General features: G+C 71.1%; 57 protein-coding genes and 1 pseudogene (2 of these 58 cut by a window edge). 20 read left to right on the forward strand and 38 right to left on the reverse strand.

From position 1 onward, the window contains the following. Both DV20_RS27235 and DV20_RS27240 read right to left on the reverse strand, forming a co-directional pair. On the reverse strand, positions 1 to 302 hold the 5' portion of the coding sequence (locus DV20_RS27235; RefSeq protein ID WP_235190974.1) for a DUF3558 domain-containing protein. Its footprint begins 259 nt before the window's first position; only the first 302 of its 561 coding nucleotides appear in the window; it begins with the start codon at positions 300 to 302; its stop codon lies beyond the left edge, outside the window. Further along, positions 295 to 645: a hypothetical protein gene (locus DV20_RS27240; RefSeq protein WP_043785171.1), complete on the reverse strand. Its 351-nt coding sequence runs from the start codon at positions 643 to 645 to the stop codon at positions 295 to 297. Before DV20_RS27240 ends, DV20_RS27235 begins: the two co-directional genes overlap by 8 nt. Before the next feature lie 272 nt (positions 646 to 917). Here DV20_RS27240 and DV20_RS27245 point away from each other — a divergent pair, with 272 nt between their 5' ends. The 3 genes from DV20_RS27245 (at position 918) to DV20_RS27255 (ending at position 6,127) form a co-directional block, all read left to right on the forward strand. Next, entirely contained in the window at positions 918 to 1,985 is a 1,068-nt protein-coding gene (locus DV20_RS27245; RefSeq protein ID WP_200876505.1) for an AAA family ATPase, read from the forward strand. A gap of 25 nt (positions 1,986 to 2,010) precedes the next feature. Then, positions 2,011 to 3,285, forward strand: coding sequence for a DUF58 domain-containing protein (locus DV20_RS27250; RefSeq protein WP_043785179.1), 1,275 nt, complete (start codon positions 2,011 to 2,013; stop codon positions 3,283 to 3,285). 292 nt (positions 3,286 to 3,577) lie between these two features. After that, a complete protein-coding gene (locus DV20_RS27255) occupies positions 3,578 to 6,127 on the forward strand; it encodes a transglutaminase family protein (protein WP_043785182.1) in 2,550 nt (849 codons plus the stop codon). A gap of 360 nt (positions 6,128 to 6,487) precedes the next feature. On the opposite strand, the gene DV20_RS27260 is transcribed toward DV20_RS27255, so the two are convergent. From DV20_RS27260 to DV20_RS27270, 3 genes are all read right to left on the reverse strand, one after another. Further along, positions 6,488 to 6,892, reverse strand: a complete 405-nt coding sequence (locus tag DV20_RS27260; protein ID WP_043785186.1) for a DUF3040 domain-containing protein — start codon at positions 6,890 to 6,892, stop codon at positions 6,488 to 6,490. A gap of 250 nt (positions 6,893 to 7,142) precedes the next feature. Continuing rightward, positions 7,143 to 8,363, reverse strand: a complete 1,221-nt coding sequence (gene dinB / locus DV20_RS27265) for a DNA polymerase IV (RefSeq protein ID WP_043785188.1) — start codon at positions 8,361 to 8,363, stop codon at positions 7,143 to 7,145. A gap of 118 nt (positions 8,364 to 8,481) precedes the next feature. Then, complete coding sequence (locus tag DV20_RS27270) at positions 8,482 to 9,207, reverse strand: methyltransferase domain-containing protein (RefSeq protein WP_043785190.1); 726 nt, start codon at positions 9,205 to 9,207, stop codon at positions 8,482 to 8,484. Between the two features lie 106 nt (positions 9,208 to 9,313). Between DV20_RS27270 and DV20_RS27275 the strand changes: the two genes are divergently transcribed. From DV20_RS27275 to DV20_RS27295, 5 genes are all read left to right on the forward strand, one after another. Further along, positions 9,314 to 10,207, forward strand: a complete 894-nt coding sequence (locus DV20_RS27275) for a ParA family protein (RefSeq protein ID WP_043785324.1) — start codon at positions 9,314 to 9,316, stop codon at positions 10,205 to 10,207. 3 nt (positions 10,208 to 10,210) lie between these two features. Then, entirely contained in the window at positions 10,211 to 11,020 is an 810-nt protein-coding gene (locus tag DV20_RS27280) for a DNA-formamidopyrimidine glycosylase family protein (RefSeq protein WP_043785191.1), read from the forward strand. A 10-nt stretch (positions 11,021 to 11,030) separates the two neighbouring features. Further along, positions 11,031 to 11,231, forward strand: coding sequence for a hypothetical protein (locus DV20_RS47205; RefSeq protein ID WP_043785193.1), 201 nt, complete (start codon positions 11,031 to 11,033; stop codon positions 11,229 to 11,231). 396 nt (positions 11,232 to 11,627) lie between these two features. After that, positions 11,628 to 12,188, forward strand: coding sequence for a GNAT family N-acetyltransferase (locus DV20_RS27290; RefSeq protein WP_043785195.1), 561 nt, complete (start codon positions 11,628 to 11,630; stop codon positions 12,186 to 12,188). A 67-nt stretch (positions 12,189 to 12,255) separates the two neighbouring features. Next, positions 12,256 to 13,293 (forward strand): quinone-dependent dihydroorotate dehydrogenase, encoded by a 1,038-nt coding sequence (locus DV20_RS27295; RefSeq protein WP_043785197.1) that lies wholly within the window; start codon positions 12,256 to 12,258, stop codon positions 13,291 to 13,293. Here DV20_RS27295 and DV20_RS27300 read toward each other — a convergent pair. The 7 genes from DV20_RS27300 to rimO all read right to left on the reverse strand — a co-directional run bounded on the left by DV20_RS27300 (position 13,265) and on the right by rimO (position 20,394). Next, complete coding sequence (locus tag DV20_RS27300; RefSeq protein WP_043785199.1) at positions 13,265 to 14,671, reverse strand: allophanate hydrolase-related protein; 1,407 nt, start codon at positions 14,669 to 14,671, stop codon at positions 13,265 to 13,267. The genes DV20_RS27295 and DV20_RS27300 overlap by 29 nt on opposite strands. Before the next feature lie 478 nt (positions 14,672 to 15,149). Continuing rightward, entirely contained in the window at positions 15,150 to 16,139 is a 990-nt protein-coding gene (gene pspM / locus DV20_RS27305; protein WP_043785201.1) for a phage shock envelope stress response protein PspM, read from the reverse strand. 20 nt (positions 16,140 to 16,159) lie between these two features. Beyond that, positions 16,160 to 16,999 carry a PspA/IM30 family protein gene (locus DV20_RS27310; RefSeq protein WP_043785203.1) on the reverse strand — a complete coding sequence of 280 codons (840 nt, stop codon included), beginning with the start codon at positions 16,997 to 16,999 and terminating at the stop codon, positions 16,160 to 16,162. A gap of 232 nt (positions 17,000 to 17,231) precedes the next feature. Further along, a complete protein-coding gene (locus DV20_RS27315) occupies positions 17,232 to 17,690 on the reverse strand; it encodes a helix-turn-helix domain-containing protein (RefSeq protein ID WP_043785204.1) in 459 nt (152 codons plus the stop codon). A gap of 99 nt (positions 17,691 to 17,789) precedes the next feature. Further along, positions 17,790 to 18,272 (reverse strand): CinA family protein, encoded by a 483-nt coding sequence (locus tag DV20_RS27320; RefSeq protein WP_043785206.1) that lies wholly within the window; start codon positions 18,270 to 18,272, stop codon positions 17,790 to 17,792. 47 nt (positions 18,273 to 18,319) lie between these two features. Continuing rightward, positions 18,320 to 18,961: a CDP-diacylglycerol--glycerol-3-phosphate 3-phosphatidyltransferase gene (gene pgsA, locus DV20_RS27325; RefSeq protein WP_043785207.1), complete on the reverse strand. Its 642-nt coding sequence runs from the start codon at positions 18,959 to 18,961 to the stop codon at positions 18,320 to 18,322. Continuing rightward, on the reverse strand, positions 18,958 to 20,394 hold the full coding sequence (gene rimO / locus DV20_RS27330) for a 30S ribosomal protein S12 methylthiotransferase RimO (RefSeq protein ID WP_043785209.1): 1,437 nt from the start codon (positions 20,392 to 20,394) through the stop codon (positions 18,958 to 18,960). The genes pgsA and rimO overlap by 4 nt, the downstream gene beginning before the upstream one ends. A 122-nt stretch (positions 20,395 to 20,516) precedes the next feature. Between rimO and DV20_RS27335 the strand changes: the two genes are divergently transcribed. Both DV20_RS27335 and DV20_RS27340 read left to right on the forward strand, forming a co-directional pair. Then, positions 20,517 to 21,035, forward strand: a complete 519-nt coding sequence (locus DV20_RS27335) for an amino-acid N-acetyltransferase (RefSeq protein ID WP_407638352.1) — start codon at positions 20,517 to 20,519, stop codon at positions 21,033 to 21,035. Between the two features lie 90 nt (positions 21,036 to 21,125). Further along, positions 21,126 to 21,560: a phospholipase gene (locus DV20_RS27340; protein WP_043785210.1), complete on the forward strand. Its 435-nt coding sequence runs from the start codon at positions 21,126 to 21,128 to the stop codon at positions 21,558 to 21,560. A 9-nt stretch (positions 21,561 to 21,569) separates the two neighbouring features. Here the strand turns inward: DV20_RS27340 and DV20_RS27345 are convergent, their stop codons facing one another. The 4 genes from DV20_RS27345 to DV20_RS27360 form a co-directional block, all read right to left on the reverse strand. Beyond that, positions 21,570 to 21,995, reverse strand: a complete 426-nt coding sequence (locus tag DV20_RS27345; RefSeq protein ID WP_235190975.1) for a hypothetical protein — start codon at positions 21,993 to 21,995, stop codon at positions 21,570 to 21,572. 40 nt (positions 21,996 to 22,035) lie between these two features. Next, the gene (locus DV20_RS27350) at positions 22,036 to 22,542 is read right to left on the reverse strand and encodes an RloB family protein (RefSeq protein ID WP_043785212.1); all 507 of its coding nucleotides are present in this window, start codon (positions 22,540 to 22,542) and stop codon (positions 22,036 to 22,038) included. Positions 22,543 to 22,607: 65 nt separating this feature from the next. Beyond that, complete coding sequence (locus tag DV20_RS27355) at positions 22,608 to 23,816, reverse strand: AAA family ATPase (protein WP_043785214.1); 1,209 nt, start codon at positions 23,814 to 23,816, stop codon at positions 22,608 to 22,610. Positions 23,817 to 23,899: 83 nt separating this feature from the next. Beyond that, entirely contained in the window at positions 23,900 to 26,395 is a 2,496-nt protein-coding gene (locus DV20_RS27360) for a DNA translocase FtsK (protein ID WP_043785216.1), read from the reverse strand. A 155-nt stretch (positions 26,396 to 26,550) separates the two neighbouring features. Here DV20_RS27360 and DV20_RS27365 point away from each other — a divergent pair, with 155 nt between their 5' ends. Then, positions 26,551 to 27,366 (forward strand): lysophospholipid acyltransferase family protein, encoded by an 816-nt coding sequence (locus DV20_RS27365; RefSeq protein WP_043785218.1) that lies wholly within the window; start codon positions 26,551 to 26,553, stop codon positions 27,364 to 27,366. Between the two features lie 33 nt (positions 27,367 to 27,399). After that, a complete protein-coding gene (gene wrbA, locus DV20_RS27370; RefSeq protein WP_043785220.1) occupies positions 27,400 to 28,014 on the forward strand; it encodes an NAD(P)H:quinone oxidoreductase in 615 nt (204 codons plus the stop codon). A gap of 36 nt (positions 28,015 to 28,050) precedes the next feature. Here the strand turns inward: wrbA and DV20_RS45095 are convergent, their stop codons facing one another. Together DV20_RS45095 and DV20_RS27380 are read right to left on the reverse strand one after the other, a co-directional pair. After that, positions 28,051 to 28,347, reverse strand: a complete 297-nt coding sequence (locus DV20_RS45095) for a hypothetical protein (protein WP_152603765.1) — start codon at positions 28,345 to 28,347, stop codon at positions 28,051 to 28,053. A 408-nt stretch (positions 28,348 to 28,755) separates the two neighbouring features. After that, on the reverse strand, positions 28,756 to 29,289 hold the full coding sequence (locus tag DV20_RS27380) for a hypothetical protein (protein ID WP_043785222.1): 534 nt from the start codon (positions 29,287 to 29,289) through the stop codon (positions 28,756 to 28,758). A gap of 230 nt (positions 29,290 to 29,519) precedes the next feature. On the opposite strand from DV20_RS27380, the gene DV20_RS27385 reads away from it, so the two are divergent. Both DV20_RS27385 and DV20_RS27390 read left to right on the forward strand, forming a co-directional pair. Beyond that, the gene (locus DV20_RS27385; RefSeq protein ID WP_043785330.1) at positions 29,520 to 30,467 is read left to right on the forward strand and encodes an EamA family transporter; all 948 of its coding nucleotides are present in this window, start codon (positions 29,520 to 29,522) and stop codon (positions 30,465 to 30,467) included. Between the two features lie 78 nt (positions 30,468 to 30,545). After that, complete coding sequence (locus tag DV20_RS27390) at positions 30,546 to 31,922, forward strand: amino acid permease (RefSeq protein WP_043785223.1); 1,377 nt, start codon at positions 30,546 to 30,548, stop codon at positions 31,920 to 31,922. Between the two features lie 120 nt (positions 31,923 to 32,042). Here DV20_RS27390 and DV20_RS27395 read toward each other — a convergent pair whose 3' ends face one another. The 7 genes from DV20_RS27395 to thyX all read right to left on the reverse strand — a co-directional run bounded on the left by DV20_RS27395 (position 32,043) and on the right by thyX (position 40,765). Then, positions 32,043 to 33,686, reverse strand: a complete 1,644-nt coding sequence (locus tag DV20_RS27395; RefSeq protein WP_200876506.1) for a VWA domain-containing protein — start codon at positions 33,684 to 33,686, stop codon at positions 32,043 to 32,045. Between the two features lie 151 nt (positions 33,687 to 33,837). Beyond that, positions 33,838 to 35,487, reverse strand: coding sequence for a ribonuclease J (locus DV20_RS27400; protein ID WP_407638354.1), 1,650 nt, complete (start codon positions 35,485 to 35,487; stop codon positions 33,838 to 33,840). Between the two features lie 44 nt (positions 35,488 to 35,531). Next, positions 35,532 to 36,545, reverse strand: coding sequence for a 4-hydroxy-tetrahydrodipicolinate synthase (dapA, locus tag DV20_RS27405; protein WP_051736144.1), 1,014 nt, complete (start codon positions 36,543 to 36,545; stop codon positions 35,532 to 35,534). A gap of 101 nt (positions 36,546 to 36,646) precedes the next feature. Continuing rightward, complete coding sequence (locus DV20_RS27410) at positions 36,647 to 38,125, reverse strand: serine/threonine-protein kinase (RefSeq protein ID WP_043785230.1); 1,479 nt, start codon at positions 38,123 to 38,125, stop codon at positions 36,647 to 36,649. Between the two features lie 115 nt (positions 38,126 to 38,240). Next, a complete protein-coding gene (locus DV20_RS27415; protein WP_043785233.1) occupies positions 38,241 to 39,482 on the reverse strand; it encodes an Nramp family divalent metal transporter in 1,242 nt (413 codons plus the stop codon). A 135-nt stretch (positions 39,483 to 39,617) separates the two neighbouring features. After that, complete coding sequence (locus DV20_RS27420; RefSeq protein ID WP_043785234.1) at positions 39,618 to 40,013, reverse strand: ACT domain-containing protein; 396 nt, start codon at positions 40,011 to 40,013, stop codon at positions 39,618 to 39,620. Next, positions 40,013 to 40,765, reverse strand: a complete 753-nt coding sequence (gene thyX, locus DV20_RS27425; protein WP_043785237.1) for an FAD-dependent thymidylate synthase — start codon at positions 40,763 to 40,765, stop codon at positions 40,013 to 40,015. The genes DV20_RS27420 and thyX overlap by 1 nt, the downstream gene beginning before the upstream one ends. Positions 40,766 to 40,885: 120 nt before the next feature. Here thyX and DV20_RS27430 point away from each other — a divergent pair, with 120 nt between their 5' ends. From DV20_RS27430 to DV20_RS43475, 3 genes are all read left to right on the forward strand, one after another. Further along, positions 40,886 to 41,401, forward strand: a complete 516-nt coding sequence (locus DV20_RS27430; protein ID WP_043785240.1) for a toxin-antitoxin system HicB family antitoxin — start codon at positions 40,886 to 40,888, stop codon at positions 41,399 to 41,401. A gap of 12 nt (positions 41,402 to 41,413) precedes the next feature. Beyond that, positions 41,414 to 42,340: a DUF4097 family beta strand repeat-containing protein gene (locus DV20_RS27435; RefSeq protein WP_043785242.1), complete on the forward strand. Its 927-nt coding sequence runs from the start codon at positions 41,414 to 41,416 to the stop codon at positions 42,338 to 42,340. 260 nt (positions 42,341 to 42,600) lie between these two features. Beyond that, complete coding sequence (locus DV20_RS43475; protein WP_235190976.1) at positions 42,601 to 43,101, forward strand: TlpA family protein disulfide reductase; 501 nt, start codon at positions 42,601 to 42,603, stop codon at positions 43,099 to 43,101. A 20-nt stretch (positions 43,102 to 43,121) separates the two neighbouring features. On the opposite strand, the gene DV20_RS27445 is transcribed toward DV20_RS43475, so the two are convergent. After that, positions 43,122 to 44,336, reverse strand: coding sequence for a winged helix-turn-helix domain-containing protein (locus DV20_RS27445; RefSeq protein ID WP_043785245.1), 1,215 nt, complete (start codon positions 44,334 to 44,336; stop codon positions 43,122 to 43,124). A gap of 115 nt (positions 44,337 to 44,451) precedes the next feature. On the opposite strand from DV20_RS27445, the gene DV20_RS27450 reads away from it, so the two are divergent. Then, positions 44,452 to 45,009, forward strand: coding sequence for a GNAT family N-acetyltransferase (locus DV20_RS27450; protein WP_043785247.1), 558 nt, complete (start codon positions 44,452 to 44,454; stop codon positions 45,007 to 45,009). 66 nt (positions 45,010 to 45,075) lie between these two features. On the opposite strand, the pseudogene DV20_RS46740 reads toward DV20_RS27450, so the two are convergent. Next, positions 45,076 to 45,537, reverse strand: a pseudogene (locus tag DV20_RS46740) (GtrA family protein); the annotation flags it as partial. A gap of 87 nt (positions 45,538 to 45,624) precedes the next feature. Between DV20_RS46740 and DV20_RS27455 the strand changes: the two are divergent. Further along, the gene (locus DV20_RS27455; RefSeq protein WP_043785248.1) at positions 45,625 to 46,143 is read left to right on the forward strand and encodes a YqaA family protein; all 519 of its coding nucleotides are present in this window, start codon (positions 45,625 to 45,627) and stop codon (positions 46,141 to 46,143) included. Here DV20_RS27455 and DV20_RS44305 read toward each other — a convergent pair. The 11 genes from DV20_RS44305 to truB all read right to left on the reverse strand — a co-directional run bounded on the left by DV20_RS44305 (position 46,108) and on the right by truB (position 55,710). Then, a complete protein-coding gene (locus tag DV20_RS44305; RefSeq protein WP_152603766.1) occupies positions 46,108 to 46,290 on the reverse strand; it encodes a DUF397 domain-containing protein in 183 nt (60 codons plus the stop codon). The genes DV20_RS27455 and DV20_RS44305 overlap by 36 nt on opposite strands. Before the next feature lie 8 nt (positions 46,291 to 46,298). Then, positions 46,299 to 47,132 carry a helix-turn-helix domain-containing protein gene (locus tag DV20_RS27460; protein ID WP_167344400.1) on the reverse strand — a complete coding sequence of 278 codons (834 nt, stop codon included), beginning with the start codon at positions 47,130 to 47,132 and terminating at the stop codon, positions 46,299 to 46,301. 84 nt (positions 47,133 to 47,216) lie between these two features. Next, on the reverse strand, positions 47,217 to 47,663 hold the full coding sequence (locus tag DV20_RS27465; RefSeq protein WP_043785250.1) for a tetratricopeptide repeat protein: 447 nt from the start codon (positions 47,661 to 47,663) through the stop codon (positions 47,217 to 47,219). After that, positions 47,660 to 48,400 carry a 4-hydroxy-tetrahydrodipicolinate reductase gene (dapB, locus tag DV20_RS27470; RefSeq protein ID WP_043785252.1) on the reverse strand — a complete coding sequence of 247 codons (741 nt, stop codon included), beginning with the start codon at positions 48,398 to 48,400 and terminating at the stop codon, positions 47,660 to 47,662. The genes DV20_RS27465 and dapB overlap by 4 nt, the downstream gene beginning before the upstream one ends. Next, positions 48,397 to 49,761: a M16 family metallopeptidase gene (locus tag DV20_RS27475; protein ID WP_043785254.1), complete on the reverse strand. Its 1,365-nt coding sequence runs from the start codon at positions 49,759 to 49,761 to the stop codon at positions 48,397 to 48,399. Before DV20_RS27475 ends, dapB begins: the two co-directional genes overlap by 4 nt. Positions 49,762 to 49,833: 72 nt before the next feature. Then, complete coding sequence (locus DV20_RS27480; protein WP_043785256.1) at positions 49,834 to 52,089, reverse strand: polyribonucleotide nucleotidyltransferase; 2,256 nt, start codon at positions 52,087 to 52,089, stop codon at positions 49,834 to 49,836. A gap of 221 nt (positions 52,090 to 52,310) precedes the next feature. Next, a complete protein-coding gene (gene rpsO / locus DV20_RS27485) occupies positions 52,311 to 52,580 on the reverse strand; it encodes a 30S ribosomal protein S15 (protein WP_003084034.1) in 270 nt (89 codons plus the stop codon). A 143-nt stretch (positions 52,581 to 52,723) separates the two neighbouring features. Next, the gene (thpR, locus tag DV20_RS27490) at positions 52,724 to 53,227 is read right to left on the reverse strand and encodes an RNA 2',3'-cyclic phosphodiesterase (RefSeq protein WP_043785258.1); all 504 of its coding nucleotides are present in this window, start codon (positions 53,225 to 53,227) and stop codon (positions 52,724 to 52,726) included. Continuing rightward, positions 53,227 to 53,700, reverse strand: a complete 474-nt coding sequence (locus DV20_RS27495) for a helix-turn-helix domain-containing protein (protein ID WP_043785260.1) — start codon at positions 53,698 to 53,700, stop codon at positions 53,227 to 53,229. Before DV20_RS27495 ends, thpR begins: the two co-directional genes overlap by 1 nt. Before the next feature lie 93 nt (positions 53,701 to 53,793). Further along, positions 53,794 to 54,777 carry a bifunctional riboflavin kinase/FAD synthetase gene (locus DV20_RS27500; RefSeq protein ID WP_167344401.1) on the reverse strand — a complete coding sequence of 328 codons (984 nt, stop codon included), beginning with the start codon at positions 54,775 to 54,777 and terminating at the stop codon, positions 53,794 to 53,796. 27 nt (positions 54,778 to 54,804) lie between these two features. After that, entirely contained in the window at positions 54,805 to 55,710 is a 906-nt protein-coding gene (gene truB, locus DV20_RS27505) for a tRNA pseudouridine(55) synthase TruB (protein WP_084093699.1), read from the reverse strand. A gap of 120 nt (positions 55,711 to 55,830) precedes the next feature. Here truB and DV20_RS27510 point away from each other — a divergent pair, with 120 nt between their 5' ends. After that, on the forward strand, positions 55,831 to 56,245 hold the 5' portion of the coding sequence (locus DV20_RS27510; protein ID WP_051736145.1) for a GNAT family N-acetyltransferase. It continues 95 nt past the right edge of the window; only the first 415 of its 510 coding nucleotides appear in the window; the start codon lies at positions 55,831 to 55,833; its stop codon lies off the right edge, out of view.

The raw sequence follows: 56,245 nt of genomic DNA on the forward strand, positions 1-56,245 counted from the left end.
GTGACGCCGAAGTTGCCGGGCACGGTCCAGTCGCAGGCCCGCGCCCCGGCGATGTCCTTGGGCTTCCCCAGCACGTTGACGCCGGCGGCCGACCGGTCCTGCGGGGAGAGCAGGGTGCACGGGTCGAGCCCGGCGAGACCGGTCGGCGAAGCGGACGGCGGCGGGACGGCCGAAGCGGTCGCCTGGGCGGAGGTGTGCCCGACGGCGCCCGGCGCCACGGTCTGCTGCCCGCACGCGGCAAGGGAGAAGAGGAGAAGCCCGCACGCCACTCCACGGCCCCGCACGTTCACCCGCTCACCCACCCGTGCAGTCCACGCCTTCGGCCGCCTGCTCGTCCGCGTGCTGGTACTTCGCCAGCGCCTCGCCGATCCGCTCCTTGAGGGTCTCGAGCTCCTTGCCGAACGCCGTCAGCTCCTGCACCGCCGAGCCCTGCCCGCCGATGCCGTACTCCGCCATGAACTCGCCGATCTCCCCGGCGTACCCCCCGCCCAGCGGCACGCTCCGGCCGAGCACCTTGGCTTCGCGGACCATCTCGCCCACGACGTCCTGCAGCCGTCCGAGCTTCGCGTAGGCGTCCGTGGCCAGTTCGGGCGCGACCGCGAAGCCACGGACGTCGAACGGCGGCTGGGTTCGCAGCTCGCTCATAAGCGGTTACGCCTCTCCGTAGCCGGGCGACCTCGAACCGCAGCATACGACAGAGCAGGGTGTCAGCGGGAGCACCCAGAATCGGGTGAATACTCACCCGTTCGAGGTATCGTCGCTGCTTGCGCAGTGTCATCGCGGGGTTCCAGCCCCCGGTTCGCCCGGGTTTGACACACTGGGTGGAAGGCTGGTCGCTGCGCGCGGACAGCAGCGAGGGGGCCGTTCGGCCCGGCGGTGCGCACAATGCGCGCGGCCATGCGCCACCAGGAGGTCGAGTGACGTCGAGAATCCAGTCTGCCGCGCCCGGATCGGGCGAGCAGGCATCCGGGCGGCCGCCTTATCCGGCGGAGCCCTCGGGCAACGGCCGGGTCCACGCCCACCCCGGCAGAGTGCCACTGGACGAGCTGCACGACACCGCGCGACGGATCGCCGCCAACGTCGAACGCGTGCTGGTCGGCAAGCCCGACGTCATCCGGATCGCGCTGGTCACGCTGCTCGCCGAAGGTCACCTCCTGGTCGAAGACGTGCCCGGCGTCGGGAAGACGTCGCTGGCCAAGGCGCTGGCCCGGTCGATCGACTGCACGGTCAGCCGCATCCAGTTCACCCCGGACCTGCTGCCGAGCGACGTCACCGGCGTCTCCATCTACAACCGCCAGTCCGGCGAGTTCGACTTCCGCCCCGGCCCGGTGTTCGCGAACATCGTGGTGGGCGACGAGATCAACCGCGCCTCGCCGAAGACGCAGTCGGCGCTGCTGGAGTGCATGGAAGAGCACCAGGTCACCGTCGACACCTCGACCTACCGCCTCGAGCAGCCGTTCATGGTCATCGCGACCCAGAACCCGATCGAGATGGAAGGCACCTACGCCCTCCCCGAGGCCCAGCGTGACCGGTTCACCGCGCGCGTCTCCATCGGCTACCCCGACCAGCAGGCCGAGCTGGCCATGGTCGACGAGCACGCCGGCCACAACCCCCTCGAAGACCTGCAGCCGGTGTCCGACGGCGTGACCGTGCACCGGCTGATCGAGACGGTCCGCGGCGTGCACATCGCGCCGGAGGTCCGCCGGTACGCCGTCGACGTCGTCGCGGCCACCCGGGGCGTCCCGGAGATCCGGCTCGGCGCGTCCCCGCGGGCCACGCTGCACCTCGTCCGCGCGGCGCGGGCCCAGGCCGCGCTCTCGGGCCGTGACTACGTCGTGCCGGACGACCTCCACACGGTGGCGGTCCCGGTCCTGGCGCACCGCCTGGTGCTGACCACCGAGGCCCACGCGGCCCGCCGGTCGGCCACCGACGTCGTGCGCGCGGTGCTGCACCGGGTGCCGGTGCCGCAGGGCACCCGGCCCTAGCTTTCCGCCGAAGGAAGAGAACCGCATGCTGCGTGCCCTGTCCGGCCTGACCACCCGCGGCCGCTGCCTCCTGGCCGCGGGGATCGCCGCCGCGGTGTGCTCGTTCGTGCTCAACGAACGCGACCTGCTGCGGGTCGCGGTGTTCGTGGTGGCGCTGCCGCTGCTGGTCGCCGCGTTCATCTCGGCGACGCGGCTGCGCATCGGCGCCACCCGCACCCTGCGCCCGCAACGGGTCGCGGTCGGCGGCAACGGCGAGGTGCAGCTGGAGCTGTGGCGCAGCGGACGGCTGCCCGCCGGTGAGATCCTCCTCGAGGACGGGGTGCCGTACGCGCTGGGTTCGCGGCCGCGGTTCGTCGTCGAGCGGCTCCCGCACGACCGGCGCGTCGCCCTGCGTTACCCGCTGCAGCCGGTGCTGCGCGGGATCCAGCAGGTCGGCCCGCTGCGCGCGACCATCACCGACCCGTTCGGGCTGTGCGAGTTCGAGCGCGAGCTGATCGGGCACTCGCGGCTGGTCGTGGTGCCGCGCGTGGTCCCGCTGTGGGGCCTGCCGAGCGGCGCGGGCATCGGCGTCGGCGACGACGGAACGGTCCGGCTGCACGCCGGCCAGGGCGAGGCCGACGTGATCGTCCGCCAGTACCGCCAGGGCGACGACCTGCGCAAGGTGCACTGGCGCTCCACGGCCCGCCGCGACGAGATCATGGTCCGCGTGGAGGAACGCCCGTGGCGCGGCGGCACGACGGTGCTGCTCGACCACCGCGCGGCCGCCCACCACGGCAGCGGCCCGGCGGCGAGCCTGGAGTGGGCGGTGTCGTTCGCCGCCTCGGCGGCCCTGCACCTGCGCCGCGCGGGTCACCGGGTCCGCCTGGTGAGCGAGCACGGCGTCACCCTGGCGGACACCCCGGGCGACGGCGGCGACCACTACGACCACGTCGTGCTCGACGCGCTGGCGGCCCTGCAGCCCGCGCACCAGCGCGACATCACCCTGGCCCGCGACCCGGCCGAGGGCCAGGAGCTGATCGCCGTGCTCGGCACGGTGAGCACGGAGGCGGTGCACGAGCTGGCCCAGTACCGCCCGCGCGGCATCAGGAGCCTCGCGGTCCTGCTGGACACACCGACCTGGTCGGCGGGGGTTTCGGCGCCCGAGCAGAGGGCCGCGGCGACGGAGGACTCGGCGGCGTTGCTGCGCGCGGCGGGATGGGGCGTGATCGTCGCGGGGCCGGGTTCGCCGATGCCACAGGTGTGGGCGGAGTTGTGCCGCAGCGGCGCCCGCCGTGGGACGTTGATCGGAGGGCCGCGATGAGCGGCATCGAGGCGTGCCGAACCGTCCGCGGTCCCGCGGCCCAGCGTGCCGCCGACCCACCGGACACGACTAGCCCCGCGGCCCGGCGCACTGCCACCCCGCCGAACACAACCCGCCCGGCGGCACCGCGCATCACCACCCCGGCAAACCCGGCCCGCCCGGCACCGCGCACCGCCACCCCGCCAAACACGACTCGCCCCACGGCACCGCGCGCCACCACCCCGCCAAACACGACCCACCCCACGGCACCGCGCACCGCCATCCGCCGCAGGATCTCGATCGGGAGCAGGCCATGAGCACTGCCGCACCGCCGCGGAAGTTCGAGCGGCCCGCGCCGCGGCCCGAGCGTCCGCTTTCCGCCTGGCGCAGCAGCATCCTCGCCCCCGTGGCCGCCGGCGTCGCCACCCTCTGCGCCGCCACCTCGGTCACCAGCGTCGTCTCCGGGCTGGCCTGGTTCGGCTACCTCTTCGTCGCCGTCCTGCTGATCGGGGCCACCGGGCTCGCCCTGCGCTCGCTGCAGGTGCCGACCGTCCTGGTCGGCTTCGGGCAGCTGCTCGTCCTGCTCTTCCTCGTCACCGGCGCGTTCACCACGCACGGCATCCTCCAGGTCATCCCCGGCCCGGAAGCGTTTTCCGAGATCGGGACCACGCTGTCGGCCGCCGCCGAGCAGATCCGCGTCGGGCTGCCGCCGGTCGAGGGCAGCCAGCCGATCCTGTGCCTCGTCACCATCCTGATCGGGCTGGTCGCCGTCCTCGTCGACACGCTGACCGTGGCCGCCGCCGCGCCCGCGGCCACCGGGCTCGTGCTGCTGTGCGTCTACGCCGTGCCGGCCGCGCTCAGCGGGGAAATGCTGCCGTGGTGGACGTTCCTGCTCGGCGGCGCCGCGTTCGCCGCCCTGCTGGCCGTCGACGGCAACCACCGGCACCGCCGCTGGCGCACCCGAGAGGCCCCGGGCCGCAGCGGCAAACCGGCCGTGCTGTCCGCGCCGGTCGCGGTCGTCTGCGCGGCGATCGTGCTCGGCCTGCTGGGCGGGGCGATCACGTGGGTCGGCACGGTCGGGCGGATGCCGTTCGGCGACGGCGGCAACGGCCCCGGGACGGGCTCCGGCGGCTTCGGCATCCAGCCGTTCACCGAGCTGCGCGGCATGCTCGACCAGGGCTCCAACCGCGAATTGTTCAAGGTCCGCGGCCTCGGCACCGACCGGCGGCTGCTGCGCGCGATGACGCTGGACACCTTCTACCCCAACAAGGGCTGGGGCCTGCACGACGAAGGCCGTTCGCAGCAGGGCATCCCGGTCGGGCCGCAGCTGCCGCCCGCCCCGGGCGACGACGGCACCGGCACCGCGCGCCGCATCGACGTCGAGCCGACGAGCTGGCGCGACAACTGGCTGCCCGTGTACGGCGCGCCGCGCGTGATCGACGGCGCCGGCACCAGCTACCTCTACGACCAGGTCAGCGGCACGGTGTTCACCACCCGCAGCGAATCGCCGCCGGCGTACACCGAATACGCGTCGCTGAAGGAACCGACGGCCGCCGAGCTGCGCGTCACCTCGCGGGCCGACGACCTGCCGCCGCGCTACCTCCAGATCGACCAGGTCGACCAGCGCGTCCGCACGAAGACCGAGCAGCTGATCGCCGGTGCTTCCAACGACTTCGACCGGGCCTCGGCGATCTGGCGCTATTTCACGGCGCAGCAAGGCTTCGTCTACGACACCAAAACCGCGCCGGCGAACGACGCCGACGCGCTCGCCGACTTCATCCTCAAGGGCAAGCGCGGGTTCTGCGAGCAGTTCGCGTCGGCGATGGCCGTGATGCTGCGCGTGGCGGGCATCCCGTCGCGGGTGGCGATCGGCTTCACCCCGGGTGTGCAGGTCAACGACTACCTGTCGATCACCACCCAGGACGCCCACGCGTGGGTCGAGGCGTACTTCGGCGACAAGGGCTGGGTGACGTTCGACCCGACGCCGCTGTCCGACGGCCGCGGCATCACCCCGTCGTACCTGCAGGCCGGCCCGCAGAACGGCAACCAGCCGGACGACACCCAGGTGGCGCCGAGCACGGTCCAGTCGAGCGCGGCGCCCACCGGCGTCCCGCGCGACAACGAACCGAACCTCCCGCCCCAGGCGGCGAAGGACACTTCGGGCGGCGACGATTGGCTGTTCAACATCGCCCTGGCGCTCGCGGCGCTGGGCGCGGCCGCGCTGATCGCCGCGGCGCTGCTGCGCCGGGTGCTGAACCCCGGCCGCGCCGGTCCGGCCCCGTCGTCCGGGTCTGCGGCAGGCGACCGCAGCGAGGGCTCGCTCTTGGTCCGGGCCCCGGCGGCGGCACCATCCCGGTTCCAGGCGCTGCTCGGCTGGCTGCCCCTGGTGGCGGCGGGGTTGTGGATCATCGCGGTCGGCCTCCTGGCGGCGACGGTGGCCTGGTGGCTCGGCTTGGTGGTGGTGGTCCTGCTGCTCGCGGCGGCGGGCCCGGCACTGGCCCGCGAGGCGGTTCGCCGACGGCGCCTGCAGCGCATCGTCCAGCAGCAGTCGGGAGCGGCCGACGCGGCATGGGCGGAGCTGCGCGCGGAGTGCGCGGACCGCGGCTTGCCGATCCCGAGCAGCGACACGGTTCGCGTAGCAAGCCAGAAGCTGGCGGCGAAGCACCACCTCGACGACGAAGGCCGCGAGAGCCTGAGGACGGTCATCGGCGTCCTGGAGCGATCGTGGTACGGCGAGGACGACGCCCCCCAGCCGGACCTCCCCCCGGCCTTCGACGGCCTGCGGCGAAGCCTTCGCCGCAACGCGCCGCTCTCGTGGAAGGGCAAGCTCTTCCCCCGCTCGGTCTTCCGCAACCGCGACTGACCCCCGCTCCCGGCGACACTCCCGCGGAAAAGGCATCACCCGTGATCCGCAAGGCATCACGTGTGTCTGGAGGGGCATCACGCGTGATCAGCCGGGCATCATCCTGATGCCCCTCCAGTCACGAGAGATGCCCCTCCAGACACGCGAGATGCCTCTCCCATCACGGGAGATGCCTCCTCAGTCACGGGAGATGCCCCTCGGCGCACGCGAGTGCCGGTGCGAGGTGAGCGGCGGCGTCACCCGGGTGGGGGTCACCTACTGTTACCGCGCGCCGAAAGACCCGGGCTGGGGTGGGTGAGCACACAAGAAGATCCGCGTCCCCCCGTTCGGTGGGACGCGGATCTCTTTGGTCTTTCCGCTCTACTGCTCCTCGAAGCGCTGGCGGAAGCGCTCCTCCATCCTCTGGGTGAAGGAACTCCGGCGACCCGATGGCTTTCCACCGCGCGCACCCGGTCCACCGCCCTTGCCGTCTCCGTCGGCGCCGTGCCGAATCGATGTGACGGCCATCATGACTCCGAAGAACATCACGAGGAACCCGAGCACGCTGATCAGCGGGATGTCGGCCACCCGGAACTGCGGCACCACCACGCCCAGCACCAGCAGGGCCACGCCCACTACGAACAGGGCGATGCCCTGAATACGCCGTCGGCGAGCGGGGCGACGCAACCGGGTGCCACGCACCGTGGATGCGAACTTGGGGTCCTCGGCATAGAGCTCGCGCTCGATCTGATCGAGCAGCCGCTGCTCATGCTCGGAGAGTGGCATCTTTCCTCCTCCGGCACAGCTGTCGCGGGCGCCGGGCCGCGCAACGTCCTGGACCCAACAGCCAACCCCAGGCGGGGTGGCACTGTCCAGGATACGAGGCCCACGCCCGCACGACTACCCGATCCCGCATCCAGTAGGGATCGAATTGGGCTAAATCCCGCCCGACGGGGGTTGCGGACGGTCACCGTCGCCGATCGTGACCGTTTTGCCGCCCCGCCGCCATTGTGGGGGAAGGTCACCAAGCCGAAGATCACCGTCCGTTCTCCCGCGGCCCCAGCAGCGACGCGGGCCGTATCGCCGCCGACCCGAACTTCGACCGCGCGACGTCGGCCGCCACCTCCGCGTCCCGCCAGCGCGGTGCCGGCGAGTCGAACACCAGCTGCTCCCCCGCCTCCCCCGTGTCCAGCCCTTCGACGCGGACGCCGATCAGCCGCACCGCCCCGGTCGGCGCGTGCTCGGCGAGCAGCGCCACGGCCACCGCGTGGATCTCGCGCGCCACGTCCGTCGCCGAAACCAGCGTGCGGGCCCGCGTGATCGTCCGGAAGTCCGCGAACCGCACCTTGATCGAGACCGTCCGGCCGCGCACCCCTCGCGCCCGCAACGTCGCCCCGACCCGCTCGGACAGGCGAAGCAGCTCCAGCCCCAGCGACGCCCGGTCGTGCCGGTCGACGTCGAACGTGTGCTCCGCCCCGATCGACTTCTCCGGCGAATCGACCACCACCGCCCGCTCGTCCACCCCGTGCGCGAGCCGGTACAGGTGCTCGCCGATCGCGGTCCCCAGCGATTTCTTCAGCCGCTCCGGCGGGAACGTGGCGACGTCGGCGATCGTCGCCAGGCCCAGGCGCCGCAGGTGCTCCTCGGTCCGCGCGCCGACGCCCCACAGCGCCGACACCGGCAGCGGGTGCAGGAAGTCCAGCGTCTCCGCCGCCGGCACGACGACCACGCCGTCCGGCTTCGCCATCCCCGACGCCAGCTTCGCGACGAACTTGACCTTCGCCACCCCCACCGAGCAGGTGATCCCGTGTTCGGCCGCGACCCGCGAACGAATTTGTTCGCCCAGCGCGGCCGGCGTGGCGCCCAGCCGCCGCAACGCGCCGCTGACGTCGAGGAATGCTTCGTCCAGGCTGAGCGGCTCGACCAGGGGCGTCAGCTCCCGGAAGATCCCCATGACCCCGCGGGACACCGAGCTGTAGAGCCCCCCGGTCGGCGGGATGTTGATCAGGTGCGGGCACAGCCGCTTCGCCGTCGAGAACGGCATGGCCGAGCGCACGCCGAACTTCCGCGCCGGGTAGTTCGCCGCGGCGACGACGGCCCGGGGCCCGCCCCCGGACACCACGACCGGCTTGTCCGCCAGCTCGGGCCGGGTCCGCAGCTCGACCGACACGAAGAACGCGTCCATGTCGACGTGCAGCATCCCGCACCCGGCGTCGTCCGGCACCGGCTCACCCGGCCGGACACGGAACCGGGCCATCCCGCCCGGCAGCTCAGCATTTCGCCCCACGCCGAGGACGTTACCGGCCACCCCCGACAATTTCCGGAGGGCCGGGCGGCGGAGCCCGCGAGTCTCAGACGGCCGGTGAAAAAGCAGGTCAGGCCGGGCGCGCCACCGCGTGCAGCCGGCCGGCGATGTCCCGCAGCACCGGCGTCCCCGCCGCCGCCCGCTCGAACTCCGCCAGCTCGTCGTCCCGGACGTCGCCGGTGACCAGGTCCGAGATCACCCGGTCGCCCTGCAGCAGGGTCACTTCGAGGCCGGCGGCCTCCAGGTCGGCACGCAGACCGGCGGTGGAGAAGCGGCGCTGCACCGTGTCGCCCGCGATGACCCCGTCGGCGCTCTCGAGCAGCTGCCGGGCCTCGCCGACCCGGCCCGCGAGGGCGCGGTGGAACGCCGCCGCGTGCCGGTTCGCCACCAGCACCGACACCGCGCCGCCGGGCGCGACCGCCGTGGCCAGTGCCGAGAGCACCGCGGCCGGGTCGTCGACGATCTCCAGCAGCCCGTGCGCCAGCACCAGATCGGCCGAGCCGGCCTCGACGTACCGGCCCAGCGCGTCGGAGTCGTCCGCGATCACCGTGATCAGCTCGGAGACGCCCTCCTCCTCGGCCCGGCGCTGCAGCGTGGCCAGTGCGTTAGGGCTCGGCTCGACGACCGTCACCCGGCAGCCCGCCGCCGCGAACGGCACCGCCCAGCCCCCGCTGCCGCCGCCCACGTCGACGACGCGGGGGTGCTCGGCGCCCCGGGCGCGTGCGGCCGCGAGTTCGGCCTCGAGCACCCGGCGGACGGCACCCGAACCCCGGGCGGCCACGGTCTCCGTCTTCATGTCGCACAGGGTAGTGCCCGCCCCCGCCCGCCTCCCGGCCTCCTCCCTTCGAGTGAACGGCCCTTGCCCGGCGGCGCCGCCCGCCCGCACCCGTAGGCTGGTGAACGTGCACACGGTCGCCGTACTCAGCCTCAAGGGAGGCGTCGGCAAGACGACGGTCGCTCTCGGTATCGCGTCCGCCGCCTTGCGTAGGGGCACGCGGACGCTGGTGGTCGACCTCGACCCGCAGGGCAACGCCACCACCTCGCTCGACCCGCCCTACACCGACGCCACCCTCGCGGACGTGCTCGAGACCCCGACCCGGGAAATGCTGGAGCGGGCGATCGCTCCCAGTGTCTGGAGCGAGGACGTCGACGTGCTCGTCGGCACCGAAGAGCTGGAGCTGCTCAACGACCCGGACGCCGACAGCGAGCGACTGGCGAACTTCTCGCGCGCGCTGGACGAGCTGCACCGCACATCGCTGCGGGAAACGCCGTACGAGCTGGTGATCCTCGACTGCCCGCCGTCGCTGGGCCGCCTGACGAAGTCGGCGCTGGTCGCCGCGGACAGCGCGCTGATCGTGACCGAGCCCACGATGTACGCCGTCGCCGGCGCGTCCCGGGCGCTGGAGGCGATCGAGAAGATCCGCAAGGAGCTCAACCCGGAGCTGCGCCCGATCGGCGTGCTGGTCAACAAGCTGCGCGTGCGGTCCTACGAGCACCAGTTCCGGATCGCCGAGCTGCGCGAGAACTTCGGCTCGCTGGTGATGCCGACGGCGATCACCGACCGGCTCGCGGTGCAGCAGGCCCAGGGCGCGTGCAGCCCGATCCACGAGTGGCACTCCCCGGGTGCCCAGGAGATCGCGCTGACGTTCAACATGGTGCTGGCGAAGATCCTGCGCTCCAACCGGGCGGGCCGGCACCGCATCGCCGGCGAGGAAGCCGACGGCCCCGACTGGCCCGAAGGCCCCGCCCCGGAGACCCCCGAGGCGCCGGCCGAGGTGTCCGAGTCCGCGGGATGAGCCGTGCCCGAAGGTGACACCGTCTTCCTGGTCGCCCGGCGCTTCGCCAGGGCGATGACCGGGAAGACGTTGCTGCGCGGCGAGTTCCGCGTACCGCAACTGGCCACTGTGGACCTTTCCGGCCGCGAGGTGCTCGGCGTCGGAACGGTGGGGAAGCACCTGTTCACCCGCTTTTCCGGCGACCTGACCCTGCATTCGCACCTGATGATGGACGGGATGTGGGACGTCTACCCCGCCGGCGCGAAGTGGCGGCGCCCCGGCCACCACGCGCGCGTGATCTTCACCGCGGCCGACGCCCAGGTGATCGGCTTCCGCGTCCACGACCTGAAATTCGTGGCCACCAGCAAGGAACACGACCTCGTCGCCCACCTCGGCCCGGACCTGCTGGATCCGAAGTGGACGGACGAGCACCTGGAGCTGGCGGTCGCGAACCTGACCGCCGATCCGGCTCGCGAGCTCGGTCTCGCGCTGCTGGACCAGCGCGTGATGGCGGGCGTCGGGAACCTCTACAAGTGCGAGATCGCCTTCCTGCTCGGGGTGACGCCGTGGACGCCGGTGTCCGAAGTGGACGCCGAGCGCACGGTGGCGCTGGCCCGCAGGCTGCTGCTGGCCAACGCCCTCGCCGGGCGGTTCGACCAGAGCACCACCGGCCACCTCGACCGCAACCGCAAGAACTGGGTGTACGAGCGCACCCGGCAGGGCTGCTTCCGCTGCGGCGGCAAGCTGCTGGTCCGCACCCAGGGCCAGGACGTCCGGCGGCGGCCGACGTGGTTCTGCCCGAAGGACCAGACAGGGCCGTACCCGCCGCAGTAAGCCGGCTCACGTGACGCGGTACAACCACGTGCTCGACGGCGTGTTCGCGCTGCGCGAACGCCCCGCGGGCCTGGTGTCGTTCGGGCTCGGCGGTCCGGAACCCGGCGTCGGGCGGCCGCAGTTCGAGCCGTACTTCACGCGGGCGCGGTCGACGCCTCCTTCCTCGACGAGCGGCGGAAAGGCCGTCTGCGGAGTGAGATCACAGAAATGACGTTGCACAGCACCGCGGACTTCACCTAGCGTGGCAGTACACGAGAAAGGAGGTGGTCCTAAGTTGTATTCCAACAGGACTCGTGAGGTGACTGTCCGCTAGCGGATGGTACGTGGAGGACTTTGAGCAGCGATACAACCGAGCCACCTTCGGCTCATCGCCTGCTTCACGTGGTGCCTGATAGCGAATACCAGGCAGTCACCGTGCCCCCGGGGTTCCCGAGCACCAGTCCGGCTCGGGCTCAGGCGTTTGACGGCGCTTGAGAGCACCCCCGGGGGTCCCTTTATTTCGCTCATCTGTGCAGGTCATGCCACCCGGCGTCGCAGGACGACCGTCCGGCGATCAGCGTTTCGCCGTACCGTCCCCCGGACGGCTGAAGCTCGCTAGCCTGGACGCATGCTCAGGCCCGACTACCCGATCACCACGGCACGCCTGCTCCTGCGCCCGTTCACGCCCGATGACCTCGACGCGTTGAACTCCTTCCAGTCCCGCGCCGACGTGGCCCGCTACCTGTACTGGGGCCCGCGCAGCCGCGCCGAATCGGCCGCCGCGCTCGCGAAACGGGTGCACAGCTCGACCTTGACGAAGGAAGGGCAGTTCCTGGCCGTGGCGGTCGAGCTGGCCGCGACCGGCCAGCTGATCGGCGACCTGAACCTGGAGTGGCTGAGCAGCGAACACCGCCAGGGCGAGATCGGGTTCGTCTTCCACCCCGACCACCACGGCAAGGGCCTGGCCGCCGAAGCGACCACCGAGCTGTTGCGGCTGGGCTTCGAAGACCTGGGCCTGCACCGGATCATCGGCCGCTGCGACGGCCGGAACACCGCGTCCGCCGCGCTGATGGAACGCCTCGGCATGCGTCGGGAAGCGCACCTCAGGGAGAACGAGATCGTCAAGGGCGAGTGGACCGACGAGCTCATCTACGCGATGCTCGAGGACGAGTGGAAGGACCGCGACTGAGTGGTCACTTTCACGTGAAAGTGCCCGCTCGGGTAGCGGCGGCCGGGCGGTTTGGCAGCATGGGGACGTGTTCTTCGACAAGATCGTCCGCCCGGCGCTGTACCGGCTGTCCTACCACGATCCCGAGCTGGTGCACGAGCGCACGATCGGCGTCCTGGCCCGGCTCGGGAAGGCCGCGCCCGCGCTGGGAGGCGTGCTGCGCGTCGACGACCCGGTGACCGTGCTGGGCCTGCGGTTCCCCAACCGCGTCGGCCTGGCCGCCGGGATGGACAAGAACGGCCGCGCGCTGCCGGCGTGGCCCGCGCTGGGCTTCGGGTTCGTCGAGGTCGGCACCGTGACACGCCTGGCGCAGCCGGGCAACCCCAAGCCGCGGCTGTTCACGCTCCCCGCGAGCGACGCGGTGATCAACCGCATGGGCTTCAACAACGACGGCGCCGAAGCGCTCGCGGCCAAGCTCGCCCGCGACGGGAAGCCCGGTGTGCCGCTGGGGATCAGCATCGGCAAGTCGAAGGTGACGCCGCTCGAAGACGCCGTCGAGGACTACCGGTTCTCGCTGCGCGCGCTCCACCCGTACGCGGACTACTTCGCGATCAACGTCAGCTCGCCGAACACGCCGGGGCTGCGGCAGCTGCAGGACCGCACCGCGCTCGCCGAACTGCTCGGCGAGCTGCGTTCGACGTCGGCCGAGCTGGCCGGCGCGGGCCGTCCCACGCCGGTGCTGGTGAAGGTCGCACCCGACCTGACCGACGACGCGCTGGCCGAGCTGCTGGAGGTCGCGCTCGAGCACGGCGTCGCCGGGATCATCGCCACGAACACGACGCTGTCGCGCGAGGGCGTCGCGGCCGCGGAAAGCGGCCTGGCCGGACAGGCGGGAGGACTGTCCGGCCGGCCGCTGACCACCCGCGCGGCCGAGGTCGTGCGGTTCGTGCACGACCACACCGGCGGGCGCCTGCCGATCATCGGCGTCGGCGGGATCATGGGCCCGGACGACGCCATCCGGCTCGTCGACGCCGGTGCGTCGCTCGTGCAGCTCTACACGGGCTTCGCGCTGCACGGGCCGGGCCTGGTGCGCCGGGTCAGCCGGGGTCTCGCGGCCCGGCGGTAGACGCGAACCGGACGTAGCCGCGCCAGGAGTCGTAGCGGTCCAGACCAGGCCCCTCCGCGGCGAGGCACCGGACGGCCAGGGGCGCGGTGCCGTCGTCCAGCACCACGCGGTCGAGCACGAACGGCTCCTTCAGCGTGGCGGCGAACCGTTCGAACGCGACCGGGGACAGGCGCCAGCGCTCGCCCTCGAGGGTGCTGCTGCCCTCGAGGACGCCCGGCTGCGGCGGTTCGGTGTCCAGGAGCACCATCCGGTAGCCCTCGGTGGTCCGGACCGGTCCGGTGAAGCGGGCGCCGAGACCGGTGAGGTCGGCGTTGAGCGGCTGGCCGCGCAGGTGGGCGCCGAACACGACGACGTCCTCGCCGGGCTCCGGGTAGGGCGTCATCGGCTCGTCCGTGCAGATGGCCGCCAGGTCGAGGGCGATCTGGTCTTCGAACGCCCGCGTCAGGAAGGTGACGCCGAAGGGGCGGCGGTCGCCCGGCAGCACCGGGACGGTCACCGCGGCGACGTCGAGGAGGTTCGCGAAAGCCGTGCAGGCGGCCAGGCGGTGGCCCACGCCGGCCGGGTCGGCCAGCGTTTCGGCGATCCCCGGGTGCTCCGGCACAGTGGGCACGATGAGGGCGTCGAAACCGTCGAAGCCCCGCTCGGGCAGGGAGATCGGCGTCAGCACGGCGCCCGCGGCGGTCAGCCGGGCGACGACGGCCTTGAGCGCGAGGCTCGCCGCCTCGCCGAGGGGAAGGCCGGCGGGGTAGGCGATCCGCGGGTGCTCGCCGGCGCCGAGGCGGACGTCGGCGGGCCAGGAGCGGTCGCCGCCGGTCATCAGTGTGAGGGCGCGGTGGGCCGTGATCAGGCCGTTCGCGTAGACGGAGACGTTCTCGGCGGCGGGCAGCAGGCCGCGCGTCGGCTTCACCGCGGCGACGGCGTTCAGCGCGGCCGGAACGGCACCTCCGGTGCTCAGGGCCAGGTCGACGACGCCGAGCGCGACGGCGACCGCGGCGCCGTTGCCGCCGGTCTTGGTGCGGTCCCAGGCGCTGGAGATCGGGGCGGCGCCGGTCTTCCCGAGCACGACGGCACCGGCGGCGGTGAGCCGGGTGACGACCGCGGCGCTGGTCTCCGGGACGCCGTGCCCGGACGGCTGGCCGGCGACGTCGATGAGGTCCTGCACGGCGATGACCGTGCCGGCCAGCGGCAGGCCTTCACCGGCCTTGACGCGTTCGTCGACGGCCTTGGCGTCGACGAGGACGTCTTCGACGGCGCGGAGGGTGGTCCAGAGTTCGGGACGGCCGGCCTCGGTGAGGCGTTCGAAGGCCGCGATGACGCGCTGGGAGGCGGTGGGCGGGGTGATCGGCACGGGATCCGGGTCCGGCGGGAGCGTGTTCACGGGGCGTCCTTTCCTCGGCGGTCGAGAAAGTCCACTGTGTACGGTCGGCGCCGTCGAACCTCAGTCCACGGCGGGCCTCCCGGCGAGTGACACCTCGGCATGCATGACAGAAACGTTAGGGCGCGGACGTTTCCGTAGCCATCAGTTTCCGATTACGCCCGGGTTTCGGCCCCGGAAGGTGAACAGGGCGCGACGCCGGGGTGAAACGCACGATCACGCACGCCGGGTGACGAAGGCCGGTGTGGGCCATCCGGCCGCCCTCGAACGGCCGAGTCCGAGATCCGAATGGCGCAATACCGCCCCGATTCGGGTGACGACGGCCGAAACACGGGTGACCCAGCCCGGATCCCCCGTGACTGACGCCGGAACTCACGTGACGGAACCCGGAACTCGCGTGATGGGAGACGTACCGGCTCTGCGCACCCGAGTTCCGGCTTTGATCACGCCGCTTCCGGCGTGGATCACGTGAGTTGCGGGGTCAGGGGAGTTCGCGGAGGGCCATGGCCAGGCCGGCCAGGCGGTCGGTGGCGTCGGTGAGGGCCTGCTTGGACGTCACCAGGCCGTCGCCGGCGGCGGCGACCGTGTGGCCGGCCGCGGCGACCAGGCCGCGGTAGCCCTCGAGGCCGTCTTCGAGCTGCTCGCGGAGCTTGGCCACCGCCGCGTCGAGGGCCGCCTTCTCGCGGGCGGGCGCCGAGTCGCGGCCGCGCTCGATGGCCGTGATGCGGCTCGCCAAGCCGCGCAACGCGGCCGCCGCCTCCGTCGCCGTCTGGCGGGCGTCCGCGACGGACACCTCCGAGACCGGGACCGTGCCCAGCGAGGACGGCACCGACAGCTGGCGCAGCAGCTCCGTCAGCGAGGCTTCGCACTCGGCGAGCCGTTCCATCGGCTCGCGGGCCGCCGAACGGGCGGGCGGCAGCGGTGGCGGTCCGGCCGGAGCCGCCGGGATCGGGGTGCGCTTGAGCTCGCGCAGCTTGAGGCCGGAGCGGACGCTGAACGTGCCGAACACGACGGCTCCGGCGAACGCCGTGATCGCCTGCGGCATCATCGCCGCGCCCGCGGGGCTGAGCCAGCCCATGCCGGCCGCCACGGTGAGGACGCCGCACAGGATCGTCAGCAGGATCCACAGCGTCAGCGCGCGGGACGTCCGGCGCTTGCGGCGTTCGAGCTTCGCGGCCGGGTGGTTCCAGCGGTCCCACTTGGCCCGGGCCTCGGCGAACGCCGGGACCTGGCTGGCCATCGACGACAGGGAGGCCGTCATGTCGGGACGCCGGACCGGCGGCCGCTGCAGCGGGTTCGGGCGCTGCGGGGGTGCGGGCTTCCCGCCGGCCTGGTCGGCCGGCGGGAAGTACTTCTGCACCTTTTGGAGCTTCTCCTGGGCGCGCACCGCGTAGTCGGGCAGCTTCTCGATGTGCTTCTCCAGCTTCGCGCTCAGCTCGCTGAAGTCACGGCGTCTGCCCTGCTGCCCCATGGTGCTCGCCCCCTTCGGTGTCAGGCCGGGTTCTTGCCCTGCTCGGCCTGCACGCGTGCCTGGATTTCCCGCTGGATGTCGGCCTGGCTGCTCGACGCCGGAGCCGTCTTGCCACCGTCGGTCACCTGCGCGACCGAGTCACCGTGCATCGACGCACGGATCTGCTGCAGCCGCGACTGGCCGGCCATCTGCGTGGTGGAGGCCTGGACCTCCATCATGCGGCCCTGGACCGAGTTCTGCGCGAGCTCGGCCTGGCCCAGCGCCGTGGTGTAGCGCTTCTCGATCTTGTCGCGGACCTCTTCCAGCGACGGCGTGTTGCCCGGCGCGGCCAGCTGGCTCATCTGGTTGAGCGAAGCGGAGACCTGCTCCTGCATCTTCGCCTGCTCCAGCTGCGAGAGCAGCTTCGTGCGCTCGGCGAGCTTCTGCTGCAGCATCTGCGAGTTGCGCTCCACGGCCTTCTTGGCCTGGGCCGCGGCCTGCAGAGACTGGTCGTGCAGCGTCTTCAGGTCCTCGATGCTCTGCTCGGCCGTGACGAGCTGCGTCGCGAAGCTCTCCGCGGCGTTCTCGAACTCGGTGGCCTTCTGCTCGTCACCCTTGGAGCGGGCCTCGTCGGCGAGGACCAGCGCCTGCCGGGTGGAGGCCTGCAGCTTTTCGACCTCGCCGAGCTGCCGGTTGAGCTTCATCTCCAGCTGCCGCTGGTTGCCGATCACGGAGGCGGCCTGCTGCGTCAGCGCCTGGTGGTTGCGCTGCGCCTCCTCGATGGCCTGCTGGATCTGTACCTTCGGGTCGGCGTGCTCGTCGATCTTCGACGAGAACGCCGCCATCATGTACTTCCAGAACTTCACGAACGGGTTGGCCATCTCCTCCGCCTGCCTTCTTGCGTCCCACGGGCCTTAGTGATCTCGGGGTGGGGCGTCGCTCCCCTGCTCATGCAACGCTCCGACCCCGGCGTCGGGTTCCATCGTGTCAGGTCGGCCACGTCCATTCCAGGCGACCCGGCCGAATTCAGGGATCACCCCGATCACTACCCGTAGACAACGCCGACGGCCCCGGGCGGGTTGCCCGGGGCCGTGCAGTCGTGTGCGCGAAAATCTACGCGGCGATCGTCGAGGCCAGCTTGGGCTGGCCGATCGTCGTCCGCAACGTCGTGTTCATCCGCGGTGCCGGGGAAACCCGCAGGTCGGCGAGGTCGTTCCCGATCAGCTCGGACATCAGGCGGCCGCCTTCGATCCCGGCTGCCGAGGCCTCGGCGCCCCGCTTCTCCCGGGGTGCGCCCTCCACGATCCGCTCGTCGACCGGTGCGACCTCGACGTTGTCGAGCGCCGAAACGTCCGCCGCCACGTTGTGCAGCAGTTCGCCGAGCGGAAGGTCCAGGGCCTGGCAGATGGACGCCAGCAGCTCGCTCGACGCCTCTTTCTGGCCGCGCTCGACCTCCGAGAGGTAGCCGAGGCTGACCCTGGCGGCGCGGGAGATGTCGCGCAGCGTACGACGCTGATTGGTGCGGGCATGACGGAGCCGATCACCGATCGCCTCACGCAAAAGCACGGTCATCACGCGCCTCCCTTCCGAACAAGTACCCCCTACGTTACCCAGAGCGGCGCCCCGGGCGCAGGAGTTGGTGTGCACGTACGCCAAGGGCGAACGCGTGTTTCACGTCAGATGTTCCCCGAGCAGGGCAAACGCGGCCAAGACCGACTCGGTCCTGATCAAGTCTCGATCGCCGGTCAAGGCCAGGGTACGGACTGTACGTGTTCCCGGCCCGGCGAGCCCGACGTGCACGGTGCCCGGTTCGACGCCGTCCTGCGCCGACGGCCCGGCCACACCGGTCAGTCCGAGGCCCCAGGTGGCGCCGCACCGGTCGCGGGCACCCTCGGCCAGCTGGGCGGCCACCTCGGGGTGGACGGCGCCGTGCTCGGCCAGCAGGCCGGGGTCGACGCCGGCCAGGGCGGCCTTCAGCTCGGTCGCGTAGACGACCAGGCCGCCGCGCAGCGCCGCGCTCGCCCCGGGCACCCGGGCCAGGGTCGCGCAGACGAGCCCGGCGGTCAGCGACTCGGCCGCCGCGACGGTCTCGCCCCGCGCGGTCAGCGCGCCGACGAGAGCGGCGGCCTGCTCAGCACCGGTGGCGGCGCTCACCCGCCCGGCCGGCGCAGCTCCCCGGGCAGCCTGCTCGTCGGCCACCGTCAGCTCCCGGTGACCCGGCGCCCGGCCGCCCGCAGCCGCACCGCCCGCACCAGGTAGTCGACGCCGGTCACCACGGTCAGCACCAGCGCCAGCCCCATCAACGCCCACCGCACCGGGTCCACCCCGGCCGGCAGCGGCAGCAGGTACGCCACGATCGCCGCGATCTGGGCCATCGTCTTGGCCTTCCCGCCGCGGCTGGCCGGGATCACGCCGTGCCGGATCACCCAGAACCGCAGCAGCGTGACGCCGATCTCGCGCACGGCGATGACGATCGTGACCCACCAGCCCAGCTCGCCGAGGACGCTCAGCCCGACCAGCGCCGCGCCGGTCAGCGCCTTGTCCGCGATCGGGTCGGCGATCTTGCCGAAGTCGGTGATCAGGCCGTACTTGCGGGCGACCCAGCCGTCCAGCTGGTCGGTGGCCGAGGCGACCGCGAACAGCCCGGTCGCGATGGCCCGCCAGGTCGTGTCGTTTCCTTCGCCGACGAACAGCGCCAGCACGAACAGCGGCACCAGGACCAGGCGCGACAGCGTCAGCAGGTTCGCGACGTTGAGCGTCGGGACCGGGGTCGGCTCGGGGACCTGGGCGTGGGCTTCGTGGGTCAGGCCCTCGTCGGCGGCGTCGCTGGGGAGCGCACTCACCGGTCGGCGTCCGGTACCGCGCGGACGATCAGGTCCACGCCCGCCGAGTCGACGACCTCGCACCGCAGGAAGTCACCCACCTGGGTCTTCTCGGGGGCGTCGAGGATGACGCACTCGCCGTCGACCTCCGGCGCCTGGTGCGCGGCGCGGCCGGTGAGCTCGCCGTCGTCGTCCAGCTCCACCAGGACGTCGACGAAGGTGCCGATCCGGTCCTCGGCGCGCTGCGTGGTCAGCTCCTCGACCAGCGCGGAGATCCGCGTGACGCGTTCCGCGACCACCTCGGGGTCGAGCTTGCCGTCGAAGGTCTCGGCCTCGGTGCCGTCCTCGTCGGAGTAGCCGAAGACGCCCACGGCGTCGAGGCGCGCGCCCGTCAGGAACCGCTCGAGCTCGCTCAGGTCGTGCTCGGTTTCGCCGGGGAAGCCGACGATCACGTTGGTCCGGATGCCCGCCTCGGGCGCGTACTCGCGGATCTGCTCGCACAGCGCGAGGAACGAGTCCGTCGAGCCGAACCGGCGCATCCGGCGCAGCACCTGCTCGCTGGAGTGCTGGAAGGACAGGTCGAAGTACTCGGCGACGCCCGGTGTGGTCGCGATGGCCTTGACCAGCTGCGGGCGCGTCTCGGCCGGTTGCAGGTAGGAGACGCGGACGCGCTCGATGCCGTCGATCTCCGCCAGGCGCGGCAGCAGCCGCTCCAGCGCGGTGGCGCCGTCGCGGCCGAAGTCCTTGCCGTAGGACGTCGAGTTCTCGCTGACCAGGAACAGTTCCTTGACGCCGTGTCCGGCCAGCCACATCGCCTCGGCGACGATCTCGTCGGGCTGCCGCGAGACGAACGACCCGCGGAACGACGGGATCGCGCAGAACGAGCAGCGCCGGTCGCAGCCGGAGGCGATCTTCAGCGCCGCCACCGGCGAGTCGTCGAGGCGCGTGCGCAGCACCCGCGGGCCCCAGCCGTGCTGCGCGTGGCCCGGGACCTCGACCGCCTCCGCGGCGGCGGGCCGCTCGACCGGGCTGATCGGCAGCAGCTTGCGGCGGTCGCCCGGCGTGTGCGAGGCGATCTTGCGGCCGGCGACGACGTCGTCGAGCCGGGCGGACAGGTCGGCGTAGTGGTCGAAGCCCAGGACCGCGTCGGCCTCGGGCAGGCTGTCGGCGAGCTCGTGCCCGTAGCGCTCGGCCATGCAGCCGACGGCGACGACCTTCTTGCCCGTGTCGGACGCGGCGAGCAGCGTGTCGACGGAGTCCTTTTTGGCCGACTCGACGAAGCCGCAGGTGTTGACCACCACGACGTCGGAGTCTTCGGGGTCGGCCGCCAGCTCCCAGCCGCCGGCCGCGAGCCGGCCCGCCAGCTCCTCCGAGTCGACCTCGTTGCGGGCGCAGCCCAGGGTCAGCAGGGAGACGCGTCGGGTGGCGGCTGGGTCCGTGGCAGGGGAAGGCACGACGTTCAGGGTAGCCGCCGGTCCCGGGCGGGCCGACGACGGCGTGGCCCGGTCATGACAACCGGGCCGGGGGGACCCCGAAAGCGGCTGTGCCGCCGCGCGCGCCGGGCGGTGTGGCAGGGTTGACGATCGTGCCGTCCGACTCGCCCCGCCCGACCGTCCGCCGCGCCCGGATCGCCGACGTCCGCAAGATCAAGGCCCTGGTCGACTCGGACGCGGGCCGCGTCCTGCTGGAGAAGGACCTGGTCACGCTGTACGAGGACGTCCAGGAGTTCTGGGTCGCCGAAGTGGGTGACGACGTGGTCGGCGCGGCCGCGCTGCACGTGCTCTGGGAGGACATCGCCGAGCTGCGCACCGTCGTGGTCGACAAGGCCGTCCGCGGCCAGGGCGTCGGCCGGGTGCTGGTCGCCCGGCTGGTCGACGAAGCGCGTGAGCTCGGTCTCAAGCGGCTGTTCGTGCTGACCTTCGAGACCGGCTTCTTCGCCGGGCACGGCTTCGTGGAGATCGACGGCACCCCGGTGTCGCACGAGGTGTACGAGGAGATGCGGCGGTCGCACGACACCGGCGTCGCCGAGTTCCTCGACCTGCCCTACGTCAAGCCCAACACCCTGGGAAATTCCCGCATGCTGCTCGAACTCTGAGTGAAAACCTCCTTTCGGGCGGTGACGTGCGCCACGGCCCTGCCCGAAGCTGATCGGGTACCCCTCCCCCGATCGGCAAGGGACACACCGATGCGCACGACACTGCGGAACCTGGGGGCCACCGTGACGGTGGCCGTTTCTGTCGGCGCGGGCGCCCTGCTGGGCGCCGGCACCGCGGCGGCCGTCGACATTCCGGCGGTCACCGACCAGTACCTCTTCTCGACGTCGCTGTCCGGGTTCGAGTCGATCCGGAACCAGGCGCCCTACTCGGGCCAGCTCGACTGGTCGTCGGACGGCTGTTCGTGGTCGCCGGACACGCCGTTCGGCTGGCAGTTCCTGCCCGGCTGCCACCGGCACGACTTCGGCTACCGCAACTACAAGAAGCAGGGCCGGTTCACCTCGGCGAACCGGCTGAAGATCGACGACAACCTCTACACCGACCTCAAGAGCGTCTGCGGCTCGAACATCGCTTGCAAGGGGGCGGCCTGGACGTACTACCAGGCGGTCCGCAAGTTCGGCGGCTGAGCGCGCCGCTCAGCTGATCCGGACGGTCGCCTCCTCCGCGTCCTCGCTCACCGACACCAGCTCGATCCGGCTGGCCGCGAACGTCGTCGCCTGCGGGCCGGTACGGGGGCCGCTGTGCAGCTCGGCCGTGGTGCTCTCGCCGCGGCCGGGCTCCTTCAGCAGGAACGCCAGTGTGGCCTCGCCCTGCCACACGCACTGCATCCCCGGGCGGCACCGCGAGTCGGCCACCACCCTGGTGTAGCGCACAGTCAGGTCCTTGCCCTGCACCGCGACCTCCTGGCCGAGCCGCAGGGTGACGTCCTGCCCGGCGGGCGCGCTCACCGTCGACGGCGCCGGCGCCGCGGGCGCAACCGGTGCGGCGGCGACCGTGCTCCCGGCACCCACCGTGAGCACGGCGAAGGCGAACAGTCCGGCTACGAATCGCTGTAGGTCCACGTGATCAGGACGGAACGGGAGCGGGTACGGGTTGCACTGTTCAGAGCATCTTCTCGACAAGAACCCAGACACCCGTAGCCGGGTTGCGCTGATGCTCGGTGCCGGGTGCGTAACGAGGCTTTCGAGCCCGTTCGACAGCCACCTCGACTCCTGTCTCGTAGTCGGCGAACTTGAGCGCGGACTTGTCATACTCCGGCACGTACCTTCGAAGCCGTCTAGCGACGTCGTTGTAGCAGGTCAAGGGCGCCATACAGGACTCGAAATGCAAAAGGAGCCAGTACTCGAAACACGGATTCGAGATGGCGAGGCTGACTTGAGACCGACGAGCACTGGTCACGGCTTTCGCAACGTCGAATTGATCGACATCCACGACGCACCACACCTCGTCGTAACTGTCGCCCGCTCGGTCACGTATGCCGGCCGCGTAACGGACCACTGCGTCAGGATCGGCCGGCTTCACCTTCACCTTGACTGTCACAGCCGGATTCCGTCGAGCCTGCTTCAAACCCTCCAGGTAAGTCGGCTCGGTCTGGTCTGCGCCACACACAACGAGAAGACGTGACCGCGGCTCTCGAAAGGCGGCCCGTCGGCGGCCACTGTTCTCGCGCCTGGTCATTTCCGCACGGCCGCCTCGAAGAAGTCGCCCAGCACCGGAACCGCCCCGTAACTCCCGCCGAGGTAGCGGCGTTCGATGTTTTGATCGTTCCGCGGTTTGAAGTCGGTGAGCGGGTAGAGCTCACTGGCCCCCGCCGCGTTGCGCTCGACGAACCACACCTGGTCTCGCTCCAGCACCTGATCGCCCAGCATGGTACCCAGGAGGCTCGTGTCGTGCGTCGTGAAGACCAGCTGAGCATGCTGCGCGTTGATCCGCTCATCGGCGAACAGGCCGACCAGCTTCGCGGTGAGCAACGGATGAAGACTGGCGTCGATCTCGTCGACGACCAAGAGCGAACCGGAGTCGAGCACCTCCAGTACAGCGGGCAGTAAAGCCAACCAGTTGCGAGTGCCCGAAGATTCTTCGTGCAGATCGAACGGCTCTCGGGTGTCCCCGTGCAACAGAACAACCTCGCGCTGTGTCATGACTTGATCGTCTCGAAGCCCGACTGACCGACTTACTTCGTTGACCTCCAAGTCGACGATCCCGACGTCCGCGGCCTGGAGCAGCGCAACCATCCGCCTTAGTCGCGCGGTATCACCGTTCGACAGGTATGAGCTCACTGAACGATGAATGTGTCGGGAGAATCTCGCGGTCGACGGCATGCGCATGCCGCTGCGAAACCAGTCGAAGACAGGAACCAGCGGGCCAATGGCCAGTTGCCTGCACAAGCTGAGGAAAAGTGCGTCGGGACGCACCATCTCCTCCAGCAGCTCGAGTTTGGCCTTCACATCGGCGACGGTACTTCCGAACTTGACGATCCGGCCTTGCCGCTCGAAGAGGAGGCGCTTGCGTTTCTCGGGGTACGAGTACAGCCACTCTTCCATGACCTCGTCTCGCGCTACGACGAAACCATAGGTGTACGGCGTCCCGGAAAGGACGAGCTCGACGACGAAGGTGGAACCTTTCGCCTTGCTGGCCGGGTCCAGGCGGAACGGCTGTTGAAGGCATCCTTCCTCCAACGTGGTGCTTCGCAGGTCCGAGCGCACCAGTTGCCTCATGGTGTACAACCCGTCGAGCAGGTTCGACTTGCCGGACGCGTTGGCGCCGTACACCGCGGCCACCGGGACCACCGGACGAGAGTCCCCGGGCAAGGCGGGCATCAGGAGCAGCTCCTGCTCGTCCCGGAACGAACGATGATTGCCGAGCCGGAAGCTCCGCAGCACCCTGACCACCTCCCTGACGATGCTTCAAGCCGATCCGTACCAGTAAACCGCACAGAACGGCTCGAAGCATCAGCCAGGGGCAGTTACTCGTCGTCCTCGCCGCCGTCGGCGTCGACCGGGCCGCCGCCGCGGATCATGTACAGGACCGACTCCAGTTCCTCCGGCTTGATCAGCACGTCGCGGGCCTTCGACCCCTCCGACGGGCCCACCACGCCCCGGCTCTCCAGCAGGTCCATCAGCCGGCCCGCCTTGGCGAAGCCCACGCGCAGCTTCCGCTGCAGCATCGACGTCGAGCCGAACTGGGACGTCACGATCAGCTCCGCCGCCTGCAGCAGGACGTCGAGGTCGTCGCCGATGTCCGGGTCGATCTCCTTCTTCTCGCCCGCCTTGGCCGCCGTGACGCCGTCCTGGTAGTCCGGCTGCGCCTGTTCCTTCGCGTAGTTGACGACCGCCGCGATCTCTTCGTCGCCGACGAACGCGCCCTGGATGCGGACCGGCTTGCCCGCGCCCATCGGCAGGTACAGCGCGTCGCCCATGCCGATCAGCTTCTCCGCGCCCGGCTGGTCGAGGATGACCCGGGAGTCGGTCAGCGACGACGTCGCGAACGCGAGCCGCGAAGGCACGTTGGTCTTGATCAGGCCCGTCACCACGTCGACCGACGGGCGCTGCGTGGCCAGGACCAGGTGGATACCCGCCGCACGGGCCTTCTGGGTGATCCGGACGATCGCGTCCTCGACGTCGCGCGGGGCGGTCATCATCAGGTCGGCGAGCTCGTCGACGATCGCCATGATGTACGGGTACGGCCGGTACTCGCGCTCGGAGCCCGGCGGCGCGGTGATCTCGCCGGACTTCACCTTCTTGTTGTAGTCGTCGATGTGCCGGACCTTGTTGACCTGCATGTCCTGGTAGCGCTGCTCCATCTCCTCCACCAGCCAGGCCAGCGCGGCGGCGGCCTTCTTCGGCTGGGTGATGATGGGCGTGATCAGGTGCGGGATGCCCTCGTACGGCGTCAGCTCGACCATCTTCGGGTCGATCAGGATCATCCGGCACTCGTCCGGCGTCGAGCGCGCCAGCAGCGACACCAGCATCGAGTTGACGAAGCTGGACTTACCGGACCCGGTCGAACCCGCGACCAGCAGGTGCGGCATCTTCGTCAGGTTCGCGGTGACGAAGTGGCCCTCGATGTCCTTGCCGAGGCCGATCACCATCGGGTGGTTGTCCTTGACCGTGGACGGCGCCCGCAGGACGTCACCCAGGCGGACCATCTCGCGGTCGGAGTTCGGCACCTCGATGCCGACCGCGGACTTGCCCGGGATCGGCGCCAGCAGGCGGACGTTGTCCGTGGCCACCGCGTAGGCGATGTTCTTGGTCAGCGCGGTGATCTTCTCGACCTTCACGCCCGGGCCGAGCTCGACCTCGTAGCGGGTCACCGTCGGGCCGCGGGTGAAGCCGGTGACCTGCGCGTCGACGTTGAACTGCTCCAGCACGCCGGTGATCGCCTCGATCATGGCGTCGTTGGCCTTGCTGCGGGACTTCGGCGCGTCGCCGAGCTTCAGCAGGTCGGGCGGCGGGAGCTGGTAGTCGCCCTCGACCGTGCGGGTGACCGCCAGCGGCGGTTCCGGGGCCTTCTTCGGCTTCTTCTCGGGCACCTCGACCGGCGGCGGCTTGGGCAGGGCCTTGGGCGGCTTGATCGGCGTCGGCGCCTCGGCGAGGGCGGCGTCGAGGTCGAGCTGCTCGCCGGTGTCACCGGACTGGCGCCGCCGCGACGGCTTGCGCAGGCGCGCCGACTTCGGGTCGGATTCGGTGACCTTTTCCTCGTCGGTGGCGAACCCGCTGCGCAGCGCCTCGGCCTCGGCGAGCTCGTCTTCGTCGAGGCCCCAGTTCCGCAACCGGTTCGGGATCTCGCGGACGGGCGTGCCGGTGAACACGAGCACGCCGAAGAAGAGGGCGAGGATCAGCAGCGGCACGGCGACCCAGGTGGTGACGCCCATGGTGAGCAGGCCGCCGGAGAAGGCGCCGACGATGCCGCCGGCGTACATCCGGCCGTCGTTGGTCTCCGGCAGCGCGGTGAAGATGTGCAGCATCCCGAGCACCGACAGGACGACCATGATCGTGCCGACGACCATCCGCGGCCGCGTCTCCGGGTGCGGCTCGGACCGCATCAGCGCGACGGCGACGACCACCAGGACCAAAGGCAGCGTGACGGCCCCGGCACCGAGGACGGTCCGGGCGGCGATCTCCACCCCGGCCCCGATCGGCCCGGCCGCCCGCCACCAGACGCCGACGGCCGCGACGATGGCCAGGGCGATCAGGCCCAGCGCGAGTCCGTCGCGGCGGTGTTCCGGCTCGAGCTCGCGGGTGCGGCCGACCGTCCTGGCCAGCGTGCCCAGGCCCTTGGCCAGCAGGTTCCACGTCCCGCGGACGCCCTTGCCGAAGATCCCGGGCGTCTTGCGGCGCGCGCGGGGTGGCGGCTTGCGAGTGGACGACGTACGAGGCTTCGCGGGTGTACGCGGCTTACGCGCCGCTGCCCCTCTCGCGCCGCTTCCCGTGCTTCTCTTCCTCGTCGCCGACCCAGCCATGCTGTTTACGGTAACCGGCCGTGGCGGTTCGTCCCACGCGCCACTCTCGGCCCAGGGTGAACTTCTGCCTCACATCCGCCCTTGAGCGGCCATCCGGGTGAACCCATCCGACCAGTGCGCAAACGGGTGAAATCGACGTCTGCCATGCTCTGCCCATGCTCGCGCTGCGCACCGCCGAACCGCCCCGCCGTGCTCCCGCCATCTGGCGGACCATGCTGAACATCGACCGGGGCCTGGTGAACCTGGTCGGGCGGCTGACCGTCACCGGCCGGGTGCCCGCGCAGCTGCGGGGCAAGCCGCTGCTGATGGCCGCGAACCACATCGGCGTGTTCGACGCGTTCGTGCTGATGGCCGCGTGCAAGCGGATCGGCATCAACCCGCGGTTCATGCTGGCCGGGGGCATCCTGGACGCGCCGGTGATCGGACCGGCGCTGCGGGTCAGCGGGCACCTGCGGGTCGACCGCAAGCACGCCGGGACCGCCGTCGGGCAGTTCGCCGAGGCCGTCGAGGCGATGAAGACCACGCGTGAGCCGATCATCGTCTACCCGGAAGGCCGGATCAGCCACGACCCGGGGCTTTGGCCGGAGCGCGGCAAGACCGGCGCGGCGCGGCTGGCGCTCGCGGCGGGCGTGCCGGTGATCCCGATCAGCCAGTGGGGCGCGCACGAAGCCGTCTACTGGGGCACCGAGACGGTGAACGGCCCGGCCGACCTCGTCCCCCTGGCCCGCTCGGGTCTGAGCGCGCCGCTGCGCCGGCCGCGGTTCCGGGTGCACTTCGGCGAGCCCGTCGACCTCTCGGACATCGACGCGCTGCGGCCGGGCGCCGGGGTGCGCGCGCACGCGAAGATCATGCAGGCGATCACCGACGGCCTGGTCCCGCTGCGCCGCGACGAGCTCGACCGGCCCCGGTTCCACGACCCGACGCGGCCGACCGACACGGTCAGCCCCTGGAAGCCGCCGTCCGCACTGTGAGACACGCGGGCCGGCGCCCTTAGAGTCGGCGTCGTGAGCACACGGATATTCGTCGTCTACTACAGCTCGACCGGCAACACCGCCGCGCTCGCCGAATCGCTCGCCGAGGGCGCGCGCGAGACCGGGGCCGAGGTGCGGGTGCGGACCGTGCCGGAGACCGTGCCCGCCGAGGCCATCGCGCGGAACCCGCGCTGGCAGGCCTGGGTCGACGCCGGACCGCACCACGATCTCGCCACGCTCGAGGACCTCGAGTGGGCCGACGGGCTCGCCGTCGGCAGCCCGACCCGGTTCGGCGGGCCCGCCGCCCAGCTCAAGTCCTTTTTGGACAGCACGGGTGGACTGTGGGCGCAGGGTAAGCTGGCGGACAAGGTCGCGACGTCGTTCACGACGGCGTCCACCGCGCACGGCGGCCTCGAGTCGACGCTGCTGGCGATCAACAACGTCTTCTACCATTGGGGCGCGATCGTCGTGCCGCTCGGCTACACCGACCCGCACCTCATGGCGTCCGGCAACCCGTACGGCGGCTCGTTCGTGTCCCGCAAGTCGGCGGCGCCGGACGACGTCGCGCTCGACGCCCTCCGTCTGCAGGGCCGCCGGCTGGCCACCGTCACCACGCACGTCGCCACCGGGCTGAAGCGCGCCGGGTGACTGCCGGGTGCCACCGGAGCGGCACCCGGACGCGGTTCAGCCCCGGGCCGCCGGGGCGGCGGATTCCTCGTCGGCCGGGCCACCGCCGGTCTGCGGCGCACCGTGCGGCTTCACCGCGACCTGCGGCGCGGGCTTCGGCTTCGCGGGCTTCGCCTTGGTGGGCGCCGGCTTGGTGGACGTCGGCTTGGTGGGGGTCGGCGTGTCGAGGATCCCGACGGTGAAGTTCCGGTACCCGCTGCCGTTGCCGCCGTCGAGGCAGTGCATGGTGGCCACGTAGTACCCCGGCCAGACCCCGGTGAACGTGATGGAATACCTCTTCCCGTTCCTCGTCATCAGACCCGACTGCTTCGGTTCCTGGCCGCGGTAAACGTCGTAGCTCGCTTCGGCATCGACCCCACTGGCGGCACACGTACCCCTGATGGTCACCGAGTTCCCCGACACCGAGACACTCATCGTCGTCGGTTTTCCCGGGTACGGTTCGTCGGCCGAAGCCACGACCGGCGACAGCAGCACGCAACCGGTGGAAACACCGACGGCGAGCGAAATTCTTCGCATTGTTTCACCTCCAGGATCCATCGCACGGCGAATGCGTGCGAAGGTCAAACACCCTGGAGACGCCCGGCGCCGGACCGGCGGTTGCCCGCCGAACGTAACGAAACGGACTCACCGGACCGCGGGCCGCGGCTTGAGTCCTTTTCGGACAGTCCGGGTGCCGCCGGACGGCGGCACCCGGACGCCGGATCAGCGCCGGGCCGCGGCTCGGCGGCGCAGGGCCACGGCGCCACCCGCACCCACGAGGGCGATCGCCCCACCCGCGAGGAGCGCCGGGGCGGCGGATTCCTCGTCGGCCGGGCCACCGCCGGTCTGCGGCGCACCCTGCGGCTTCACCGCGACCTGCGGCGCGGGCTTCGGCTTGCCGGGCTTGCCGACGGTGAAGTTCCGCACGACGCCGGCCGAGCCGGGTCCCCCTTCGTGGCAGTACATGGCGGCCTCGTAGTTGCCCGGCCGCACCCCGGTGAACGTGATGGACTGCTTCTTCCCGTTCGCCTTCATGAGGCCGGTGTCGATCGGCTCGTGCCCGCGGTGCACGCCGTAGCCCGCTTCGGCCTTGGCGCCACTGGTGACACAGGTACCCGCGATGGTCACCGTGCTCCCCGACACCGTGACCTTCATCGACGTCGGGTTGCCGGTGGGCGTTTCCGCGGCCGACGCCACGACCGGCGACAGCAGCACGCAACCGGCGGCCACCCCGACAGCGGCAAGAACTCTTCGCATGATTTCCCCTCCAGGATTCATCGCACGGCAAATGCGTGCGAGAATGACAAAAAAGAAACTCACCCCACCGAACGAAATCGCGGGGCCCCCCGTTTTCGAGACATCCGGAAGACGCTTGCCCATCCGCCCGGTTGCGGCCCGAAGGTAACGAAACGGACTCGGCGTCCCGTGACGCGGATAACCGGGATAATCGCTTCGGCGGTGACGCCGGGCCACCTACAGTCGCGGTGGTGACCACCGAACTCCCCGTCCTCGCCCCGCCCCGGGTCGCCCACCGGGGCCGCGGGACCACCTTCGTCCTCCTCGCGGCCCTGTTCTTCAGCACGTCGGGCACGCTGGGCAAGTCCGTGATGTCCGCCGGGGTCACCCCGCAGCAGGTGGCCGCGGCGCGGATCGCGCTGGCCGGCGTCGTGCTGCTCGCTGGGGTGGCGCTGGTGGCGCCGCGGAAGCTGCGGGTGCGCCGGGCGGAGCTGCCCGTCCTGGCCGGGTACGGCCTGCTCGGCGTCGCCGGCGTCCAGTTGCTCTACTTCGTCGCCGCGGGGCGGATCCCGGTCGGGATCGCCATCCTGCTGGAGTTCGTCTCGCCGGTGCTCATCGCGTTGTGGGTCCGGTTCGTGCGGCGGCACCGGCTGCCGCGGGCGGTCTGGGGCGGTATCGCGCTGGCCATGGCCGGGCTCGCGCTGGTCGCCCAGGTCTGGGAGGGCGTCACCCTCGACGGGCTCGGCCTGCTGGCCGGTTTCGGCGCGGCGCTGTGCTCGGCCGGGTACTTCCTGCTCGGCGAGCGCGCGGTGGCCGGCATCGACCCGCTGGGCCTGGTCACCTGGGGCATGGTGATCGGCGCGGTCGCGATCAGCTTCGTCGCGCCGCCGTGGACGTGGCCGGCCGGGCTGCTCGACGTGCCGGTCGGGTTCGGCGCCTGGCACCCGCCGGTGTGGCTGCTGCTGACCCTGCTGGTGCTGGTGGCGACGGTCCTCGCGTACGTCTGCGGGATTTCGGCGTTGCGTCACCTGCCCGCGTCGGTGGCGAGCGTGCTCGGGCTGGTCGAACCGGTGATCACGACAGCCGCGGCGTGGGTGCTGCTCGGCGAGGAGCTCGCCTGGCCGCAGCTGCTCGGCTCGGTGATCCTGCTGGGCGGCGCGTATGTCGTGCAGCGGAACTCGGAGGTCCTCACCCGCTGAAGTTGCGCAAATTCTGCACCGGCCCGAGCCGGGGTGCGAAAATTCCGCCACCCACGTTCTCCCTGGGGAGGTAGCACCTTGGCGACGAAGTCCGGGCTGCGGCCCGACCTGCGGCAGCGGCACGTCCGGATGATCGCCCTCGGTGGCATCATCGGCGCGAGCCTGTTCATCGGCAGCGGCGCGGTGATCCACACGGTGGGCCCGGCCGCCGTGCTGTCCTACGCCATCGGCGGGCTGCTCGTCGTGCTGGTGATGCGGATGCTCGGCGAGATGGCGACCGCCGCGCCGGCACTGGGCTCCTTCATGGAGTACGCGCGCGACTCGCTCGGCGGCTGGGCGGGCTTCACCATCGGCTGGCTGTACTGGTACTTCTGGGTCGGCGTGGTCGCCTTCGAAGCCGTCGCGGGCGCGAAGATCCTGCAGGGCTGGATTCCCGGTGTGCCGCAATGGGTGTTCTCCCTGGCGCTGATGCTGCTGCTGACGGCGACGAACCTGGCGTCGGCGCGGTCCTTCGGCGAGACGGAGTTCTGGCTGGCGTCGATCAAGGTCGCCACCATCGTCGTGTTCCTGGTGCTCGGAACGCTGTTCGTGCTCGGGCTCTGGCCGGACGCGCACTTCTCGGTGGCCAACATCGGCCTCGACGGCTTCGTCGCGAACGGCCCGTTTTCGGTGGTGCACGGCGTGGTCATCGTGATCTTCTCGTACTTCGGCGCGGAGATCGTCACGATCGCGGCGGCGGAGTCCGACCAGCCGGAGACGGCGGTCCGCAAGGCGACCTCGACGATCGTCTGGCGCGTGATCGTGTTCTACGTGGGTTCGGTGGCCCTGCTGGTGATGATCACCCCGTGGCGCGAAATCCCGAGCGAGACGAGCCCGTTCGCGGCGGCGTTCGGCCGTTTCGGCGTCCCGGCGGCATCGACGATCGTGTCGGCGGTGGTACTGACGGCGGCGCTGTCGGTGCTGAATTCGGGGCTGTACACGGCATCCCGCATGCTGTTCGCGCTGCGCCGCCACGGCTGGGCCCCGGGCTGGATCGCGGACACGAACGCCCGCGGAGTCCCGTGGAAGGCGATCCTGGCGTCGACATCGGTCGGGTACGTGGCGGTGGTGATGAGTTACGTGTCCCCGGACAAGATCTTCTACTTCATCATCAATTCGGCGGGCGCGGTGGCGCTGTTCGTGTACGCGATCATCTGCGGTTCCCAGATCCGCATGCGACGTTCCCTCGAAGCCTCGGCGCCGGAGAAGCTGAAGCTGCGGATGTGGGGATATCCGTGGCTGAGCTGGGTGACGCTGGTGTTGACCCTCGTGGTGGTGGCCTCGATGTTGTTCGTCGACGAGGACGCGCGGGCACAGCTGTACCTCAGCTTGATCAGCCTGGCGGTGATCCTCGGCGTCTACGCCCTCATCCGCCGGCGATCCAGCCGTGCGCCGACAGGCATCACGCGTGATTGAAGGGGCATCACGCGTGATTGAGGGGGCATCTCGCGTGATGGGCCGGGCATCGCGGTGATGCCCCGCTGATCACGCGTGATGCCTCTGGGGACACGCGTGATGCCTGCCGGGTCACCGGGGTCAGCCGCCGGCGATGCGGGACAGGGCGCCGAAAAACACGTCCGTGATCTTCGCCGGGTCCGGGGCCACGAAGGCCTGGCCGCCCGTGGCCGTGGTCAGCTGGTCCAGTTCCGGCTTGTCCGCGTCCGGGCCGATGCCCACGCCGATCAGGGGGATCGGGCGGCGCGCGTCCTGCAGCTTTGCCAGCTCCGTCAGCAGGTCCGCGCGGGAAATGCCGTCCGGGTCGTCGTTGCGGCCGTCCGTCATCACGATCACCAGGTTCAGCCGGCCCGGCTCCCATTCGCGGCGGGCCGTGCGGTAGGTGTCCAGCACGCTGTCGTACAGGCCCGTTCCGCCGTCCGGGGTGGCTGTCACGCGGGCCAGCTTGTCCAGGGCCCCGCTCGCCAGGTGCTGGGCGACCGGGGCCATCGGGAGCAGCTCGCGATAGTCCTTGCCGCCGTCCAAGTCGGTCGAGAACGCCAGCATCCGCAGCTGGGTCGCCGGCTTGAACAGGTGCATCGCCTTCGCCGCCGCCTGCATCGTCACCTGCATGCGGTTCAGGCCCGTGCCGGGAACCTGGGCGTTCATCGAGCCCGACACGTCGATCAGCACCTGCACCCGCGCGCTCAGGTTGATGCCCGCCCACTGGTTGAGCAGCTCGTCGACCACCGGCGCGGGCGGGAGGTTCGCCGCGCGGATGCCCTGCGGCAGCACCCTCGGGTCGTCCGTGTGCTCGCGCAGCGCCTGCCCGCCCGCCGCCCGCAGGCCCGTCTTCGCGATGGCGTCCGATCCCGCGTCGCCGAGCACCGCTTCGCGCAGCGCGTTGACGATCGGGCGCTGCCGCGGGGTGATCCCGCCCAGCTCCGCGAACGGGTAGTCCAAGGTGGGCACCGCCGTCGAGTAGACGGCGACGAGCGGGGACTTCGGGTCCTCGACGTTGTGGCGCAGCAACGAGTTCTCCGACGCCGGGAACGCCGTCACCGCGGCCGTGCCGCCGCCGTCGCTCGAACCCGGCAGCCGGGCGATCAGCTCCGTCTCCGCGCCGAGCGTGTTGGCCGAGAAGCGCCGTAGCGTCGCCACGTAGGCCGCCGAGGGCTCGGGTGACGCCTTGACGCTGTCGCGCAGGCCGAGCAGCGCCACCGCGCCGACCGCGTCGCGCGCCGGGTCGGACATGCCCGGCACCACGCCCTGCGCGGCCAGGACCTCCGCCCACGTCGGGGCGTGGTCGGGCCAGCCGAGGCTCTTCGCGACGTCCGCGGCGACCGCGAGCACCACCGGCGAGCTCGCCACCGACGCCCCGGTCTCGGGGACGTCGGTGGCGCCGAGCTGGCGGGCGCGGCGCAGCGCGAGCGTGGAATCCGGCACCCAGACCTGCGGCCGCGGGCTGCCGTCGGACAGGGCGAGCCGCTCGGCCGCCGGCGTCGCCTCCCGCGTCTGGATCTCGATGCTGCCGCACTCGAGGTCCAGACCGTGCACGACGAGCGACAGCGCGGGCGCGATGTCCGGGGACGCGGTGACGAGGACCTTCGCGGGCTGCTCGCACGACGGCCGGGCACGCACGGTCTTCACCGTCACCCACGCGGCGGCTCCGAGGACGAGCACGAGACCGGTCGCGAGCGCGGGCACGAGCAGCCGGCGTCGTCTGCCGTCCGAATGACGTCCCATCGGCGCGGCCTCTCTGCGCGAGGCGGGGTGGGATCAAGGTTATCCCGCGGCAAAGCGGCGGCTCGTGGTCCAGACGGCCTAACAACCGGCAAAGCCGCTGAAGGCCACCATCACGGCCTGATGGTGGCCTTCAGCGGCTTCGACCCGGGATTCAGACCGGGATGACCGTCGGGACGATCATCGGGCGGCGGCGGTAGGTGTCGGCCACCCAGCGGCCCACCACCCGGCGGACCGCCTGCGCGATCCGGTGCGTGTCCGTGATGCCCTCGGCCTCCGTGCGCGCCAGCTCCATCTCCACCAGCGGCACGACGGCGGCCAGCGCCTTCGGGTCGTCGGAGAAGCCGCGGCCGGACACCGTGGGGCTGCTGACCGCGCGGCCGGTGCTGGAGTCCACCGCGACGCTGATCGAGATGAACCCGCCCTCGCCGAGGACCAGCCGATCCGACAGCGTCGACTCGCCGACGTCGCCGACCGACAAGCCGTCGACGTACACGTGCCCGACCTCGACGCGGCCGGTGCGGGACGCCTTGCCGTCCACGAGGTCCACGACCACGCCGTCCTCGGCGATCACCACGTTCTCCGGCGCGACGCCGGTGCGGATCGCCAGCTCGCCGTTCGCGCGCAGGTGCTTCCACTCGCCGTGCACCGGCATCACGTTGCTCGGGCGCACCGCGTTGTACAGGTAGAGCAGCTCCCCCGCCGACGCGTGGCCGGACACGTGGACCTTGGCGTTGCCCTGGTGGACGACGTTCGCGCCGAGCCGGGTCAGGCCGTTGACCACGCCGAACACCGCTGTCTCGTTGCCCGGGATCATCGAGCTGGCCAGCACGACCGTGTCGCCCGCGCGGATCGAGATCTGCCGGTGCTCGCCGCGCGCCATCCGCGACAGCGCCGAAAGCGGCTCGCCCTGCGACCCCGTCGAGACGAACAGGACCTTGCTCTCCGGCAGGGTGCTGGCCTGGTCGAGGTCGACCAGCAGGCCGTCCGGCACGTTCAGCAGGCCGAGGTCGGCCGCGATCCCCATGTTCCGGACCATCGACCGGCCGACGAACGCGATCCGGCGGCCGTGCCGGTGCGCGGCGTCGAGCACCTGCTGGACGCGGTGCACGTGGCTGGCGAAGCAGGCCACGATCACGCGCTGGTCGACCTTGCGGATCACGTCGTCGAGCACCGGGCCGATGTCGCGCTCGGGCATGACGAACCCGGGCACCTCGGCGTTGGTCGAGTCGACGCAGAACAGGTCGACGCCCTCGTCGCCGAGCCGGGAGAAACCGGCCAGGTCGGTGAGGCGCCCGTCCAGCGGCAACTGGTCGAGCTTGATGTCGCCGGTGTGCAGGACCACGCCCGCCGGGGTGCGGATCGCCACCGCGAGCGCGTCCGGGATGGAGTGGTTGACCGCGAAGAACTCGAGGTTGAACGCGCCGACGTCACGGCGCTCGCCCTCGCGGACCTGGATCAGGTTCGGGCGCTGCCGGTGCTCCTTGGCCTTGGCCGCGAGCAGGGCGTTGGTGAACTTCGAGCCGTAGATCGGCAGGTCCGGCCGCAGGCGCAGGAGGAACGGGACGGCACCGATGTGGTCCTCGTGCCCGTGGGTGAGCACCAGGCCGTCGATGTCGTCGAGGCGGTCCTCGATCGCGCGGAAGTCGGGCAGGATCAGGTCGACGCCGGGCTGGTCGTCCTCGGGGAAGAGCACCCCGCAGTCGACGATGAGCAGCCGTCCGCCGAACTCGAAGACGGTCATGTTGCGCCCGACTTCGCCGATTCCGCCCAGCGCGACGACGCGCAGGGCTCCTTCGGGCAGTGCGGGCGGGGCGTTGGTGGGGCCTGGGCCGACGAGAAGTGAGCTCACCGAGGCAGGGTCCCAACGCTGGTGTGCGAGGTCGGCGCGATGTAGGCCGCTCGCGAATCTGCTTGTGCCACCCGCTCACCATGCCAGTCCTGGGCCGCCGTGTCGCCCAGCGGCACGCCGCCCTGGGCAAGATCAGCAGCGATCAGGGCGGTCTGCTCGGCGGTCGGGGCGACGATCGGCAGCCGCGGGTCGCCGATGTCGAAGCCGCGCAGCCGCAGCGCCGCCTTGCTGAAGGCGACCCCGCCGACCCGCGACATCGCGCGCAGCACCGGCAGCATGCCGCGGTGGTTGGTGCGCGCGGTGGACGTGTCGCCGTTCTCGTAGGCGTCGATCATGGCGCGGATCCGGCCCGCGACGACGTGACCGATCACACTCACCACGCCGACGCCGCCGACGGAGATCCACGGCAGGTTCAGGCCGTCGTCACCGGAGTAGTAGGCGAGGTGGGTGTTCGCGATGACCTCGGAGCCGGCGATGAGGTCGCCCTTGGCGTCCTTGACCGCGACGATCCGGGGGTGTTCGGCCAGCCGCAGCAGCGTGTCGACCTCGATCGGGACGACCGAGCGCGGCGGGATGTCGTAGAGCAGCACGGGCAGCCCGCTGCTGTCGGCGACGGCGGTGAAGTGCGCGAACAGCCCGGCCTGGCTCGGCCGCGAGTAGTACGGGGTGACGACCAGCAGGCCGTGCGCCCCGGCTTCTTCGGCCTGCTTGGCCTGCTCGACGCTGTGCGCGGTGTTGTTGGTGCCCGCGCCGGCCACGACGGTCGCGCGGTCGCCGACGGCCTCGACCACGGCGCGGATCAGGTCCTGCTTCTCCGCGTCGCTCGTGGTCGGGCTTTCGCCGGTGGTGCCGTTGACCACGAGGCCGTCGTTCCCCAGCTCCACGAGGTGCTCGGCCAGCTCCTGCGCCCGCTTCAGGTCCAGCGCGCCCTCGGCGTCGAACGGGGTGGCCATGGCGGTGAGCACGCGCCCGAACGGCCGTCCGGGCGCTGCGGTAGGTGGGTTGGACATGGGGAGACGGTACCTCGCCGGTCCGACGAAAACCGCGCCGACCTGGTCACCGGCGTCAAGTGCGGAGGATTTCCCGGGGGCGGCCGTTCGTCGCGGAACTTCTACTTGACCTTGGTCACGATCGGGGCGGAGATCGGGCCGCCGTCGGCCTTGGCCAGCACGCAGTAGAACTCGCGCGTCGGCTCTTCGCCCGGCTTCTCGGGCATGCTCTGCCACTGGCCCTGGGTCGGCACCAGCGCCCGGTACTTGAGGTCGTCGCGCTTGGCCTCCGGGACGATCGAGGAGCGGAACGAGGCCGCGCAGCGGGCTTCGGCGACCGCGGTCACGGCGGCCAGGCCCGGATATGCGGCGATTCCCGCGTCGCTGTCGGACCAGTGCGTGGTGCCGATGGCGTCCCCGGCGTCGTAGAGCTCCAGGGTGTGGGTCTCGGTGCAGTCGCCGTCGTTCTCGGGGCTGATGACGCCGCCGTCCTGGACCGGGGCGTTGTAGCAGAGGTAGCTGGAGCTGGCGTCGACGCGCATCTGGCCGTTGAGGCCGAACGTCATGGTCGGCAGTTTCTGGGCGTCCGGCGGGGGCGTCTCGAAGGCCTTACCCGCGAAGAAGCCGCCGATCAGGGCGGCGATCACCAGCACGGCGGCGGTCGAGAGCCACAGGGCGCGGGGGGACTTCCGCCGCGGCGGCTGCGGCGCGGGGGCGCCGAGCATCGCGGTGCCGTGGGGCGGTGTCGGCCGCATGCCCTGCGCCGTGCTCAGCAGGTTCTGGGCCTGGGCGGCGGTGAGCCGCGCGTCGGGGTTGGCGACGAGCAGGCCGAGGATGGCCGCGGCGAGCGGGCCCTGGCCACGGGTCAGGTACGGGATTTCGGTCATGATCGCGTGCAGTGTCGCGGCGGTGGTCGCGCGCTCGAACGGGATCGAGCCTTCGACGGCGAAGAACAGCGTCGCGCCGAGGGACCACAGGTCGGACGCGGGTGTCGCGTCCCGGCCCTCGACGCGTTCCGGCGCCATGAAGGCGGGCGAGCCGACGATCATGCCGCTGGTGGTCAGCCGCGGGTCGTCGACGGCGTGGGCGATGCCGAAGTCGGTGAGCTTCACGCGGCCGTCCGGCGCGACGAGGATGTTCGCGGGCTTGACGTCCCGGTGCACGATCCCGGCGGAGTGGGCGGCCCGCAGCGCGGCGAGCACCCGCTCCCCCAGCTGGGCGGCCTGCGCGGCGGGCATCGGGCCGCGCTGCCGCACGAGCTCGGCGAGGCTGGGCGCTTCGACGAGCTCCATGACGATGAAGGTGGTTCCCCCGTCGGTCACGACGTCGTAGACGGTGACGACGGCGGGATCGTTGAGCCGCCCTCCGGTCCGGACTTCCCGCAGGGCCCGCTCGGAGAAGACGGCGGCGGACTCGGCATCGGGCAGCCGCAGTTCCTTGACGGCGACCTGCCGGCCGATCACCTGGTCCTGCGCCCGCCACACGACGCCCATGCCGCCGCGGCCGAGTTCGCCGAGCAGGAGGTAGCGGCCCGCGACCACCCGCTGACCAGGCGTGGCGGGCGCCTGAGGCGGGTGGGGCCGGGTCTGTTCGTCGGTCACGGTGCTCCTTCGGGCGGCGGTCGCGCAGATGCTAGTCGGACCGCCGCGGGGCGCCTCGGGTTCCGCGGAATTCGTGACCCGGACCGGACGACACGCGTACCTGGAGGGGAACGGGTCAGCCGGCGAAGGTGAGGTAGATCAGGACCAGGTTGAGCGCGATGATGATCGCCGCGACGACCCAGGCCGCCACCGTGGTCAGGCGGCGGTTGGTGTCCTCGCCCATCAGGGTCCGGTCCGCCGTCAGCCTGATCAACGGCACCAGCGCGAACGGGATCCCGAACGACAGCACCACCTGCGAAACCACCAGCGCCGCGCTCGGGTCGGCGCCCAGGGCCAGGACCACGATCGCCGGCGTCAACGTCACCAGCCGGCGCAGCACCAGCGGGATCCGCTTGTGCAGCAGCCCCTGCATGATCATCGCGCCCGCGTACGCGCCCACCGACGTCGACGCCAGGCCCGAGGCCAGCAGGCCGATCGCGAACATCAGCGCGATGCCGGGGCCGAGCGCCGAGGCCACCGCGCCGTGCGCTCCCTCGATGCTGTCCACGCCGCTCTGGCCCTGGAGGTTCGTCGCGGCCAGGAGGAGCATGCCCAGGTTCACCGCGCCCGCCAGCAGCATCGCCAGGCCGACGTCGGCCCGCGTCGCGCGCAGCAGGCGGCGGCGCCGGACGCCGTCGGGACGGCCGTGGCGGTCGCGGACCAGGCCGGAGTGCAGGTAGACCGCGTGCGGCATCACCGTCGCGCCCAGCATCGCCGCGGCGATCAGGATGCTGCCCGCGCCGTCGAACCGGGGCACCAGGCCCCCCAACGTCGAGGCGGCCGACGGCGGCTCGACGAACAGGCTCGCCAGGAAGCCGACCGCGATCACCGCCAGCAGGCCGGTGACGACCCGCTCGAACGTCCGCTGGCCGCCGCGGTCCTGGACCGCCAGCAGCGTCAGCGACACCGCACCGGTGATCACGCCGCCGACGATGAGCGGCAGGTCGAACAGCAGGTTGAGGGCGATCGCGCCGCCGACCACCTCGGCCAGGTCGGTCGCGACGGCGACGATCTCCGCCTGGGCCCAGTAGGCCAGCCGCGCCGGTCCGGACAGGCGGGCGCGCAGGGCCTCGGGCAGCGACATCCCGCTGACCAGCCCCAGTTTCGCCGACAGGTACTGCACCAGCACGGCCATCAGGTTCGCCGCGACGATCACCCAGACCAGCAGGTAGCCGTAGCGGGCGCCGGCGCTGATGTTGGACGCGACGTTGCCCGGGTCGACGTAGGCGATGGCGGCCACGAACGCCGGGCCGAGCAGGGCCGAACCGGTGCGCAGGCGGGTCACCAGTCTCGGCCGGACAGCCTCGGTCACAGCCATGACGCCCACCTCTCGAGACCGGATGTCGGGAACCCTAAACCGAAGTTTAGGCATGCCGAACTTTGCTTTTCAAGGGTGATGGCTCCCACCCTCGACCCCGGATACCCCGATCGGCGGCGGTGAAAAGTGCGGAAATCAGGCGTACGCGACCTCGTGGCCGGACTCGCGCAGCGCCACGACCGCGTGGTCGAGGTCGCCGGCCCGGACCAGGATGTGGTCGGTGTCGAACGTCGAGATCGAGAACAGCGCGACCCCGGCCGCGGCCAGCTCCGAAGCCAGCGCGGCGATGATGCCGGTGAGCGTGAACTCCAGCGGCCCGCGGACCGACAGCAGCCGCCAGCCGGCCTCGGCCGCCGTAGCCCCGGCCGGCTCGCGGCCGGCCGGGCAGATCACCGACAGTTCCTCGGCTGTCCGCGTCACCGAGACCAGGGCTTCGCCGGGCTCGAAGAGCTCGGCGGGCACCGCGGCGTCCGCGGGCAGCCGCACCACGGCGTAGTCGCCGGGGCGGACGTCGATCGCAAGTCGCTTCATCAGGCTTCCAGCACCTTCGGGCTCGTGGCGATTTCGGTGCCGTCCGGCAACGTCGAGATGGTGAAGTCCGCGAACACGTTCGCCGCGGCCTTCTGCAGTTGCCGCAGGCATTCCACGGCCAGTTCGCGGATTTCGACGTCGGCGTGCTCGGTGGCGCGCATCGCGACGAAGTGCCGCCACGCCCGGTAGTTCCCGGTGACGACGATCCGGGTCTCGGTCGCGTTGGGCAGCACCGCGCGGGCCGCTTGGCGGGCCTGCTTGCGGCGCAGGGTCGCGCTCGGCACGTCGGCGAACTTCTCTTCGAGCCCGGTCAGCAGCTCGGTGTAGGCCTCGACGCTCGCCCGGGTCGCGGCGACGAACTTCTCGTGCAGCACCGGGTCGTTCGCGATGATCTCCGGCTCGACGAACTCGGCGTCGCGCTCCGGGACGTACCGCTGCGAGAGCTGGGAGTAGGAGAAGTGGCGGTGCCGGATCAGCTCGTGGGTCAGCGATCGGGAGATGCCGGTGATGTAGAAGGTCACCGAGCCGTGCTCCAGCACCGAAAGGTGGCCGACGTCGATGATGTGCTCGAGGTAGCCGGCGTTGGTCGCGGTGGCCGGGTTCGGCTTCTGCCACGACTGGTAGCAGGCGCGGCCGGCGAACTCGGCGAGCGCTTCCCCGCCGTCCGCGTCGGTCGACCACGGCACGTCCGGAGGCGGGAAGAACTCGGTCTTCGCGATCAGCTGCACTCGGGGCGACACGGCTCCGGTCACGTCAGCACTCCTTCTCCCGGCTCCCGCGCAGCCTAACCGCGTACGGCGGGCCACTCCCGGGGGACACGTGACATCACCGTCCTCCTTGACTGACATCACTGATGACGTCATAGTGGTGTCATGGACCTGACGCCGTACATCGCCAACCTTCGCGAGGACCTCGCGAACACGGCCGCCGCCGGGGACGAGCACACCCGTCGGGCGGCCGCGCTGCTGTCCTCCGCGCTCGAGCCCGCCGTCCGCCTGACCCTGATGAACGCCCTGGCCGACCTCGCCGCCGAGGTCACGGCCGCACTGCCGGGCCAGGTGGTGGACGTCCGGCTGGACGGCCGCGACGTCCGGGTGGTCGTCACCGGCGCCGCGGAGGAGGCGACGGCACGGACGACACCACGTGACACCACCCCGCCGCCACCAATCGACGGCGGTGACATCAGCCGGATCACGCTCCGGCTGGTCGAGCAGATCAAGGGCCAGGCCGAACGGGCGGCGGCGGCGCAGGGCGTCTCGCTGAACACGTTCGTCTCGCAGGCGGTGCAGGGCGCGCTGGGCCACGGCGGGTTCGGCGGCGGGAGCGGCAAGCGCCACGGCAAGGACGACCGGAGCGGGTCGCACCTGCACGGCTGGGTCGAAGGCTGAGGGGACGAGACGATGAGCGAAGAACAGACCACCACACCGGCCGAAGAGCCGAACGACGCACTGGTCCGGATCGACGAGTTCGAGACCGACGTCCCGCTGGAGCTCGACATCAGCGTCACGATCGGCCGCGTCGAGGTCGTCCTCGACGGCGACTCCGGCGCCCGCGTGGAGCTGCGGCACGACCAAGGCGAGCAGCAGCCGTGGGTGGCCGGGGTCAACAACCTGCTGTCCTGGGTCGGCGAACGCTTCGGCGACCAGCTGGGCGTCGACCCCTCGGCCTCCCCCGCCGAGGCGGTGCGCCAAAGCCGGATCGAGAAGCTCGGCAACCGCTTGGTCGTGAGCGCGCCGAAGGCGTGGCAGCTGCGCAACGTCGCCCTCGCGGTGAAGGTGCACGCGCCGGCGGGCTCGCACGTCGAGGTGCGGGCGGGCGCGGCGGACGTCACGGTGACCGGCCCGGCGGGCCGCGTCGACCTGCTGACCGGCTCCGGCGAGGTGAAGCTCGACCGGGCCGACGGCTCGGCCACGATCCGCACCGGCAGCGGCGCGGTCAAGCTGGGCCCCACGCTGGGCGGCCTGCAGCTGCGCAGCGGCAGCGGCCACGTCGAGGCGTCGTCGATCAGCGGGTCCGCGACACTGGCCACCGGCACCGGCGACGTCTGGCTGGGCGCGGTCTCGGGTGAGGTGATGGCCCGCACGGGCAGCGGCGACCTTTCGGTGGCCGACGCCGCGTCGGGCACCCTCGACTTGATCACCGGCTCCGGCGAGGTCCGGATCGGCATCCGCGGCGGCACGGCCGCCGAGATCGACCTGACCTCCAGCGGCGGCCGCGTCTCCAGCGAACTGGACGTCGCCGACAACGCCCCGGAAGGCGGCGTGAAGCTGAAGGTTCGCGCCCGCACCGGCACCGGCAACGCCGTGGTGACGCGCGCGGCGGGCTGAGTAGGGGGATGGACGGGCCGTTCCCCGGCGGGGGTGCCGGGGACGGCCCGTTCGCGTGCGAAAAGCCGGCGCTTCACGGGGGCTCCGCTTTGAACGCCCCCGCATCGATTGCCCTCCGGATCGTGGCTATGGTGAAGCATGCCCTGGAGGTCGCGGTGATTCGCAGTACCACTGGACGTCGATCCTTGCCGCGGTCAGTCATTCCGGCAGTTGCGTTACTTCTGACGTTGAGTTCGTGTTCCACGGGCAAGGACGCCGTAGTGCACGGAAGCACATTCGAGTTTGTCTCACCAGGCGGACAAACCAATATCTTCTACTCGATCGATCAACGCAGGAAGATCGCCGATCTTTCCGGACCGAGCGTAGTAGCACCAGACAGGACGATCTCCATCGGCGACTACGCCGGGAAAGTAGTCCTGCTCAACCTCTGGGGCGCCTGGTGCGGTCCGTGCCGAACGGAGACCCACGTACTGAGGGAGATCTCCACGGCAGGCAAGCGCGAGGGTCTCGAGGTCCTCGGGATCGACGTCCGCGACAACCGCCAATACGCGGCCGACTTCATCAGGGATTTCCAAGTCGACTACGAGTCCATATTCGACCCATCCGGCAGAATCGCCCTCCAACTGCGCGGGCTTCCCCTCGCGGCGGTTCCCATCTCCCTGATCGTGGACAAGCGGCAACGTGTTGCAGCCGTCTACATCGGAGCCGTCCTCCAAGAGGACGTGCGGCCGAAACTGGAACAAGTGCGCGCAGAACCCTGACCGGGAAAAGGCGCCTGCTCTCAGCGGACCAGCTTCGCCAACGGCCCCGCCAGGTCGCCCCGGGAACCGACCGTTACGCCCGACAGCCCCAGCCACTCCGCCATGTGCTTCAACTCCGCCGCCAGCTCCGGGAGCACCCGGGCCACGTCCGCCCCCTCCTCGGCGAACGCTCCCTGTACCCGCAGCACCCCGGCCGCGCGGTCGGACTTCAGATCCACCCGGGCCACCAACGAACCGTCCAGCAGGAACGGGAACACGTAGTACCCGTACACCCGCTTCGGCTCCGGGACGTAGATCTCGATCCGGTAGTGGAACCCGAACAGCCTCTCCGTCCGGGCCCGCTCCCAGATCAACGGGTCGAACGGGCACAGCAACGCCCGGCCCGTCACCGCCCGTGGCGTTCGAGCAGAGGCGTGCCGGTAGGCGACCTGCTTCCAGCCGCGCACCTCGAGCGGCTCCAGCTCGCCGGACTCCACCAGCTCCGCCACCGCCTGGCGGGCCGGGGCCGGGCCCAGGCGGTAGTAGTCGCGCAGGTCCGTCTCCGTCGCCACGCCCAAGGCCCGGGCCGACCGGGCGATCAGGCCGCGCGCGCCCTCCTCCGCGGACACCGATCGCGACAGGATCTCCGGCGGGACCACCCGCTCGGTGAGGTCGTACAGGCGCTCGAAGGAACGCCGGGTGCCCGTGGTCAGCTGGCCGATGCCGAACAAGTACTCGCAGACGCGCTTGACCTCCGACCGCTCCCACCACGAGCCCGGCCCGCGGCGCCCGGCGTCGGCCGCCACCGCTCGCTCGATGCCGCCCGCGCCGATCGGGCCCAGCTCCTTCACCACCGACAGGATCTCGTCGACCAGGCCCGGGGACTTCTCGATCAACGACCCGTAGTGCCGCCACCAGCCGTCGCGTTTGGCGCCCGAACGGATCAGGGGCCAGTCCTCGATCGGCAGCAGGCTCGCCTCGTGCGCCCACGTCTCCACCAGCAGGCGCGGGCGGCGCGACGAGTGCGCCCACGCCGCTTCGTCGAGCAACGCCGGGTCGTACGCGCCCAGCCGCGAGAACACCGGCATGTAGTGCGCCCGGACCGCGACGTTCACCGAGTCCAGCTGCAGCAGCTGGACCCGGGACAACACCCGTTTCAGGTGCTGCCGCGAGGGCACGCCGGACGGACGCGGGTCGCTGAAGCCCTGTGCGGCCAGGAACGTCTTCCGGGCCGTCGAGACGCTGATTGTTCGCATGGTGAGCTCATGGTGCCACCCACCACCGACAAAAACCGGCACCGCTATCTCCATCCATGCCCCCACCACCGCCCTCAACGGAGGAGCTGCGCTCCGCTGTACTAATTTCAGCGACATGAGCGACGCCGCCGTCCGTCCCGCCGACCTGTCCGACGCCGCGGAGATCGCCCGCATCCAGCGCGACACCTGGCACGCGGCCTACGAGGACCTGCTCGGGAAGCAGGCCCTCGCGCAGCTGGACGCCACCGACCTCGCCGGCACCTGGACCGAGACCATCGACTACCCCGGCAGCCTCGTCTACGTCGCCACCGAGGGCGAGTTCACCGTCGGCTTCTGCGTCGCCGGCCGCGCGCCCGAAGACGAGGTCGCCCAGGCCGACGGAAGCCTGCCCGAGGACGCCGGGACGACCGGCCTGATCGCCACCCTGCTCGTCGAGCCGCGCTGGGGCCGCCGCGGGCACGCCGGACGGCTACTGGCGACGGCCGCCGCGGGACTGCGGGCCGACGGTGCCTCCCGCGGCATCGCCTGGGTCGCCCAGGGCGACCACGCCACCCTCGGCTTCTACCGCCGGGCCGGCTGGAACCCCGACGGCACCGTCCGCACCCTCGACACCGGCGAGCGCATCCTCCGCGAGGTCCGGCTCACCGGCACCCTCGACCTCTCCCTGAGCTGAGTCCCGGAAGATCACCCACCGCATCACGGCGTACATGAAGACGCCTTCGCACGCGCCCGCGAGCAGCCGCGAGACGTGGTATTCGACGCCCAGCGCGGTCAGCCCCGCACCCACCCCCAACAGGAACGCGGCGTAATTGACCGCGATCGCCACCAGGTAAAGCGCCAGCTGGATGCCGACGGCGGCGTGCGAATGGAAGTTGAACGTCCGGTTCAGCGCGAAGCTCAGCCCGAACGCGCAGGCGTAAGCCAGCGTGATCGCCAGCCACACCGGCCAGCCGAGCAGCCCGTGGAACGCGGTCAGCAGCGCGAGGTCGACGCCGAAGGTGAACCCGTTGATGAGGCAGAACCCGAGGAACGTCGGCGCCACGACCCGCGACAGACCCAGCGGCAGCACCCGCACGACGGCCTGGCAGAGAGCGCCGAACCGGTCAGCGGGCGTACGGGGTTGTTCGGCGGCCACGCGGCCAGTCTTCCGGCGGAGGGTGACGGGAAGCCGTCCGGCAGGTGATCTTCTGGTGCCGGCCACCGGCCGAAGAGGGGGGTTAACCCCCGTGCGCGGAGATTTCGAACTGATAACTTGGAAGAACGCGAGAGCTTTTCAGGAGGTGACACGATGAGCTGGATCCTGCTGACGCTGGGCGTCGCGTTCGGTTCGGCCATCGTGCCGCTGGTCAACGCCGAGATCTTCCTGATCGGGCTGTGCGCCAGTCAGCCGGGGCTGCACTGGCTGTGGCTCGGGGCGGCGGTGGCGGTCGGGCAGATCGCCGGGAAGACGCTGTACTACCTGGCCGCCCGCGGGACGATCAAGCTGCCGAAGCCCCTGCACGACCGGCTGCACCGGGAACGCCCGATGACACCCCGCCGCGTGCGCTGGCAGCTGCGGACCAAGCGGATCCGGGGATGGGTCGACCGCCTGCGCGAGCGCTGCCACCGGCACCCGCACTGGATGGCCGGGACCTACGGGGTGAGTTCCCTCGTCGGCCTGCCCCCGTTCATGGCGACGAGCGTGCTGGCCGGGCTGGTCCGGATGCGGCTCGCGACCTTCCTGACGACGGGCTTGGCCGGAAGGTGGATCCGCTTCAGTTTGATCGCGGCTTCACCGGCGGTGTTCGCGGGCTGGCTGCACCACTGAGCAGAGGGCGGCCCAAGCGGCACGCGAGACGGTGAGCTGGCCCAGGTGACGGGCCTTCGTGTCCCGCACCCCCACGGATTCGGCTAGGTAAATCTCAACGCACTCGCCCTCAGTCGCGCTGTAGCTCGACTTACGCCAGGTGAACACGTTGCCCCCTATCGCGCCGCCTCCCGAAGCAGGGCTTGCGAGGCGTCTTCGGCCAATGCCTTGTCCGATAACAGCTTTACCAGCTTCCGGTAGGCGGCGGTAGCGTCCAACTCGTTGACGAAGGCGCTCGCGTGGTGGTGCTCCAGATAAACGATCGTCGGGTCGCTCGGGAAGTCATAGAGGGTGAACATGCCGATCTTGCCCGGGTGGTAGCCCACTCCCGCAGGCACAATGCGCACTGAAATATTGGCTCTGACCGCCGAGGTGAGCAGATGGTCGACCTGGTCGGACATGATGGCCGCATCACCGACCACCTCGCGAATCGCCAACTCGGAAATGATCACCCTCAGCCGTACGGGGTCGTACCCGGAGAGAATCCGCTGCCGCTTCAAGCGCGCCACCAGCCGGGCATCCGCATGCTCCGGCTTGATGTCGGAGGCGGTCAATTGCGCCCGCGCGTAGTCGGGGGTCTGCAACAACCCCGGGATGATCAGCGGGGACCAGTTGGTGATCAGGCTCGCCGACCGCTCGCACTGCATCACTCCGGTCAGTGCTGCGGGCAGGTCGGAGGGGTTGGAGTCCAGCCAGTTGGGCTGCTTCACGTGCTGCGCCAAGGCCAGGATCCGGTTCGTGACCACCCGATCCACGCGCAGGTAACCGAGGATCCGGGCCACCTCCTCGACCGGCGGCACCCGGATCCCCAGTTCCCACTGCGACAGCAGCCGCGGATCCACTTCCAGGGCCCGGGCCAGCTCGCGCAACCCGAACTTCCGCGCTTCGCGCACTTCGCGCAGCGACGCGGACAAAGCCCGTGAACCAGGAGAAGACGAAGTCGGTTTCATGCGGGCGATGCTACGAAACCCCGTGATTTCCCGAACGAACGACAACTGTCAGCGAATTGCCACACCCGCGGAACTCGGCGAAACTCAGCGGTCCGCGGCTTCCAATTCCACGGCCTTCTTCATCGTCTCGCGCGCCCGGCGCCGGTCGCCCGCGATGTCGTACGCGTACGCGAGCTTGTACCAGACGCGCCAGTTGCCCTGGTCGGCCTCGACCTCCGCGCGGCGCTGTTCGAACCACGCGTCGGCCGCGTCACGGTCCACCCGGCCCGAAGGCCGGCGCGGGAGGTCCGAGACGTCCGGGAGCGCGCCCTCGGCGTCCAACCGGCGGGACAGGCGCTGGACCTGCAGGCCGTTGCGCCAGGTCGTCACGACGACCCAGACGCCCAGCACCGGCAGCAGCAGCACGCCCGCGCCGAGGGCGATACCGACGCCCGTTCCCGTCTTGAACAGGGCGAAGGCCCTGTCGGCCAGCAGGAACAGGTACACGACCAGCGCCGCCGTCAGCAGCAGCGCCACATTGCGAGCTTTCACAGGTCGAGGACGTTCTCCAGGCCGACCGTCAGGCCGGGACGCTTCAGCACCTCACGCACGCCGAGCAGCACGCCCGGCATGAAGGACGTCCGGTCGAGGGAGTCGTGGCGGATCGTCAGGGTCTCCCCCTCGCCGCCGAACAGGATCTCCTCGTGCGCGACCAGGCCCGGCAGGCGGACCGAATGCACGCGGACCTCCTCGACCGTCGCGCCGCGGGCGCCGTCCAGCTCCGACGTCGTCGCGTCCGGACCCGGGGCCACGCCGGCTTCCGCGCGCGCGGCGGCGATCATCCGGGCGGTGTGCGCGGCGGTGCCCGAAGGCGCGTCGGCCTTGCGGTTGTGGTGCAGTTCGATGATCTCGGCCGAGGCGTAGAACTTCGCCGCCTGGGCCGCGAACCGCATCGCAAGAACCGCGCCAAGCGCGAAGTTCGGCGCGATCAGCACACCCAGCGACGGCTTCGGCTCCAGCAACGCGCGCAGGTCGGCCAGCCGGGAGTCGCTGAAGCCCGTCGTGCCGACGACCGCGTGGATGTCGTGCTCGACCAGGTACTCGAGGTTGCCCATCACCGCGTCGGGATGGGTGAAGTCGACGACCACCTGGGCGTCGGCCAGCGCCGCGAAGTCGTCGCCCGCGTCCAATGCCGCGACGAGCTTCAGGTCCGAAGCGCCTTCGACGGCGTTCACCACCGTCGCACCCATGCGGCCGCGCGCGCCGAGCACACCGACGTTGATGGTCATGAAGCGATCACCTCGTGCAGGTCGTCAGGAAGGTCGTCGGCGTGAGCGTACGGCCCGACGACCGCCGCCGCCGAGACACCACCGGGCCGGGCGAACAAAGTGCGAGCGAGCGCACACACGTCCTCGGTGGTGACGGCGTCGATGCGCGCGATCGTGTCGTCGACGCCCAAGTAGCGGCCGTAGTTGAGCTCGTTCTTGCCGATCCGCGACATCCGCGACGACGTGTCCTCCAGACCCAGCACGAGCCCGCCGCGCAGCTGGCCCTTGGCGCGGGCCACCTCGGCGTCGGTCAGGCCGTCGACGCCGACCTTGTCGAGCACCTCGCGGATGACACCGGCGACGTCGCCGAGCTTCTCCGGCTGGCAGCCCGCGTACACCGCCATGTGCCCGGTGTCGGCGTAGCTCGCGACCGACGAGTACACCTGGTACGCCAGCCCGCGCTGCTCGCGGATCTCCTGGAACAGCCGGGAGCTCATCCCGCCGCCGAGGGCCGCGTTGAGCACCGACAGCGCGAAGCGACGATCGTCGTGGCGCGACAGCGACCGCAGGCCCAGCATGACGTGCGCCTGCTCGGTGTCGTCGGTGTGCAGGGCCAGCTTCGGCACGGTCTTGATCCGGGCCCGGCCTTCGCGCGGCGCGATCGGCGTGGCGGTGCCGGTCAGTCGCTCGCCGAGGGCCTTGCGGACCAGCCGCAGCACCTGGCTGTGGTCGATGTTGCCGGCCACGGACAGGACCATCCGCGGCAGCGTGTACCGGCGCTTGTAGAAGTTCCGCAGGGCGGCCGGGGCCATTTCCACGATCGACTTCTCGGTGCCGAGCACCGGGCGGCCGAGCGGGTGGTCGCCGAGGATGGCCGTCACGAACGTCTCGTGCAGCAGGTCCTCGGGGTCGTCGTCGCGCATCGAAATCTCTTCGAGGACGACGCTGCGCTCCATGTCCATGTCGCGGTCGGTGCACAGCGCGTCGAACACGACGTCGGTGACCAGGTCCATGGCGAGCGGGAGGTCGGCGTCGAGCACCTGCGCGTAGTAGCAGGTGTGCTCCTTGGCCGTGAAGGCGTTGAACTCGCCGCCGACCGCGTCGATCTCCTCGGCGATCTGGGTGGCGTCGCGGTGCTTCGTGCCCTTGAACAGCAGGTGTTCGAGGTAGTGCGCGGCGCCGGCGACGGCGGCCGGCTCGTCGCGGGAGCCGATGCCGACCCACAGCCCGACCGTGGCCGACCGGGACGCGGGGACGTGCTCGGTGATCACGCGCAGGCCGCCCGGCAGGACGCTGCGCTTGACGACCGCACCGTCCGGAGTGGACTCCAGCGTGCGGGTGGTGCCGACGGGCTGCTCGTGCCCGGAAACCTGCCGTGCCATGGGTTCCTTACTCACGATGCCGCGAAGGCCTCCTCACCGGACGCGGCGAGGAGGCCTTCGACGGAACGGGTGTTACTTGGCGTCGGCCTTCTCGGCGTCGGCGGCGGGCGCGTCACCCTCGGCGGGCTTGGCGGCCTCGTCTTCCTTGACGACGATCAGGCTGATCTTGCCGCGGTTGTCGATGTCGGCGATCTCGACGCGGAGCTTGTCGCCCACGTTGACCACGTCCTCGACCTTGTTGATCCGCTTGCCGTTGCCCAGCTTGGAGATGTGCACCAGGCCGTCCTTGCCCGGCAGCAGCGAGACGAACGCGCCGAACGCGGCCGTCTTCACCACGGTGCCGAGGAAGCGCTCGCCGACCTTGGGCAGCTGCGGGTTGGCGATGGCGTTGATCAGGTCGATCGCCGCCTCCGCCGACGGGCCGTCGGCCGCGCCCACGTAGATCGTGCCGTCGTCCTCGATGGAGATGTCGGCACCGGTCTGCTCGGTGATCGAGTTGATCATCTTGCCCTTCGGGCCGATGACCTCGCCGATCTTGTCGACCGGGATCTTCACCGAGGTGACGCGCGGCGAGTACGGGCTCATCTCGTCCGGGCTGTCGATCGCCTCGGCGATGACCTCCAGGATGGTGAGACGGGCGTCCTTCGCCTGCTTCAGCGCGGCCGCGAGGACCTCCGACGGGATGCCGTCGAGCTTCGTGTCGAGCTGCAGCGCGGTGATGATGTCCTTGGTGCCGGCGACCTTGAAGTCCATGTCGCCCAGCGCGTCCTCGGCGCCGAGGATGTCGGTGAGCGCGACGTAGCGCGTCTCGCCGTCGACCTCGTCCGAGACCAGGCCCATCGCGATGCCCGCGACCGGCGCCTTCAGCGGCACACCGGCGTTGTACAGCGCCATGGTGGACGCGCAGACCGAGCCCATCGAGGTCGAGCCGTTGGAGCCCAGCGCCTCGGAGACCTGGCGGATCGCGTACGGGAACTCGTCACGCTTGGGCAGCACCGGCACCAGGGCGCGCTCGGCGAGCATGCCGTGGCCGATCTCGCGCCGCTTCGGCGAACCGACGCGGCCGGTCTCGCCGGTGGAGAACGGCGGGAAGTTGTAGTGGTGCATGTAGCGCTTGTGCGTCTCCGGGGACAGCGAGTCGATCTGCTGCTCCAGGCGCAGCATGTTCAGCGTGGTGACACCCAGGATCTGGGTCTCGCCGCGCTCGAACAGCGCCGAACCGTGTGCCCGCGGGATCACGGCGACCTCGGCCGAAAGCGACCGGATGTCGGTGAGGCCGCGGCCGTCCATGCGGATCTTCTCCGTGAGGACGCGCTGGCGCATGATCTTCTTCGTCAGGGCCTTGAACGCCCCGCCGATCTCCTTGTCGCGGCCCTCGAAGGCCTCGCCCTCGCCCAGGCCGATCTTCTCCAGCACGGCGGCCTTGACCTCGTCGGTCGCGGCGTCGCGGTCCTGCTTGCCCGGGATCTGCAGCGCGCGGGCCAGGTCGTCGGTGGCGATCGCCGCGACGGCGTCGTAGACGTCCTGCTCGTAGGCCAGGAAGACCGGGAACTCACCGGTCGGCTTGGCGGCGACGTCGGCCAGCTTCTGCTGGGCCTCGCACAGCACCTTGATGAACGGCTTCGCGGCTTCGAGACCGGCGGCGACCGCGGCCTCGTCCGGCGCCTTGCCGCCGGCGGCGATCAGGTCGAGCGTGTTCTCGGTGCCCTCGGCCTCGACCATCATGATCGCGACGTCTTCACCGACGATGCGGCCGGCGACGACCATGTTGAAGGTCGCCTTCTCCAGCTGCGACCAGGTCGGGAACGCGACCCACTGGTCTTCGATCAGCGCGACGCGGACGCCACCGACCGGGCCGGAGAACGGCAGGCCGGCGATCTGGGTCGACGCCGACGCGGCGTTGATGGCCAGCACGTCGTACGGGTCGTCCGGGTTGAGGCTCTGGACGGTGATGACGACCTGGATCTCGTTGCGGAGACCGTCGGTGAACGACGGGCGCAGCGGCCGGTCGATCAGGCGGCAGGTCAGGATGGCGTCGGTCGAGGGGCGGCCCTCGCGACGGAAGAACGCGCCCGGGATGCGGCCGGCCGCGTACATGCGCTCCTCGACGTCCACCGTCAGGGGGAAGAAGTCGAAGTGGTCCTTCGGGTGCTTCGACGCGGTCGTCGCGGAGAGCAGCATGGTCTCTTCGTCGAGGTACGCGACCACGGCGCCGGCGGCCTGCTTGGCCAGGCGGCCGGTCTCGAAGCGGACGGTGCGGGTGCCGAACCGGCCGTTGTCGATGACGGCTTCGGTCTCGTGCACGGTGACTCCGGTGGAGTCGGTCATATGGTGTTTCTCCTCTTTAGTTCCTTCTACTGGCGCAAGTCTCCCATCCTGGGACCCGTTTCGCCTGAGGACGCTCGAGGAATGAGGCCGGTCTTCGATCGAAGCTCCCGGGACGCTGCCCGGGAACCACTACCGAGGACCGGCGGACGGACCCTCGTGCGCGCTCGCGCCGTGTGGTGACGAGGGGGAGCGACCGCGCGGTCACTCCCCCTCGGGTAAAGCTATCGGCGCAGGCCGAGGCGCTGGATCAGCGCACGGTAACGCTCGATGTCCACCTTCATCACGTAGTTCAGCAGCCGGCGGCGACGGCCGACCAGCAGCAGGAGCCCGCGACGCGAGTGGTGGTCGTGCTTGTGAGCCTTGAGGTGCTCGGTGAGGCCGACGATGCGCTTGGTGAGCAGCGCCACCTGGGCCTCGGGGGATCCGGTGTCCGAGTCGTGCACGCCGTACTCGGCCAGGATCGACTTCTTCTCTTCGGTGGACAGCGCCACTTGTGTTGCTCCTCGAAATAATCAGTGCCGTGCGGCCCCGGACGTGGATGCACGCCGGGAAGACGGTCACGGCCGCCACGGACTGCAGCCGGACCCGACCATGACGTTAGCATTTGGCTAACGTGCGCCTCTGAGCAGGACCTTCAGTCGCGGTTCAGCTCGAAGACGCGGGCCACGGAATATCGGGGACCACCCGGCTCGCGCTCGCTGGTCATCAGCACCACTTCCGCCGCCTGCCAGCGCCGGCTCGTGAAACCCGCGAGCTTCTCGGTCCAACGCGCGGCGAGCCCCGGTTCTTCCCGGGGGAACCGCGCCAGTGTCAGGTGGGCCCGGTAGGGCCTCGGTTCGGCGCCGGCGCCCGCGGCGTGCGCGAGCGGCGTCAGCTCCGTTCCCGCGACAGTCAACCACAGCACCCCGGGGAACGTCGCGGCCTTTTCCAGCCGGACGTCGACGCACCCGCGGCCGGCCAGCCGCTCGCCCAGCCAGGCGGCGCGGGTTCCGACGTCGTCCGGCCCGTAGTAGGCGAGGGTGACGTGCCAGCGCTCCGGTGGCTCCCAGCGGAGGCCGTCACCGGTCTCCCCGAGGGCCGCCGCGACCGCCTCGACGACGTCGCCGGGCGGGAGCAGCGCGCTGAACAGGACCGGCATCAGGCGCCGTTGCCCGCCCGGCGGAGCAGGTCGGCGATGGCCGGGAACTCGTCGTCGAGGCGCTTGGCGGCCTCGCCGAGGTCCTCGTCCTCGGCCACGTCACGCAGGTAGGCGAGGACCTTCTGGTCTTCGTTGATCACCGGGATGTTGTCGCGGCCGACGGTGGGGCGGGAGTCGCGGACGTCCTCCATCGCGGCGAGCATCGCTTCGCGGTTGCCGGCGGCGACCTCGGGTACCAGGATCTTGCGCTCGAGCATGATCATCCTGGCCAGCACGACCGGGTTGCCGATCTTCGCCCGCCGCCCGCTCATCACCTGGCTGAGCATGGGGGCGCTGATCCCGAGGACCTCGGCCAGGAACGCCTGCGAAACGTCGAACGCGACGACGAGCCGGCGAACGCGGTCGCCGAGCGGCTCCCCGTACCACTCGCGCTGCAACGCGATGTTCCGCTGGACGATCTTGTGGTCCTCCACCAGTTCCCTGCTCCCCTGTTTTCGCGGGCACAGCCGCGCACACCGTCCGTGAGCATCTTGCCATCGCTGCCCGGTGCGTGGACGCGGAATCCCCTATTCGTCCCCGGTCAGGGCGCCCGGGGGCAGTTCCAGTGCCTTTCTCGTCTCGACGACGTCGTCGTCGATCTGGGCGACGAGCCCGGCCGAGTCGGCGAACCGCACCTGGTCGCGCAGGCGCGTCACGAAGTCGATGGCCACGTGCTGGCCGTAGAAGTCCTCGTCGACGTCGAGGACGAAGGCCTCGACGGTCCGCTCGCGCCCGGAGAACGTCGGGTTGGTGCCGACCGACACCGCGGCGCGCAGCCGGCGTCCCGGATCGGCCGAACGGGTGAACCACGCGCTGTAGACGCCGTCGGCCGGGACGGCGGCGAAGCGCGGGGTCGACAGGTTCGCCGTCGGGTAGCCGAGCTCGTGGCCCCGGCCGTCGCCGCGGACGACGATCCCCTCGAGGCGGTGCGGGCGGCCGAGCGCTTCGGCGGCGGCGACCACGTCACCGGCGTCGATGCACGACCGCACGTAGGTGCTCGAGAAGGTGATCGCCGACTGGTCCTCTTCGGACAGTTCCTTGCCCTGCAGCTCGGCGCCGAACGCGGCGAAGCCGAACCGGCGGCCGAGGGTGCGGAGCAGCTCGACGTCGCCGGCCGCCTTGGCGCCGAAGGTGAAGTTGTCGCCGACGATCACCGCGGCCGCGTGCAGCCGGTCGACGAGCACCTCGTGCACGAACTCCTCCGGCTGCAGCCGGGACAGCTCGAGGGTGAACGGCAGCACGCAGAAGACGTCGATGCCGAGGCTTTCGACGATCTCCGCCTTCCGCCGCAACGTCGTCAGCTGCGCCGGGTGGCTGCCCGGGCGCAGCACCTCCGACGGGTGCGGGTCGAACGTCAGCATCACGCCCGGCAGGCCGCGCTCGGCGGCCGCCGCCACCGTCCGGCTGATCAGCTCCTGGTGCCCGCGGTGGACACCGTCGAACACGCCGATGGTGACCACGCACCGGCCCCAGCTGCCGGGAAGGTCCCCCAGCCCACGCCACCGAAGCACGTCACACTCCCGTCTCTCGAGCCCACCCTAGGCGGGCAGCAACACGACAACCGCGCGGGACACGCCCTGTTCGTCGGCGGCCAGGGCCAGCACCCGGCCGTCGGGACCGAAGAGCCCGTAGGTGCCCTCGATGCCGGCCGCCGGGATGCGCTGGCCGTGGCGGACCGCCTTCGCCGTCGCGGCGTCCAGGTCGCGGCGCGGGAACGCGGCGGCGACGGCGGCGTCGAGGTCGAGGCTCAGTTCGGGCTGGTCTTCGAGCTGGTCGAGGGTCCGGGCCCTGGCCAGGGTGAAGGGGCCGACGGTGGTGCGCCGCAGCGCCTTCAGGTGGCCGCCGACGCCGAGGTCGGCGCCGAGGTCGCGGGCCAGCGCGCGGACGTAGGTGCCGGAGGAGCACTCGACGACGGCGTCGACCTCGATGTGGTCGTCTTCGTGCCGGACGGCGAGGACGTCGAAGCGGTAGACGGTGACCGGGCGGGCCGGGATGACGACGTCCTCGCCGGCGCGGACGCGGGCGTAGGCGCGCTTGCCGTCGATCTTGACCGCGCTGACCGCGCTGGGGACCTGCTGGATGTCGCCGGTGAGCTTCTCGATGCCGCTGGCGATGTCGTCGTCGGTCGTCCGGTTCGTGTCCGCGGTGGTGAGGACTTCGCCCTCGGCGTCGTCGGTCGTGGTGCTGCTGCCGAGGCTCAGGGTGGCCAGGTAGGTCTTGCGGTCCAGGGCCAGGTGGCCGAGCAGCTTGGTGGCGCGCTCGATGCCGAGCACCAGCACACCGGTCGCCATCGGGTCGAGCGTGCCGGCGTGCCCGACCTTGCGGGTTCCCATGATCCGCCGGGCGCGCGCGACGACGTCGTGGGACGTCATGCCGGCGGGCTTGTCGACGATGAGGAGGCCGGGAGGCGGGGCGGGACGGCGGGGCGGTTTGGGGCTCGACACGCGGCAAACCCTAGCGGCCGCCTGTCGTGAATCGGATGACGGTCACTTTCACGTGAAAGTGCCCACCTGGGGCCGCCACTTTCACGTGAAAGTGCCGGTTGGGGCGGCCACGATGGGAGGGTGACGGAGATCGAAGTACGGGCCGCCCGGCCTGCCGAGCTGGAAGCGGTCGCCGGGCTCCGGTGGCGCTGGGTGGCCGAGCGGGACGGCCTGCCCGACGCGGGCCGCGAGGGGTTCGTGCGGGAGTTCGCCGCGTGGGCGCGGGAGAACGCGGCCACCCACCGGTGCCTCGTCGCGGTGGACGGGGGCCGCGTCCTCGGGATGGCGTTCCTGGCGATCACCGCGCGCGTGCCGACGCCGGCGGCGCTGTCCCGGGCGGCCGGGGACGTGCAGAGCGTGTACGTCGTGCCGGAGGCCCGTGACGCCGGCCTCGGCGGACGGCTGATCGACGGCGTCCTGCGGCTCGCCGGGGAGCTGGGGCTGGAGCGGGTCACCGTGCACTCGTCGCCGCGGGCGGTGCCCGCCTACGAGCGGC

This window comes from Amycolatopsis rifamycinica (assembly GCF_000695625.1).
Lineage (GTDB): Bacteria > Actinomycetota > Actinomycetes > Mycobacteriales > Pseudonocardiaceae > Amycolatopsis > Amycolatopsis rifamycinica.

Coding starts and splice junctions, on each gene's coding strand:
- DV20_RS27250 (WP_043785179.1), top strand. CDS start 2,011: ATGCTGCGTGCCCTGTCCGGCCTGACCACCCGCGGCCGCTGCCTCCTG.
- DV20_RS27310 (WP_043785203.1), bottom strand. CDS start 16,999: ATGGCCAACCCGTTCGTGAAGTTCTGGAAGTACATGATGGCGGCGTTC.
- DV20_RS27475 (WP_043785254.1), bottom strand. CDS start 49,761: ATGGCACGGCAGGTTTCCGGGCACGAGCAGCCCGTCGGCACCACCCGC.
- DV20_RS27395 (WP_200876506.1), bottom strand. CDS start 33,686: ATGGGACGTCATTCGGACGGCAGACGACGCCGGCTGCTCGTGCCCGCG.
- DV20_RS27435 (WP_043785242.1), top strand. CDS start 41,414: ATGAGCGAAGAACAGACCACCACACCGGCCGAAGAGCCGAACGACGCA.
- DV20_RS45095 (WP_152603765.1), bottom strand. CDS start 28,347: ATGACGAGGAACGGGAAGAGGTATTCCATCACGTTCACCGGGGTCTGG.
- pspM (WP_043785201.1), bottom strand. CDS start 16,139: ATGGGGCAGCAGGGCAGACGCCGTGACTTCAGCGAGCTGAGCGCGAAG.
- thpR (WP_043785258.1), bottom strand. CDS start 53,227: ATGCCGGTCCTGTTCAGCGCGCTGCTCCCGCCCGGCGACGTCGTCGAG.
- DV20_RS27290 (WP_043785195.1), top strand. CDS start 11,628: ATGCTCAGGCCCGACTACCCGATCACCACGGCACGCCTGCTCCTGCGC.
- DV20_RS27270 (WP_043785190.1), bottom strand. CDS start 9,207: ATGAAGACGGAGACCGTGGCCGCCCGGGGTTCGGGTGCCGTCCGCCGG.
- DV20_RS27430 (WP_043785240.1), top strand. CDS start 40,886: ATGGACCTGACGCCGTACATCGCCAACCTTCGCGAGGACCTCGCGAAC.
- dinB (WP_043785188.1), bottom strand. CDS start 8,363: ATGGCCCGGTTCCGTGTCCGGCCGGGTGAGCCGGTGCCGGACGACGCC.
- DV20_RS27450 (WP_043785247.1), top strand. CDS start 44,452: ATGAGCGACGCCGCCGTCCGTCCCGCCGACCTGTCCGACGCCGCGGAG.
- DV20_RS27315 (WP_043785204.1), bottom strand. CDS start 17,690: ATGACCGTGCTTTTGCGTGAGGCGATCGGTGATCGGCTCCGTCATGCC.
- DV20_RS27480 (WP_043785256.1), bottom strand. CDS start 52,089: ATGACCGACTCCACCGGAGTCACCGTGCACGAGACCGAAGCCGTCATC.
- dapA (WP_051736144.1), bottom strand. CDS start 36,545: ATGTCCAACCCACCTACCGCAGCGCCCGGACGGCCGTTCGGGCGCGTG.
- DV20_RS27365 (WP_043785218.1), top strand. CDS start 26,551: ATGCTCGCGCTGCGCACCGCCGAACCGCCCCGCCGTGCTCCCGCCATC.
- DV20_RS27415 (WP_043785233.1), bottom strand. CDS start 39,482: ATGGCTGTGACCGAGGCTGTCCGGCCGAGACTGGTGACCCGCCTGCGC.
- DV20_RS27255 (WP_043785182.1), top strand. CDS start 3,578: ATGAGCACTGCCGCACCGCCGCGGAAGTTCGAGCGGCCCGCGCCGCGG.
- DV20_RS27445 (WP_043785245.1), bottom strand. CDS start 44,336: ATGCGAACAATCAGCGTCTCGACGGCCCGGAAGACGTTCCTGGCCGCA.
- DV20_RS27340 (WP_043785210.1), top strand. CDS start 21,126: ATGCGCACGACACTGCGGAACCTGGGGGCCACCGTGACGGTGGCCGTT.
- DV20_RS27460 (WP_167344400.1), bottom strand. CDS start 47,132: ATGAAACCGACTTCGTCTTCTCCTGGTTCACGGGCTTTGTCCGCGTCG.
- DV20_RS27360 (WP_043785216.1), bottom strand. CDS start 26,395: ATGGCTGGGTCGGCGACGAGGAAGAGAAGCACGGGAAGCGGCGCGAGA.
- DV20_RS27260 (WP_043785186.1), bottom strand. CDS start 6,892: ATGCCACTCTCCGAGCATGAGCAGCGGCTGCTCGATCAGATCGAGCGC.
- DV20_RS27380 (WP_043785222.1), bottom strand. CDS start 29,289: ATGCGAAGAGTTCTTGCCGCTGTCGGGGTGGCCGCCGGTTGCGTGCTG.
- dapB (WP_043785252.1), bottom strand. CDS start 48,400: ATGACCATCAACGTCGGTGTGCTCGGCGCGCGCGGCCGCATGGGTGCG.
- DV20_RS27240 (WP_043785171.1), bottom strand. CDS start 645: ATGAGCGAGCTGCGAACCCAGCCGCCGTTCGACGTCCGTGGCTTCGCG.
- DV20_RS27420 (WP_043785234.1), bottom strand. CDS start 40,013: ATGAAGCGACTTGCGATCGACGTCCGCCCCGGCGACTACGCCGTGGTG.
- DV20_RS27455 (WP_043785248.1), top strand. CDS start 45,625: ATGAGCTGGATCCTGCTGACGCTGGGCGTCGCGTTCGGTTCGGCCATC.